At 68.1% G+C, this 57,671-nt stretch carries 47 protein-coding genes (2 of these 47 cut by a window edge); 23 read left to right on the top strand and 24 right to left on the bottom strand.

Annotated features, from left to right (window positions below; genetic code table 11):
- Both LIG30_RS05035 and LIG30_RS05030 read left to right on the top strand, forming a co-directional pair.
- Positions 1–436 carry the 3' portion of a LysR family transcriptional regulator gene (locus LIG30_RS05035; RefSeq protein WP_038710166.1) on the top strand. The gene continues 569 nt to the left of window position 1, outside the view, so 436 of the gene's 1,005 nt are visible here — the last part of the coding sequence; its start codon lies beyond the left edge, outside the window; the stop codon is at positions 434–436.
- Positions 437–706: 270 nt separating this feature from the next.
- Complete coding sequence (locus LIG30_RS05030; protein WP_038710165.1) at positions 707–964, top strand: DUF4148 domain-containing protein; 258 nt, start codon at positions 707–709, stop codon at positions 962–964.
- 200 nt (positions 965–1,164) lie between these two features.
- On the opposite strand, the gene LIG30_RS05025 is transcribed toward LIG30_RS05030, so the two are convergent.
- The 4 genes from LIG30_RS05025 to pdxR all read right to left on the bottom strand — a co-directional run bounded on the left by LIG30_RS05025 (position 1,165) and on the right by pdxR (position 5,658).
- Positions 1,165–2,286: a purine-nucleoside phosphorylase gene (locus tag LIG30_RS05025; RefSeq protein WP_038710206.1), complete on the bottom strand. Its 1,122-nt coding sequence runs from the start codon at positions 2,284–2,286 to the stop codon at positions 1,165–1,167.
- A gap of 83 nt (positions 2,287–2,369) precedes the next feature.
- Entirely contained in the window at positions 2,370–2,960 is a 591-nt protein-coding gene (locus LIG30_RS05020; RefSeq protein ID WP_038710164.1) for a LysE family translocator, read from the bottom strand.
- 64 nt (positions 2,961–3,024) lie between these two features.
- Entirely contained in the window at positions 3,025–4,089 is a 1,065-nt protein-coding gene (gene selD, locus LIG30_RS05015) for a selenide, water dikinase SelD (protein ID WP_038710205.1), read from the bottom strand.
- Between the two features lie 66 nt (positions 4,090–4,155).
- Positions 4,156–5,658, bottom strand: coding sequence for a MocR-like pyridoxine biosynthesis transcription factor PdxR (gene pdxR / locus LIG30_RS05010; RefSeq protein ID WP_038710162.1), 1,503 nt, complete (start codon positions 5,656–5,658; stop codon positions 4,156–4,158).
- Positions 5,659–5,782: 124 nt separating this feature from the next.
- Here pdxR and LIG30_RS05005 point away from each other — a divergent pair, with 124 nt between their 5' ends.
- Together LIG30_RS05005 and gabD are read left to right on the top strand one after the other, a co-directional pair.
- Positions 5,783–7,072, top strand: coding sequence for a 4-aminobutyrate--2-oxoglutarate transaminase (locus LIG30_RS05005; RefSeq protein WP_051994872.1), 1,290 nt, complete (start codon positions 5,783–5,785; stop codon positions 7,070–7,072).
- Between the two features lie 76 nt (positions 7,073–7,148).
- On the top strand, positions 7,149–8,618 hold the full coding sequence (gene gabD / locus LIG30_RS05000) for an NADP-dependent succinate-semialdehyde dehydrogenase (RefSeq protein WP_038710159.1): 1,470 nt from the start codon (positions 7,149–7,151) through the stop codon (positions 8,616–8,618).
- Between the two features lie 81 nt (positions 8,619–8,699).
- Here gabD and LIG30_RS04995 read toward each other — a convergent pair whose 3' ends face one another.
- Together LIG30_RS04995 and pcaF are read right to left on the bottom strand one after the other, a co-directional pair.
- Complete coding sequence (locus tag LIG30_RS04995) at positions 8,700–10,244, bottom strand: methyl-accepting chemotaxis protein (protein ID WP_038710158.1); 1,545 nt, start codon at positions 10,242–10,244, stop codon at positions 8,700–8,702.
- Positions 10,245–10,755: 511 nt separating this feature from the next.
- The gene (gene pcaF / locus LIG30_RS04990) at positions 10,756–11,958 is read right to left on the bottom strand and encodes a 3-oxoadipyl-CoA thiolase (RefSeq protein ID WP_038710157.1); all 1,203 of its coding nucleotides are present in this window, start codon (positions 11,956–11,958) and stop codon (positions 10,756–10,758) included.
- A gap of 213 nt (positions 11,959–12,171) precedes the next feature.
- On the opposite strand from pcaF, the gene LIG30_RS04985 reads away from it, so the two are divergent.
- The 3 genes from LIG30_RS04985 to LIG30_RS04975 all read left to right on the top strand — a co-directional run bounded on the left by LIG30_RS04985 (position 12,172) and on the right by LIG30_RS04975 (position 15,482).
- Entirely contained in the window at positions 12,172–12,960 is a 789-nt protein-coding gene (locus tag LIG30_RS04985; protein WP_038710155.1) for an IclR family transcriptional regulator, read from the top strand.
- Between the two features lie 374 nt (positions 12,961–13,334).
- Positions 13,335–14,117 carry an ABC transporter substrate-binding protein gene (locus tag LIG30_RS04980; RefSeq protein WP_038710153.1) on the top strand — a complete coding sequence of 261 codons (783 nt, stop codon included), beginning with the start codon at positions 13,335–13,337 and terminating at the stop codon, positions 14,115–14,117.
- A gap of 249 nt (positions 14,118–14,366) precedes the next feature.
- Entirely contained in the window at positions 14,367–15,482 is a 1,116-nt protein-coding gene (locus tag LIG30_RS04975; RefSeq protein WP_038710151.1) for a succinylglutamate desuccinylase/aspartoacylase family protein, read from the top strand.
- 124 nt (positions 15,483–15,606) lie between these two features.
- Here LIG30_RS04975 and LIG30_RS04970 read toward each other — a convergent pair whose 3' ends face one another.
- Positions 15,607–16,416 carry a MetQ/NlpA family ABC transporter substrate-binding protein gene (locus LIG30_RS04970; protein WP_038710150.1) on the bottom strand — a complete coding sequence of 270 codons (810 nt, stop codon included), beginning with the start codon at positions 16,414–16,416 and terminating at the stop codon, positions 15,607–15,609.
- Between the two features lie 701 nt (positions 16,417–17,117).
- Between LIG30_RS04970 and LIG30_RS04965 the strand changes: the two genes are divergently transcribed.
- The 3 genes from LIG30_RS04965 to LIG30_RS04955 all read left to right on the top strand — a co-directional run bounded on the left by LIG30_RS04965 (position 17,118) and on the right by LIG30_RS04955 (position 18,161).
- Positions 17,118–17,378, top strand: a complete 261-nt coding sequence (locus tag LIG30_RS04965; protein WP_038710149.1) for a DUF2866 domain-containing protein — start codon at positions 17,118–17,120, stop codon at positions 17,376–17,378.
- A gap of 97 nt (positions 17,379–17,475) precedes the next feature.
- A complete protein-coding gene (locus LIG30_RS04960) occupies positions 17,476–17,853 on the top strand; it encodes a DUF6232 family protein (RefSeq protein ID WP_038710148.1) in 378 nt (125 codons plus the stop codon).
- Between the two features lie 80 nt (positions 17,854–17,933).
- Positions 17,934–18,161, top strand: a complete 228-nt coding sequence (locus LIG30_RS04955) for a hypothetical protein (protein ID WP_038710147.1) — start codon at positions 17,934–17,936, stop codon at positions 18,159–18,161.
- A 6-nt stretch (positions 18,162–18,167) separates the two neighbouring features.
- Here the strand turns inward: LIG30_RS04955 and LIG30_RS04950 are convergent, their stop codons facing one another.
- The 6 genes from LIG30_RS04950 to LIG30_RS04930 all read right to left on the bottom strand — a co-directional run bounded on the left by LIG30_RS04950 (position 18,168) and on the right by LIG30_RS04930 (position 25,390).
- Complete coding sequence (locus tag LIG30_RS04950) at positions 18,168–18,779, bottom strand: trimeric intracellular cation channel family protein (RefSeq protein WP_038710146.1); 612 nt, start codon at positions 18,777–18,779, stop codon at positions 18,168–18,170.
- 324 nt (positions 18,780–19,103) lie between these two features.
- The gene (locus LIG30_RS04945) at positions 19,104–20,270 is read right to left on the bottom strand and encodes a YVTN family beta-propeller repeat protein (protein WP_038710143.1); all 1,167 of its coding nucleotides are present in this window, start codon (positions 20,268–20,270) and stop codon (positions 19,104–19,106) included.
- A 58-nt stretch (positions 20,271–20,328) separates the two neighbouring features.
- Positions 20,329–21,144 (bottom strand): creatininase family protein, encoded by an 816-nt coding sequence (locus tag LIG30_RS04940; protein ID WP_038710141.1) that lies wholly within the window; start codon positions 21,142–21,144, stop codon positions 20,329–20,331.
- Positions 21,145–21,428: 284 nt separating this feature from the next.
- Positions 21,429–23,978, bottom strand: a complete 2,550-nt coding sequence (locus LIG30_RS04935) for an EAL domain-containing protein (RefSeq protein WP_038710140.1) — start codon at positions 23,976–23,978, stop codon at positions 21,429–21,431.
- A gap of 557 nt (positions 23,979–24,535) precedes the next feature.
- A complete protein-coding gene (locus LIG30_RS26960) occupies positions 24,536–24,700 on the bottom strand; it encodes a hypothetical protein (RefSeq protein WP_200929637.1) in 165 nt (54 codons plus the stop codon).
- Positions 24,701–24,970: 270 nt separating this feature from the next.
- A complete protein-coding gene (locus tag LIG30_RS04930; protein ID WP_038710138.1) occupies positions 24,971–25,390 on the bottom strand; it encodes an HIT family protein in 420 nt (139 codons plus the stop codon).
- A gap of 250 nt (positions 25,391–25,640) precedes the next feature.
- On the opposite strand from LIG30_RS04930, the gene LIG30_RS04925 reads away from it, so the two are divergent.
- Together LIG30_RS04925 and LIG30_RS04920 are read left to right on the top strand one after the other, a co-directional pair.
- Complete coding sequence (locus LIG30_RS04925) at positions 25,641–26,819, top strand: hypothetical protein (RefSeq protein ID WP_235510194.1); 1,179 nt, start codon at positions 25,641–25,643, stop codon at positions 26,817–26,819.
- A gap of 297 nt (positions 26,820–27,116) precedes the next feature.
- Positions 27,117–28,526 carry a serine hydrolase domain-containing protein gene (locus LIG30_RS04920; protein ID WP_038710136.1) on the top strand — a complete coding sequence of 470 codons (1,410 nt, stop codon included), beginning with the start codon at positions 27,117–27,119 and terminating at the stop codon, positions 28,524–28,526.
- Positions 28,527–28,640: 114 nt separating this feature from the next.
- Here LIG30_RS04920 and LIG30_RS04915 read toward each other — a convergent pair whose 3' ends face one another.
- Together LIG30_RS04915 and LIG30_RS04910 are read right to left on the bottom strand one after the other, a co-directional pair.
- The gene (locus LIG30_RS04915) at positions 28,641–29,711 is read right to left on the bottom strand and encodes a rhodanese-like domain-containing protein (RefSeq protein ID WP_038710201.1); all 1,071 of its coding nucleotides are present in this window, start codon (positions 29,709–29,711) and stop codon (positions 28,641–28,643) included.
- A gap of 166 nt (positions 29,712–29,877) precedes the next feature.
- A complete protein-coding gene (locus LIG30_RS04910) occupies positions 29,878–30,534 on the bottom strand; it encodes a peroxiredoxin (RefSeq protein ID WP_038710135.1) in 657 nt (218 codons plus the stop codon).
- Between the two features lie 544 nt (positions 30,535–31,078).
- Here LIG30_RS04910 and LIG30_RS25015 point away from each other — a divergent pair.
- From LIG30_RS25015 to LIG30_RS04895, 4 genes are all read left to right on the top strand, one after another.
- Entirely contained in the window at positions 31,079–31,333 is a 255-nt protein-coding gene (locus tag LIG30_RS25015) for a hypothetical protein (protein WP_235510193.1), read from the top strand.
- Between the two features lie 149 nt (positions 31,334–31,482).
- Positions 31,483–33,591, top strand: coding sequence for an Agd3-related carbohydrate deacetylase (locus LIG30_RS04905; RefSeq protein WP_235510192.1), 2,109 nt, complete (start codon positions 31,483–31,485; stop codon positions 33,589–33,591).
- A 167-nt stretch (positions 33,592–33,758) separates the two neighbouring features.
- Positions 33,759–34,196, top strand: coding sequence for a GFA family protein (locus LIG30_RS04900; RefSeq protein WP_038710132.1), 438 nt, complete (start codon positions 33,759–33,761; stop codon positions 34,194–34,196).
- A gap of 2 nt (positions 34,197–34,198) precedes the next feature.
- Positions 34,199–35,107: an HTH-type transcriptional regulator ArgP gene (locus tag LIG30_RS04895; protein ID WP_038710130.1), complete on the top strand. Its 909-nt coding sequence runs from the start codon at positions 34,199–34,201 to the stop codon at positions 35,105–35,107.
- A gap of 75 nt (positions 35,108–35,182) precedes the next feature.
- Here the strand turns inward: LIG30_RS04895 and ltaE are convergent, their stop codons facing one another.
- Entirely contained in the window at positions 35,183–36,193 is a 1,011-nt protein-coding gene (ltaE, locus tag LIG30_RS04890) for a low-specificity L-threonine aldolase (protein WP_038710129.1), read from the bottom strand.
- Positions 36,194–36,655: 462 nt separating this feature from the next.
- Between ltaE and LIG30_RS04885 the strand changes: the two genes are divergently transcribed.
- From LIG30_RS04885 to LIG30_RS26955, 3 genes are read left to right on the top strand one after another with little or no spacing between them, the layout of a single operon-like run.
- On the top strand, positions 36,656–38,068 hold the full coding sequence (locus LIG30_RS04885) for a cytochrome ubiquinol oxidase subunit I (protein ID WP_038710128.1): 1,413 nt from the start codon (positions 36,656–36,658) through the stop codon (positions 38,066–38,068).
- Positions 38,069–38,100: 32 nt separating this feature from the next.
- Complete coding sequence (gene cydB / locus LIG30_RS04880) at positions 38,101–39,108, top strand: cytochrome d ubiquinol oxidase subunit II (protein WP_038710127.1); 1,008 nt, start codon at positions 38,101–38,103, stop codon at positions 39,106–39,108.
- Entirely contained in the window at positions 39,080–39,250 is a 171-nt protein-coding gene (locus tag LIG30_RS26955; protein WP_200929636.1) for a hypothetical protein, read from the top strand. Before cydB ends, LIG30_RS26955 begins: the two co-directional genes overlap by 29 nt.
- Before the next feature lie 163 nt (positions 39,251–39,413).
- On the opposite strand, the gene LIG30_RS04875 is transcribed toward LIG30_RS26955, so the two are convergent.
- Positions 39,414–41,075, bottom strand: coding sequence for an alkaline phosphatase family protein (locus tag LIG30_RS04875; RefSeq protein WP_038710125.1), 1,662 nt, complete (start codon positions 41,073–41,075; stop codon positions 39,414–39,416).
- Positions 41,076–41,360: 285 nt separating this feature from the next.
- Between LIG30_RS04875 and LIG30_RS04870 the strand changes: the two genes are divergently transcribed.
- Entirely contained in the window at positions 41,361–41,579 is a 219-nt protein-coding gene (locus LIG30_RS04870) for a hypothetical protein (RefSeq protein ID WP_038710198.1), read from the top strand.
- A 49-nt stretch (positions 41,580–41,628) separates the two neighbouring features.
- Here the strand turns inward: LIG30_RS04870 and LIG30_RS04865 are convergent, their stop codons facing one another.
- Positions 41,629–45,378 carry a DUF748 domain-containing protein gene (locus LIG30_RS04865; protein WP_038710123.1) on the bottom strand — a complete coding sequence of 1,250 codons (3,750 nt, stop codon included), beginning with the start codon at positions 45,376–45,378 and terminating at the stop codon, positions 41,629–41,631.
- A 369-nt stretch (positions 45,379–45,747) separates the two neighbouring features.
- Here LIG30_RS04865 and LIG30_RS04860 point away from each other — a divergent pair, with 369 nt between their 5' ends.
- Complete coding sequence (locus LIG30_RS04860) at positions 45,748–48,258, top strand: heavy metal translocating P-type ATPase (RefSeq protein WP_038710121.1); 2,511 nt, start codon at positions 45,748–45,750, stop codon at positions 48,256–48,258.
- 82 nt (positions 48,259–48,340) lie between these two features.
- On the opposite strand, the gene LIG30_RS04855 is transcribed toward LIG30_RS04860, so the two are convergent.
- Positions 48,341–48,820 carry a GNAT family N-acetyltransferase gene (locus LIG30_RS04855; protein WP_038710117.1) on the bottom strand — a complete coding sequence of 160 codons (480 nt, stop codon included), beginning with the start codon at positions 48,818–48,820 and terminating at the stop codon, positions 48,341–48,343.
- A 126-nt stretch (positions 48,821–48,946) separates the two neighbouring features.
- Entirely contained in the window at positions 48,947–50,341 is a 1,395-nt protein-coding gene (locus LIG30_RS04850) for a flagellar hook-length control protein FliK (protein ID WP_152986012.1), read from the bottom strand.
- A gap of 198 nt (positions 50,342–50,539) precedes the next feature.
- Here LIG30_RS04850 and LIG30_RS04845 point away from each other — a divergent pair, with 198 nt between their 5' ends.
- Complete coding sequence (locus LIG30_RS04845; RefSeq protein WP_038710114.1) at positions 50,540–51,649, top strand: AGE family epimerase/isomerase; 1,110 nt, start codon at positions 50,540–50,542, stop codon at positions 51,647–51,649.
- Here LIG30_RS04845 and LIG30_RS04840 read toward each other — a convergent pair.
- Complete coding sequence (locus LIG30_RS04840; protein WP_038710112.1) at positions 51,622–53,232, bottom strand: methyl-accepting chemotaxis protein; 1,611 nt, start codon at positions 53,230–53,232, stop codon at positions 51,622–51,624. The two genes, LIG30_RS04845 and LIG30_RS04840, sit on opposite strands and share 28 nt — an antisense overlap.
- Before the next feature lie 235 nt (positions 53,233–53,467).
- On the opposite strand from LIG30_RS04840, the gene LIG30_RS04835 reads away from it, so the two are divergent.
- Positions 53,468–53,911: a PaaI family thioesterase gene (locus LIG30_RS04835; RefSeq protein WP_038710111.1), complete on the top strand. Its 444-nt coding sequence runs from the start codon at positions 53,468–53,470 to the stop codon at positions 53,909–53,911.
- Positions 53,912–54,017: 106 nt separating this feature from the next.
- On the opposite strand, the gene LIG30_RS04830 is transcribed toward LIG30_RS04835, so the two are convergent.
- The 3 genes from LIG30_RS04830 to acnD form a co-directional block, all read right to left on the bottom strand.
- Positions 54,018–55,067: a CaiB/BaiF CoA transferase family protein gene (locus LIG30_RS04830; protein ID WP_038710110.1), complete on the bottom strand. Its 1,050-nt coding sequence runs from the start codon at positions 55,065–55,067 to the stop codon at positions 54,018–54,020.
- 209 nt (positions 55,068–55,276) lie between these two features.
- On the bottom strand, positions 55,277–56,467 hold the full coding sequence (gene prpF, locus LIG30_RS04825; protein WP_038710108.1) for a 2-methylaconitate cis-trans isomerase PrpF: 1,191 nt from the start codon (positions 56,465–56,467) through the stop codon (positions 55,277–55,279).
- Positions 56,468–56,577: 110 nt separating this feature from the next.
- Positions 56,578–57,671, bottom strand: the end of a protein-coding gene (acnD, locus tag LIG30_RS04820; RefSeq protein WP_152986014.1) for a Fe/S-dependent 2-methylisocitrate dehydratase AcnD. Its footprint extends 1,504 nt past the window's final position; the window shows 1,094 of its 2,598 coding nt (coding positions 1,505–2,598); the start codon falls outside the window, past its right edge; it ends in the stop codon at positions 56,578–56,580.

The raw sequence follows: 57,671 nt of genomic DNA, 5'->3' as shown, positions 1-57,671 counted from the left end.
GAACTATTTCTCGAGCCGCACCGGCCGCACGCTCGACTGGGCGTTCCTGATCGACGGCAAGGAAGTGGAAGTCAAGATGAACAGCGTCGTGTCGGTCAACGACGCGGACGCGTACGTCACCTGCGGCATCGAGGGCTTCGGCCTCATCCAGCCGCCGCTGTTCATGGTGCTGCCGCACCTGCGCGACGGCACGCTCAAGGAAATCCTGCCGGGCTACAAGCCGCTGCCGATGCCGATCTCGGTCGTCTATCCGCATAGCCGCCATCTGTCGCCGAAGGTGCGCGTGTTCGTCGACTGGATCGCGGAAATCTTCGAGCGCTGCCCGTTGCTGAGCGGCAAGAAGAGCCTCGACGCTACGTGCAGCAAACGCACGTTCGAGGACGCGGAGCGCGCGCCGACGCTCGACACGCCGGTGCTGAACGAATGGGTCGCGTGAGGGCGTGAGCGCCGCACTGCCGGTTTCGCAAGACCACACTGGCGGTGCGGAATGCGATTGTTCCACCCGGAAGACAATTCAATTCGCCGCAGCGTGATTTATCGCCGCGGCGCCAGCCCCTACATTAGTTCCTGTCGCGCAGCAGCACGCGCATCGAATCGACAAATTCGCGTGCCCCAGTAAGCGCCAAAGCGCCAACCGGGGTCGACCGCCTTGCATGGGACCCCAGTAAGCGCTAAAGCGCTAACCGGGGTCGACAGGAACAGCACCATGAATCGCCGCAGTCTTCTCGCCGCCCTGGCACTTGCCTTCACGGTTTCGGCGCCGGCTTTCGCCGACGCGGGCGCAGTTCACGCCGGCACGTACGGCGACACGTCGTGGTACGGCAAGAGCATGAAAACGCGCGCCGAAGTGCGCGCGGAACTCGTACAGGCGCAGCAGGACGGCATGCTCGCGAATGGGCGCAAGTCGACTTCGAATGGGTCAGGGCTCGACATGATGCCGCGCCCGCATCGCGCGACGCCGTAAGGCAACCCGCTCGCCGACGCCGATCGCGTCGCGCGGCGGCTTCCCCGAGCGCGGCCCGGCTTCACCAGCCGGCCGCCATCGTCATTCACGCTCACAAGGTACCGACATGAACGAACCCGTCCCCTCCCCGCTCGATTACTGGGATAACAACACCCCGGTCTGGACACCTTTCCGCTCGAGCACGCCGTCGCACTGAGCGCTCAACGCGGTGGCACGCCATCGCGCCACGCGTCCCAGTGCGTGACGATCTCCTGCACCAGCGGGTTGCCCGCCCGGTACAGGTTCTCGGTCGCCGGAGCGAACCCGCCCTGCGCCGCGTAATTCAGCAAGTTGTCGGCACTCGTCTGGCCGCGGTGCGGCCGGTCGAAATCCGAACCGGTGCGCAGCACCGCGACCCGCGCGAGATCGACGCGCCGCACGCTCGCCGCGCGCTTGAGCGCCTCGAAGGTCGCGTTGTCCTCCTGCGCGGTCATGCAGTAGGTGCCCTGGCCGTCGGTCAGAAGCTTCATCCACTGCCGCGCCCGTTCGCCGAGCCGCGTGCCGGAAAACCACGTATTGCCCGACAACGTGTCGCAGCGGATCACGGCCGGCGGCCGGTTCGCGGGCGCGTAGTCGAATTTCGCGCGCGCGGCCTGCGCCTGCGCGCTGTCGGCGAGCGCCACGTCGCGCGACAACGCGTAGGCGGCGTCGGCCAGTTGCGCGTTCAGCCGGAACACCTCGGTGCGGTAGTCGAGCGGTGGCTTGTCGGCGGGCCGCTTCGTGTTGATGCCGAGATAGCCGGTCGGCCAGCCGGCCGGACGCTCGCGCGCATCGAGCTCCCATTGCAGGCCGAAGTCGACCAGATACGTCGCCCAAGCGGCGGAACCGAGCGTGCCCTGCGCGGGATCGACGCCGGCAATGCCGGAAATCAGGAAATATGTGCGGCGCAGATCGAATTGCGTCGAGAACGTCAGCGCCATCGTCGATGCGGCGGCGTTCGCATAGCCCATGCCGGTCGTGACGACGCATACGTCCTGAAGGTTGCAGCGCACCGCCGGGTAATCGGGCGACAGGCCCGGCACGGCCACCGCTTGCCACGGGCCGAGGCGATCGAGCCACGCCTGCCCCTCCGGCGCGAACATCGTGACGATCATCACCTTGACCGGGCGGCCCGGCGCGGCGGCGGACACCGTGCTCGCGCCGTCCTGCGGCGCGACCGATGGCGTGAGCGATGGCGTGAGCGATGACGCGGGCGATGGCGTGAGCGATGACGCGGCCGGCGGCGCGGTCGTGCAGGCGGCGAGCGAGAGCGCGGCGGCGCCCATCATCGAGCGAATCAGCATCGGCATTCCTTATCGACAGGTACGACGTTGAGCGAATCAGCGCGAACGGTTGACGCAGGCCGCACGATGCGCCGCGCGGCGGTTCAGAGCCGCGCGAGACCGGCGACGCCGTAGCCGAGCACGACGAGCGCGGCCGCGACGTGGCTCGCCGCGAGCCACACCGGCGACTTGACGAGGCGGCCGATCGCGCTGCCGCCGAACGCGAACACGAGTTGCCCGGTCAGGCTGCCCGTGAACACGCATGCGGCGCCGAGCAACCAATGCCGATGCACGGCGGCGGACGCGGCCGCGTAGCCGTAGAACAGCAGGATCGTGAGCGGATTGGCGAGCGTGACGAAGAACATCGACGTGAACGGCCGGCTGCCGGGCGCGGGTGCCGCGCCGTCGAGCGTGCGGCGGCGATCCCTCAGCGCCTGCCACAGCATGCGCGCGCCCATTGCGAGCAGCACGAGCGCGCCGACCAGGCGGAACAGCGGCAGGTGCGCGGCGAGCGTGCCCGCGAGCACTGCGCCGATCGTGAAGGCGACGACCGCGTAGCAGCCGTCGGCCGTCGCGACGCCCACCGCCGCGCGCACGCCGCTCGCCGCGCCGGCATGCATGCCGTAGTTCGCGATCATCAACGCGACGGGCCCGACCGACAGCGCGATCATCAGCCCGAACAGGAAGTCGTTCATCCGGAATCGCCATTCATCGGATAAAACGACGATTCTAGCGGGTATGCCGTTTGCGGCAAACGCGTCAAATAACCTCGACGCGCGCCGGGCCGTCCGCCATCTCGCCGATCACCGCCGCGCGATCGAAACCGTCGGCATTGAAACACGCGAGCACGTCGTCGACCGCTTCCGGCGCGCACGCGACGAGCAGGCCGCCGGATGTCTGCGGATCGGTCAGCAACGCCTGCGCGACGGCCGGCAGGCCGTCCGAGAGCCCCACGTCGGCGCCGTAGGCCGCCCAGTTGCGCCCCGACGCGCCGGTGACGACGCCGTCCGCCGCGAACGCCTCGACGCCCGCGAGCCACGGCAGCGCCGCGTAGCGCACGCGCGCGGTCAGGCCCGCGCCGCGCGCCAGCTCCAGCGTGTGGCCGAGCAGCCCGAAGCCCGTCACGTCGGTCAGCGCATGCACGCCGGGCAAGCCGGCCAGCTCGGCGCCGGGGCGGTTCAGCTTGGTCGTCGTCGCGATCATTTGCGCGTAGCCGGCCGCATCGAGCCGGTTCTTCTTGAGCGCCGCCGACAGTACGCCGACGCCGAGCGGCTTGCCGAGGATCAGCACGTCGCCCGCGCGCGCGGCCGCGTTGCGCTTCACGCGATCGGGATGCACGACGCCGATCGCCGCAAGGCCGTAGATCGGCTCGACGGAGTCGATCGAATGGCCGCCCGCGACCGGGATGCCCGCTTCCGCGCAGACCGACTCGCCGCCGCGCAGCACCGCCGCGATCGTCTCGTGCGGCAGCACGTTGATCGGCATCCCGACCAGCGCGAGCGCGAGGATCGGCTTGCCGCCCATCGCATACACGTCGGACAGCGCGTTGGTCGCCGCGATGCGGCCGAAGTCGAACGGATCGTCGACGATCGGCATGAAGAAATCGGTGGTCGCGACGATCGCCTGCTGGTCGTTCAGGCGGTAGACCGCCGCGTCGTCGGACGTCTCGGTGCCGACGAGCAGATCGGGAAACAGCGCGGGCGGCGTCGCGCGCCTGAGCAGCTCGGACAGCACGCCCGGCGCGATCTTGCAGCCGCAGCCGCCTCCGTGCGACAGGCTCGTGAGGCGCGGAACGGCGGGCGGGGTTTGCGTGGCTTCGGTCATCGTCGGCATCCGGTTGAAATACAGCACACTATTATCGGCAATTCCGCGCCGGCGCGCGCAGCCGTTTCAGGCCGCTGCCGCGAGCGAGAATCCCCGCTCGTCGATCGCCTCGGCCAGCGTGCCGAACGCACCGGCGATCTGTTCCTCCGGCACGCATGCATACCCGAGCAGCAATCCCGGCTGCGCGCGCGAATGCGCCTCGTAATACCCGGACAGCGCCCGCACGACGATGTTGCGCTCGAGCGCCGCCTGCGCGACCGCGCGATCGTCGGCGCCGTCGGGCAGCCGGATCACGAGATGCAGCCCCGCGTCGCCGCCCGCCGCCGGCAGCGCGTCGCCGTACCGGCGCGCGAGCACGTCGAGCAGCATCTCGCGGCGCTGCCCGTACAACGTGCGCATCTTGCGGATATGCGACACGAAGTGGCCCTCCGCAATGAACTCCGCGAGCACCGCCTGCTGCAGCAGCTGCCCCTCGCGGTACAGCTCCGCGCTCGCCGTCGCGAAGCTCTCGGCGAGCGGCTCCGGCGCGACCAGATAGCCGACCCGCAGCCCCGGGAACAAGGTCTTGCCGAAACTGCCGACATAGATCACCTGCCCGGTGTCGTCGAGGCCCTGCAGCGACGCGAGCGGCCGGCTGCCGTAGCGGAACTCGCTGTCGTAGTCGTCCTCGATGATCCAGCAGCGGTGCTGCCGCGCGTATTCAAGCAGCATCCGGCGCCGCGCGAGGCTCATCACCATGCCGAGCGGATACTGGTGCGACGGCGTGACGAGCATCAGCTTCGGCGGCTCGGCCAGATCGGCGGCGGACGGCGCGATGCCCTCGTCGTCGACCGGAATCGGCCGCGTGGTCAGGCCCGACACGTTCAGCACGCTGCGCACGCCCCAGTAGCACGGGTCCTCGGTCCAGATCGCGTCGCCCGGATCGGTCAACAGGCGCACGGCGAGGTCGATCGACTGGTGGATGCCGGTCGTGATGATGATCTGCTCCGGCGTGCAGCGCACCGAGCGCGACGTGCGCAGGTAGTCGGCGAGCGCCTCGCGCAACAGCGCGAGGCCGCCGCCCGGCGCATAGGTCAGCAAATCGGGGCGCAGGCGCCGCCAGTACTTGTTGTGCAGGCGCATCCACACCCGCGCGGGAAACCGCGACATGTCGGGCACGCCGGGCATGAACGCGCCGCCCTGCCGCTTCGACACGCCCGCGCCCTCGAGCAGGCGCGCACCGCGCGCGGACAGCGGCCGCGCCGCTGCCGGGGTGGCCTCGGCCCGGCGCGCGGCCTCGGGCGCGCCGACGATCTCGTCCGGCGCGCTGTCGGCGACGAACGTGCCGCGGCCGGTCGCCGACGTCACGTAGCCTTCGAGCGCGAGCTGTTCATACACCTGCGTGACCGTGTTGCGCGCGATGCCGAGCTCGGCCGCGAGCAGCCGCGACGACGGCACGCGGGTGCCGGCCGGCAGCTCGCGCGACAGGATCGCGTGCTGCAGCAGCCGGTGCAGCTGCCGGTAGATCGGTTGCTCGTTGCCCCGCACGAGGCGCTGTGCCAGCCAGTCCGACAACACGCTCGCCCGCATAATTGGCTCCTATATATTTATTGAAATGGCTCTGATTGCCAGAGCCAAATGTGATTATAGTCGCCTCCATGGGTTGCCGGAGCGCACCCGATTCCCCTACCAACCTGATTGGAACATCAAGGAGATGATCGTGAAGAATGCCGACCTGCAGGCACGCAAGAACGCCGCCACCCCGCGCGGCGTCGGCGTGATGTGCGATTTCTACGCAGCACGTGCCGAGAATGCCGAGCTGTGGGACGTCGAGGGCCGTCGCTTTATCGATTTCGCCGCCGGCATCGCCGTGCTGAACACCGGCCATCGCCACCCGAAGATCGTCAAGGCAATTGCCGAGCAACTCGACCAGTTCACGCATACCGCATACCAGATCGTGCCGTACGCGTCGTACGTCGAGCTGGCAGAAAAGATCAACCAGCGCGCGCCGGGCGACTACCCGAAGAAGACCGCGTTCTTCACGACCGGCGCCGAAGCCGTCGAGAACGCGATCAAGATCGCGCGCGCCGCGACGGGCCGTCCGGGCGTCATCGCATTCGCGGGCGGCTTCCACGGCCGCACGATGATGGGCATGGCACTGACCGGCAAGGTCGCGCCGTACAAGATCAACTTCGGTCCGTTCCCGGGCGACGTGTACCACGCACCGTTCCCGAACCCGCTGCACGGCGTGACGACCGCCGATTCGCTGAAGGCGATCGAGTCGCTGTTCAAGGCCGACATCGATCCGAAGCGCGTTGCCGCGATCATCTTCGAACCGGTCCAGGGCGAAGGCGGTTTCGTGCCGGCACCGGCGGATTTCGTGCGCGCGCTGCGCAAGATCTGTAACGAACACGGCATCCTGCTGATCGCCGACGAAGTCCAGACCGGCTTCGCGCGTACCGGCAAGCTGTTCGCGATGCAGCAGTACGACGTGCTCGCCGACCTGATGACGATGGCGAAGAGCCTGGCCGGCGGCATGCCGCTGTCGGGCGTCGTCGGCCGCGCCGACCTGATGGACGCAGCAGCGCCCGGCGGTCTCGGCGGCACCTACGCGGGCAACCCGCTGGCCGTCGCGGCAGCGCACGCCGTGCTCGACATCATCGACGAGGAAAAGCTCTGCGATCGCGCGACGACGCTCGGCGACACGCTGAAGGCGAAGCTGAACGCGCTGAAGGCCGACGTGCCGCAGATCGCCGACGTGCGTGGCCCGGGCGCGATGGTCGCGGTCGAATTCGTGAAGCCGGGCACCGGCGAGCCGGATGCCGACTTCACGAAGCGCGTGCAGGCGCGTGCGCTCGAGCGCGGTCTGCTGCTGCTCGTCTGCGGCGTCTACTCGAACGTGGTACGGTTCCTGTTCCCCCTCACGATTCCTGACGCCGTGTTCAACGAAGCGCTCGGCATCCTGGAAGAAGTGCTGAAGGAAACGGTCGGCGTGCCGGCCTGAGGTCCACTCACCTGATCGCGCCGCCGCCATCCTCCCGGGTGGCGGCGGTTGTCGCATCTGCAAACCGGGTATCCCCATGAGCAACGTTCAAGAAACCCTTGCATTGAAAGACCCCTCGCTGTTCCGCCAGCAGGCGTACGTCAACGGCGAATGGCAGGCCGCCGCGAGCGGCGAGACGTTCGACGTCCGCAACCCGGCGACGGGCGCGCTGCTCGGCACCGTGCCGGCGATGGGCACCGCCGAAACGCGCCAGGCGATCGACGCGGCCAACGCCGCGTGGCCCGCATGGCGCAAGAAGACCGCGAAGGAACGCGCGGCAATCCTGCGCAAGTGGCACGACCTGATGATGGAAAACGCCGACGATCTGGCGTTGATCCTGACGACCGAACAAGGCAAGTCGCTCGCCGAGGCGAAGGGCGAAATCGGCTATGCGGCGTCGTTCCTCGAGTGGTTCGCCGAGGAAGGCAAGCGCGTCTACGGCGACACGATCCCGACCCACGCCGGCGACAAGCGCATCGTCGTGACGAAGGAGCCGATCGGCGTGTGCGCGGCGATCACGCCGTGGAACTTCCCGTCGGCGATGATCACGCGCAAGGTCGGCCCGGCGCTCGCCGCAGGCTGCCCGATCGTCGTGAAGCCGGCCGAGGCGACGCCGTTCTCCGCGCTCGCGATGGCCGTGCTGGCCGAACGCGCGGGCGTGCCGGCAGGCGTGTTCAGCGTCGTGACGGGCGACCCGAAGGCGATCGGCGGCGAGCTGACGTCGAACCCGGTCGTGCGCAAGCTGTCGTTCACCGGCTCGACGCCGGTCGGCCGCCTGCTGATGGCGCAATGCGCGCCGACGGTCAAGAAGGTGTCGCTGGAACTGGGCGGCAACGCGCCGTTCATCGTGTTCGACGATGCCGACCTCGACGCTGCGGTGCAGGGCGCGATCGCGTCGAAGTACCGCAACAGCGGCCAGACCTGCGTCTGCACGAACCGCTTCTATGTGCATGAAGCGGTGTACGACCAGTTCGCGCAGAAGCTCGCGGCGGCAGTCGGCGAGCTGAAGGTCGGCCGCGGCACCGAGCCGGGCGTCACGCAAGGCCCGCTGATCAACGAAGCGGCCGTGCTGAAGGTCGAGGCGCACATCGAAGACGCGCTCGCGAAGGGCGCGCGCGTCGTCACGGGCGGCAAGCGCCACGCGCTCGGCCACGGCTTCTTCGAGCCGACGGTGCTGACGGGCGTCACGCCGGCGATGAAGGTCGCGAAGGAAGAGACGTTCGGCCCGCTCGCGCCGCTGTTCAAGTTCAGCTCGGACGACGAAGTCATCCAGTTCGCGAACGACACCGAGTTCGGTCTCGCGGCGTACTTCTACAGCCGCGACATCGGCCGGGTGTGGCGCGTCGCCGAAGCGCTGGAATACGGGATGGTCGGCATCAACACCGGCATCATCTCGAACGAAGTGGCGCCGTTCGGCGGCGTGAAGCAATCCGGCCTCGGCCGCGAAGGCTCGCACTACGGCATCGACGACTACGTCGTCATCAAGTACATGTGTCTCGCCGTCTGACGACGGCACATGCGCCGCCCGCCCGGGCAACCGGGCGGGTGGCTCGACGCGGGCGCGGCACCCCTCTCCGCGGCGCCCGCGTCACCTGAACACGTTCACCGCGTCGACGAGACGCGTCGCCTGCTGCCTCAGGCTCTCCGAAGCCGCCGTGCTCTGCTCGACGAGCGCCGCGTTCTGCTGCGTGATGGTGTCGAGGTGCTCCACCGCCTGGTCGACCTGCGATACACCCGTGCGCTGCTCCGTCGTCGACGAGCTGATCTCCGCGATCAGATCCGACACGCGCTTCACCTGCGTCACGATATCGTCCATCGTCTTGCCCGCATCGTCGACGATCCGCGCACCCGATTCGACCCGCTCGACGCTCGAACCGATCAGCGCCTTGATCTCCTTCGCCGCGTTCGCGCTGCGCTGCGCAAGCGCCCGCACCTCGCCCGCGACGACCGCGAAGCCGCGACCCTGATCACCGGCGCGCGCCGCCTCGACCGCCGCGTTCAGCGCGAGGATGTTGGTCTGGAACGCAATCCCGTCGATCACGCTAATGATGTCGGCGATCTTGCGCGAGCTTTCGGTGATCTCGCCCATCGTATTGACGACCTCGGCCACCGCCTGGCCGCCGCGCTCCGCCGCGCCGCTCGCGGACTCCGACAGCTGGTTCGCCTGCTGCGCCGTCTCGGCGTTGCTCGACACGGTCGCCGTCATCTCGGCCATCGAGGCCGCCGTCTGCTGCACGCTCATCGCCGCCTGCTCGGTGCGCGCGCTCAGGTCGTTGTTGCCCTGCGCGATCTCGTTGCTCGCGCGCTGGACGTTGAGCACCTGCTCGCTCACGTCGTCGACGAGCCAGCGGAACATCAGCCCGAGCTGGTTGATCGTGCGCAGCGTCATGCCGATCTCGTCGACGCGGTTCATCCGCGCGCCGCTGCGGCTTTCGCCGGTCGCCACCTGCAGCGCCTGGTCGCGCAACTGCGCAAGCGGGCGCGCAATCTGCGCGTCGAGCCACGCGGCCGCAGCGGCGGCCACGCCCGCCGTCACGGCGGCGAACGCGGCGAGGCTCCCGCCCGTCAGGCCGAGCGCCCAGCCCGCGCCGATCACGAGCGGCACGAGCGCCAGCCACACGGCATGCAGGCGCCAGCGCACCGACATCGTCTGTAACATCGACGTGAAGCCGAGCAGCCCCTTGCGGACGAGCAGCCCCTTGTGGAAGTGGCAGTTGCCCGCCTTGCCTTCGCGAAACTGGCGATAAAGCGCCTCGGCCGCCTCGATCTCGTCGCGGTCCGCCTTCGTGCGGACCGACATGTAGCCCTGCGGCTGACCGTTGCGCATCACCGGAATGGCGTTCGCGCGCACCCAGTAGTGATCGCCGTTCTTGCGGCGGTTCTTGACGAGCGCAGTCCACGGCTCGCCGCCCTTCAGCGTCGCCCACATGTCGGCGAACGCCTCCTTGGGCATATCCGGGTGACGCACGAGATTGTGAGGCTGGCCCTCTATTTCCTCGGGTGAAAAACCGCTGACCTGAATGAACGCCGCGTTCGCATATTTGATGTAGCTGTTGGCGTCGGTGGTCGACATCAATGTTGCGTCATCCGGAAAATCGAACTCGTGCTGCGTGACGGGTTGATTGTTACGCATGGTCTTTGGCTCCGATAGGCGGATCTCGCGCCTGCGTCAGGATTGAACGACAAGGAACCCAATGCATGCGGGATTGCCGCCAGCCATTGGTCCGTCCCTACGCTTTCGGCAGTTTTCCCGAAAACATTAACCCTATTCGGGAAAACATCTATAAACCCGGCCGCCCTGCTCTTTATCGAACAATTTATTCATGGATAAAACAGAAAGCAGACCAGGCAGGGGCTTTCGGATTACTCATATGATTAATTATTAGGCGCACGCTTCATCCGATTCAAGAATCGGCATGATTAAATCGCTATATGAAACTTTCTTCTTTTAATTGCGGAATTATTTCCCATAAGTGCGCTGTCGGCGCAACGGCATGAGAGGATCGGACGACGACGCGGCGGTCGGCCCTTCTGGCGACCCGCTCGACGAGGGGACGGGGTTCAAGGACAGGGATACGCGCGGGCCGGGCAGGCGCCGGCCCGCGCATGGAACGGCCCGATGACAGGCCGTTCCGTGAAACGGGTCAGATCCGCTCGATCGCGAGCGCGATACCCTGGCCGACGCCGATGCACATCGTGCACAGCGCGTAGCGGCCCTTCGTGCGGTGCAGCTGGTACATCGCGGTGGTCACGAGCCGTGCGCCGGACGCGCCGAGCGGGTGGCCGAGCGCGATCGCGCCGCCGTTCGGGTTGACGCGGGGATCGTCATCCGCGACGCCAAGCATGCGCAGCACCGCCAGCCCTTGCGACGCGAACGCCTCGTTCAGCTCGATCACGTCGAACTGGTCGATCGTCATGCCGAGACGCGCGAGCAGCTTCTGCGTCGCCGGCGCCGGGCCGATGCCCATCACGCGCGGCGCGACGCCTGCCGTCGCCACGCCGAGCACGCGTGCGCGCGGCGTGAGCCCGAAGCGCTTCGCGCTTTCCTCGTTCGCGAGCAGCAGCGCGGCCGCGCCGTCGTTGACGCCCGACGCGTTGCCGGCCGTCACCGTGCCGTCCGGGCGCACGACGCCCTTGAGCTTCGCGAGCGTCTCGAGCGACGTTTCGCGCGGATGTTCGTCGCGCAACACCACGACCGGATCGCCCTTCTTCTGCGGAATCGTCACCCCGACGATCTCCTCGGCGAGCGTGCCGTCCTGCTGCGCGCGCGCGGCCTTCTGCTGGCTGCGCAGCGCGAACAGATCCTGGTCGGCGCGGCTGATGTTGTAGTCGGTCGCGACGTTCTCCGCCGTTTCCGGCATCGAGTCGACGCCGTGCAGCTGCTTCATCAGCGGATTCACGAAGCGCCAGCCGATCGTCGTGTCGAAGATGTCGGCCTGACGCGCAAACGCGCTCGCCGCCTTGCCCATCACGAACGGCGCACGGGTCATGCTCTCGACGCCGCCCGCGATCATCAGCGCGGCTTCGCCGGACTTGATCGCGCGCGCGGCGGAGCCGACCGCGTCCATCCCGGAGCCGCACAGACGATTGATCGTCGAGCCCGGCACGACCTGCGGCAGCCCGGCCAGCAGCGCGGACATGCGCGCGACGTTGCGGTTGTCCTCGCCGGCCTGGTTCGCGCAGCCGTAGATCACGTCGTCGATCGCCGACCAGTCGACGTCGCGGTTGCGCTCGACGAGCGCCTTGAGGGGCACAGCGCCCAGATCGTCGGCGCGCACGCCGGACAGCGCGCCGCCGTAACGCCCGATCGGCGTGCGGATCGCATCACAGAGGAAAGCTTCGGTCATCAGTGTCTCCTTGAAATCGGAACCGGCGCACCCGTTGCACTCACCGCCAGGATGCGCTTAAATGTTCTATATGCGAACATTAGATCGTGTATCGAACGCTCGAGGCATCATAGGGAGTGCGGGGATAAGATGTCAAGCGGCGCCCGGGCGCGTCCGGTTGGCGTGTCCGGCCCCATGCGCTATCTTCTCGGCTGCACGAAATTCCGACAGGTCATGACTTCCGAAGACATCCAGGCCAAACCGGGCGATTCCTACGTCCAGTCGTTCGCGCGCGGGCTCGCGGTAATCCGCGCGTTCGATGCGGCCCATCCAGAGCAGACGCTGACCGAGGTCGCGTCCGCCACCGGCCTGACCCGCGCCGGCGCGCGGCGCATTCTGCTGACGCTGCAGACGCTCGGCTACGTCGAGGCGGACGGCCGCCTGTTCCGGCTCACGCCGCGGATTCTCGACCTCGGTTTCGCGTACCTGACGTCGATGCCGTTCTGGAACCTCGCGGAGCCGGTGATGGAACAGCTGTCGGCGCAGATCCACGAAAGCTGCTCGGCCGCGGTGCTTGACCGCACCGAGATCGTCTACGTGCTGCGCGTGCCGACGCACAAGATCATGACGATCAACCTGTCGATCGGCAGCCGGCTGCCCGCCTACTGCACGTCGATGGGTCGCGTGCTGCTGTCCGCGCTCGACGACGCGGCGCTCGACGCCACGCTCGCGCAAAGCCCGATCCGCGCGCACACGGCGCGCACGATCACCGACATCGGCGAACTGAAGGCGGCGATCGCGCAGGTTCGCGAGCAGGGCTGGGCGATCGTCGATCAGGAACTGGAGGTGGGGCTCCTGTCGCTTTCCGCGCCGATCCGCAATCGGCGCGGGCAGATCATCGCCGCGATGAACATCAGCGGCAACGCGCAGCGGCACACGGCCCGGCAGATGGTGAAGGAATTCCTCGAGCCGCTGCAGCAGGCCGCGCAGACGGTGTCTGCGCTGGTGGCGCGGCGCGGGTGACGGGCAGCCGTGCGGCGGCGCCTGGGTTCGCCGGGTTCGCCGGGTTCGCCGGGTTCGCCGGGGTCGCCCCGTCCGTCGGCGCAAATCCCGGCAGCGGCAACGGCCGGGGAGCCGCGCCGTCAACGAAATGCCGTGCTCGATCGTTGCTTTGTCGGCGACGGGCATGCGGGCCCGCCGTTGCGCCGGTGTCCGGGCCAGGCCGCCGTCATCGGGGCATGTCCTAAGCGCACCGCCCGTATTTTGTCTTGATAATCTCCGCAGATCGCCGGCCTGCATCGGGCGAGCGAGACGGCCAGCCCGGCGCGAAGCCACGCCGGGCAGAGGTATTGTGTGCGGCACAACCGCGCATCCAACGAACTACATGAGGAGTCACAGTGAAAAAAATTCTTGCGGCCTTGACGGTTGCCCTGCTCGCCGTTTCGGCTGGCGGCGCCTACGCTAAAGACTGGTCGACCGTCCGCTTCGGCGTCGATGCAAGCTACCCGCCTTTCGAATCGAAAGGCCCGGACGGCAAGGTGATGGGCTTCGACGTCGATCTCGGCAACGAAATCTGCCGCCGCCTGAACGCGAAGTGCGTGTGGATCGAGAACGACTTCGACGGGATGATCCCGGCGCTGAAGGCGCGCAAGTTCGACGGCGTGCTGTCGTCGATGTCGATGACGCCGGCGCGTGAAGAGCAGATCGCCTTCTCGGCGAAGCTGTTCAATACGCCGACCCGCCTCGTCGAGAAGAAGGGCGTCAACCTGATGCCGGACGCGAAGGCGCTGAAGGGCAAGCGCATCGGCGTCGAGCAGGGCACGATCCAGGAAACCTACGCGAAGGCGCACTGGGCGCCGGCCGGTGCGACCGTGGTTCCGTACCAGAACCAGGACCAGGTCTATGCCGACCTGATCGCCGGCCGTCTCGACGCCGCACTGCAGGACGCGGTGCAGGCCGACATCGGCTTCCTGAAGACGCCGCGCGGCAAGGACTTCACGTTCGCGGGCGGCGATATCGACGATCCGAAGACGCTCGGCAATGGCGCCGGCATCGGTCTGCGCAAGGAAGATACCGACCTGAAGGCGAAGATCGACAAGGCGATCACCGACATGCGCAAGGACGGCACGTACGACAAGCTCGCGAAGAAGTACTTCGACTTCGACGTCTACGGCAAGTAAGCACGCGGATTGACCGCACGCAAACGGGCTCCTCACGGAGCCCGTTTTTTTATGCGCGTGCCGGACGCGAACGCGCGGCCGAGCCATGCGGACGGCCGCTTCCGCGATGATTTTTTTTGCGATAACTGAATGATTCGCAAAGGTAAATCATCTGTTCCGAAACCGGTTTGATGGCTTTTTGTCAGCCACGTACAATCGTTATTCCACGGACATCGGATCACTCGCGGCGGCTGCGCCGCCATTTTCATCATGCAAACGCAGACCCATCCGCTGATTTCCCCGGCCCTCGGCACCGCGCGTCAGATCACCAGCTTCCACTACGGCCCGCGCGGCGGCAAGAAGATCTACATCCAGTCGTCGCTGCACGCGGACGAGCTGCCGGGCATGCTGGTCGCCACGCTGCTGCGCCGCAAGGTCGCGGCGCTCGAGGCCGCGGGCAAGCTGCTCGGCGAAATCGTCATCGTGCCGGTGCCGAATCCGATCGGGCTGTCCCAGCACGTGTTCGGCGATCATCTCGGCCGCTTCGAGCTGGGCTCGATGCAGAACTTCAACCGCAACTTCTACGATCTCGCCGGGCTCGTGCTGCCGCGCATCGAAGCGCGCCTGGGCGGTGACGCGCAGCGCAACGTCGCCGCGGTGCGCGCGACGATGCGCGAAGCGCTCGACGAGCAGAAGCCGAGGACCGAGCTGGACTCGCAGCGCCTCGCGCTGCAGAAGCTCTCGTACGACGCCGACATCGTGCTCGACCTGCATTGCGACAGCGACGCGGCGATGCACCTGTACACGAACCCCGACCTGTGGGACGACGTCGAACCGCTCGCGCGCTACCTGGACGCGCAGGCGTCGCTGCTTGCGCTGAACTCGGTCGGCAACCCGTTCGACGAAATCCACAGCTTCTGCTGGTCCGAGCTGCGCAACCGTTACGGCGACCGCTTCCCGATCCCGAACGGCGCGATCTCGGTCACGGTCGAATTGCGCAGCGAGCGCGACGTCTCGTATGAATTCGCGGAGAAGGACGCGCAGGCGATCGTCGAATACCTGACCTCGCGCGGCGTGATCGACGGCACGCCCGCGCCGCTGCCGCCGCTCGCCCACCCGGCGACGCCGCTGGCGGGCACCGATCCGCTCGTCGCGCCGGTCTCGGGCGTGATCGTGTTCCGCACGCCGGTCGGCGCATGGATCGAGGCGGGGCAGGAAGTGGCCGACATCGTCGATCCGCTGACCGACCGCGTGGTCACGCTGAAGAGCAGCGTGTCCGGCGTGCTGTATGCGCGCCAGGCGGTGCGCTTCGCGACGGCCGGCATGGAAGTCGCGCGGATCGCCGGCGCGACGCCGTTCCGCTCCGGCTCGCTGCTGTCCGCCTGATCCACACGATCCGCGCCGCCCGTCCGGGCGGCCCGCCAGACACGATCGCCCGCGCCAAGCGGGCGATCGTTCATCGGCGCGGCCATCGTTTCGCAGGCCGCGCGCAACGTTGGTTCCGGTTCGCTCAGAAAGCCGGCACGATCGCGCCGCCGAACTTCGTTTCGATGAACTTGCGCACGTCGTCCGACTCGTACGCCGCCACCAGCTTCCTGACCCACGGCTTGTCCTTGTCCTGCGCGCGCACCGCGATCAGGTTTGCGTACGGGCCCTTCAGATCCTCGATCGCGATCGCGTCCTTCACCGGCGAAAGCCCTGCCTTCACCGCGTAGTCGGTATTGATCGACGCCGCGTCGAGATCGGGCAGCGCGCGCGGCAGTTGCGCGGCGTCCAGCTCGACGAGCTTGAGCTTCTTCGGATTCTCGGCGACGTCGAGCGGCGTCGCATTCACGCCGTTCGTGCCGGCGCCCGGCTTCAGCTTGATCACGCCGTATTTCTGCAACAGCAGCAACGCGCGGTTGCCGTTCGACGGATCGTTCTGGATGCCGACTTTCGCACCGGCCGGCAAGTCCTTCAGCGACTTCAGCTTCTTCGAATAGAAGCCCATCGGCGACGTGTACGTCAGCCCGACGTTGACGATCCGGTAGCCGCGCTGGCGGATCTGGCTGTCGAGGAACGGCTGGTGCTGGAAGCCGTTCGCTTCGAGGTCGCCCGCGTCGAGCGCCGCGTTCGGCTGCACGTAGTCGTTGAACTCGATGACCTTGACCGCGAGCCCGTCGCGCGCGGCGACCTTCGTCACCTCGGCCCAGATCTGCGCATCCGGTCCGCTCATCGTGCCGACCTTCACGGTCTGCGCCTGCGCGTGCGCGCCCGGCGCCGCGAACGTCAATGCCGCGCCGAGCGCGGCGATGCCAGCCAACCAGGGAGAGCGTCGCATCCGGTTTCCTCATGTGTCGTGTCGTGATGGAACACGCATCGTCACACGGGGCCGCGCGGGCACGAACCAAGCAAATCGCATACATATATTCCGGCATCCGATCGATCGTCATCCGCAATGGGCATAACCAACCGGGACGCAACCACGCATCAATCCATATCGCCGCGGCGCCACATTCGAATTTCCCGATATGACCTGTCATATTCACTGCACCGTCAGCAGTCAGAATGATGCATGGCGTTTCGAACCGTTCCCGGTTCGCCGGACACGCCCGACGTCGCCGCCCACCCTCGCGCATGCGGCGGCCGGCATCGGCTGCGCGTCCACACGCCTGACGGATTCGATCACGGGCCATCCGCAACCAGGCCAGCGGCACGCTCGCGAACCGCACGCCGCATCAAGCGCAGGCCGGCCTCGAGCACGCGTTGCCGCGGCACGTCAGCGCGAGCGCACGGAAGCAGCCGGCCGTGCGCGCCGCCATCCGATACAGGTTTTAAAGCGTTTGCTTAACACATGGATTTACGCGACAGGAAGCGCGTGACAGCGTCACGAAGCGCTTTTTTATACGCATTTAAGTTTCACTTAATTCTGGGCTGCGACGATGCACTCACCCCCCCTGTTGGCCGCCTGAGCACCGGCGGCTTTTTTTTTGAAAGCGGCGGCCGGCACCCGGCCACCCTCAGACAGGATCGGAGGCCACGATGATCGAAGATACCGTTTTCAGCCATCTGCACACGATTCTCACGCGCGAACACGCGCTGCCCGTCCAGAGCTGCCGCGTGTCGGTAGCCATGCAGCGTCCCTGGGGACGCCCGTACCGGCTCGTCGAATGGACGATACAGCTCGACGCGCCCGCGCGGCGCCAGATCGTGCCGGCCGAATCGACCGAAGCGGAAATCGCCGAGGTGGTCGCGTCGCACATCCCCGGCCGCCTGTACGGCGACGGCCAGCTTCAGTACTGACCTGACGGCCGGCGCGGCCCGCACCGTGCGGCAACTGGTCCCGTATGACGTGGTGATGAATTCTGCTACGCTCGCCTTTTCGTCCAGGCGAGACACGATGGAAAACGCTTTCAACGAACGGGGGGTGACGGTCACGCGCAATGGCCTGTCCGCGGCCGGGCAGATCTTCGCGCTGCGTGACATTCTCGGCGTCGAGGTCGTCACGATTCAGAAAGACAAGGTCATGCCGGCGAGCATCTCGCTGATCGGCACCGCCGTCACGGCCGCTGGCGCCGTTTACAGTTCCAGCGCCGCGCTCGTCGTCGGCGTGATGCTGGCCGTCGTCGGGTATCTCACGTGGAAGTCGCAGGACGTCACGTACCGGCTCATCGTCAACACGGCAGCCGGCAAGCGCGAAGCGCTGTCGAGCGTCGATCACGATTTCGTCGACCGCGTCGCGCGCGTCGTGCGCGACGCACAGGCCGCGGCCGCCTGACGGTCCGCGCCGCCATCCCCCTGCGAGCGCCTAGTATGAAAAGATCGGCGCGCGGCGCCGCATCGTCCGTGGAGGCTCGCATGAACGCTCAATCGCTGTCCGGTATGCTCCGTGCGCAGGAACTGCTGCTCGTCTCGATGATTCGCGCGCTGCCGCCCGACACGCGCCGCGCGCTCGGCGACGCGTTCGCGCAGCAGATCGCATTCGCGGAAAGCGAGCATCTCGACACCCCCGGCGAACCCGAGATGCGCGATGCGTTCATCGCACACGCGCGCAATCTGCTGATCCGGCTCGAAACGCTGTCCTGACGGCGTTCAGCGCTCGACGTCCGCGACGCTGAAGACCCGCATCCGCCAGTCGAATCGCACGGCGAGCATCCGCATCGCAAAGCCGGCCACGAGTGCGATCACGGTGGCGAGCCCGCCGTCGACGCCCAGATGCCCCAGGGCGACGTACAGCGCGCCCGTGAAGAACGCGACGCTCGCATACAACTCCTCGCGCAGGATGAGCGGCATCTCGTTGCACAGCAGATCGCGCAGCATGCCGCCGCACGCGCCGGTGATCGCCCCTGCCAGCACGACGATGAACGGCGCGTTGCCGGTGGACGCGCCGATATCGCAGCCGATGATCGAGAACGCCGCGAGGCCGACGGCGTCGACCGTGACGAACAGCGTCTTCATCCGCGCGAGCGGGCGCGCTGTCCACGACGCGAACGTCGCGGCGGCCAGCGTGATGGCCAGATATTCCGGATGCGCGATCCATCCGAGCGGATAGTGCCCGAGCAGCACGTCGCGCACCGTGCCGCCGCCGAGCGCGGTCACCGCGCCGACGAGCGCCAGGCCGAAACGGTCCATGCCGCGCCGCATCCCCATCAGCGCGCCCGACATCGCCTCCGCGACGATTGCGATCAGATAAAGCGTATGCATCGTGCGTGCCCTCAGTCGCCGGTGCGAAGCAGCGCGGGCAGGCGGCCGGATGCGGACGCGGAGGTTGGGTTCGGCGGGAAAGAGGCGCTGCGGTCGGTCATGTCGGAATCCTGCTTCGATGCGGCAAGCGGCGGGCGGTCCAGCACCGCCGCCGCTTGCAAAAGGCGCGCATTGTCGAAGGGATGCCGGGAAACCGGAACAATCCTAAGCCGATCTTTGGCTGGCTAAATTTTATTCAGGATGTCGCAGGCGATTGCGGGCCGGCGGCTGGCCACGCCCGCCCCGCCCGCCGGAAATCGATAACGGGCTACCGTTACCGTCCACTCACCGCATGTTGCCGGTGTGACCAAGCGAATAGCGGCCCGGTTGCGGCCACACGGTCAGGCCGTGCGGCTCCATGCCCACCGGAATCGACTTCACCGCCCCCGTCGTCGTGTCGATCGCGTACACGACGTCGTCGAACCGGCCGGACAGCCACAGCGTCTTGCCGTCGGCGCTCACGTTGCCCATGTCGGGACTGCCGCCGCCCGGGATCGGCCAGGTCACGATCACCTTGCGCGTCGCGAAGTCGATCACCGACACGCTCCCCTTGCCGTGGCGCGGGCCGTGAACGAGGTTCGAGCCGCGATTCGCGACGTACAGCTTCGTGCCGTCACGGCTCGGATACAGCCCGTGCGTGCCGACGCCCGTCTTGACGAAGCCGATCTTCGTGAAGCTGTCGCCGTCGATGAGGAACACGCCATCGGCCATCATGTCGGCGACATAGAACACCTTACCGTCGGGCGCGATGCGAATGTCCTGCGGCATGCCTTTCCTGTTGACCTCCAGATAGCCGACGACCTTGCGGTTGACCAGGTCGATCTTGGCGAGCTGCCCGCCGAATTCGCAGGTGAACAACGCGTACTTGCCGTCGATCGAGAAGTCGGCGTGGTTGATGCCCTTGCAGTTGGGCACGTCGAGGCTCGACTTCAGCACCATCGTGTGCGGATCGCGAAAATCGAGCCGCGCGTGCGCTTCGGCCACGACGATCGCATCCTTGCCGTCGGGCGTGAAGTACATGTTGTACGGATCGTCGACCAGCAGCGCCTTGCCGGGCTTGCCCGTCTTCGGATCGATCGGCGTCAGGCTGCCGTCGGGCCGGCCCTCGGCATTGTTCGCGACCCACAGCGTGCGCAGGTCCCACGCGGGCACGACGTGCTGCGGGCTGTAGCCGACCGGGAACTTGTCGACGACCTTGTACGTGGCCGAGTCGATCACGTAGACGTCGTTCGAACGCAGGTTGGGCACGTAGACGCGCGCAGGCACGCCCGCTGTCGCGGGGCTCATGCGGCCCGCCTGCGCTTCGCTGTACAGGTTGGCCGGATTGACCACCGGCGGCATGCCCGGCACGGAAGCGATGGCATCGGCCGCCGAGGCGCCGGCGCTGTAGCCCGCCAGCGCGACGGCAGCGGCGGATGCAATGCGGGAGAAACGCCGAAAACTCTGTCGCATGAGAATGTCCCTGATTGGATGGGTGGAATGACGGAATGCGGGGAAGGCCGCGGCGCCGTCAGCGGCCCGCGGTTGCCTTCCGGATGGCGTCGATGGTGCGCGACACGATCGCGTCGGTGCCCAGCTTGCCGAGCTCGGCGGTCGAGTGCCGCGGATCGCCGCCGTAGACACCGTCGGCGGCGCCCGGCTGGGGCGCGTCGCGCAGGCGGTCGAGCCTGACCATCTGCGGCGCGACGGCGAGCTGAAGCGACGTGTCGGCCAGCCCGGCGTGCGTGCCGATCTGGTTGTCCGGCACGCCGTGCTGACGGAGCAGTTGCGCGTAGCCGTCCGAACTCGCGCCGTAGTATTCGGGCGGAACGAACGCGCGGGCGCCCGAGCTGGCCCAGGCGGCGTTCAGTTGCGCAACCGTGTGCTGGATGTCCTTCTGGTAGCCGCCGTGATCGCCGAGAAACACGATGTTCCTGAAACCGTGGACACGGAAGCTGTTGGCCGCCGACGCGAGGGTCCTTTCGAAGACGTCGTCGGGGACGGTGATCGTGCCGGGGAACCGCATGTGCGACGTCGGCGGCGCATAGCCGCCCTCCGGCACATACGCGATGACGGGCGCGACGATCGCGTTGCCGACGCCCCGCGCGATGCGCTCGGACAGCGCCTTGACCCGCGCGTTGTGCTTGCCGAGCGCGACATACGGCCCGCTTTGCTCGGTGCCGCCGATTGGAATGATGATCGTGGTCTTGCCCGCGTGGATCTCGTCGCGCAGTTCGGTCCACGTCAGGTCTTCCAGCTGTACCGTGCCGGAAGCCTGCGCGGCTGCGGCCTGCGCGAGCGCGAAGACGACGGCCGCCACGGCAGCCCGGAACACAATGCGTTTCATTGCGGAGCCTCGAAGATGTAGAACGGTCACGGCGAAGCATATAGCGGCGTGGTAACTTCCGCCCCGTTCGACATCAACGAATTCCGCACTTCCGCAGTTGACGTGAAAGCGCGCGGCACCTGAGACATGCCGTCGCACCCCCGTGGCGCGCCATGCGCGGCGCGGCCGTCGCGAAGCGCGCCGGCATGCGCCGGGCTCCGCGCGCCTTCCGCCCCGCTACCGGCAGGACCCCGAAAAGTTAGCGCTCACTCACGAAAACCGGAGCGGCGCCCGCGCGCGCACGTTCACTTGGCGAGCAGTTCTGCCGCACGAGCGGCTCCGACCGACGCGCCGCCTTCGGCGCGGCTCAGCGAACTCTCGACCAGCTGCTCCGCCGGCTGCGGCCGCCCCAACAGGAACCCTTGCACCTGGTGACAGCCGATCTCCTGAAGGAACGCCAGCTGCTCCTTCGTCTCGACGCCCTCCATGACGACGTCGAGGCCGAGCGCGCGCCCCATCGCGACGATCGCGCGCACGATCGCGCCGTCCGGGCTGCTGCCCGAGCCGCTGTCGGCGAGAAACGACCGGTCGATCTTCAGCGTATCGACCGGCAGATCCTTCAGGTACGCAAGCGACGAATAGCCGGTGCCGAAATCGTCGATCGCGAGGCTGATCCCCCGCCCCGCCAGCTCGCGAAGCAGGATGCCGATCTCCTCGCGCGTGTTCATCGCCATGCTTTCGAGCAGTTCGAGCTGCAGGCGCTCGGGCGGCAACGCGGTCTCGCTGAGAATCCGGGTCAGATCGATCAGGAAGCTGTCGGTGAAGCACTGCCTCGCCGACAGGTTCACCGCCATGCGGCCGAACTCGAAACCGTCGTCGAGCCACCTGCGTGCCTGCTGGCACGCTTCGCGCAGCACCCACCGGCCGATCGGCACGATCAGCGCGGATTGCTCCGCGAGCCCGATGAAGTCACCCGGCGGCACGAACCCCTTGTGCGGATGCCGCCAGCGCAGCAGCGCCTCGACGCCGACGATCCGGCCGCTCGTCAGATCGTATTGCGGCTGGTAAAAAAGGCAGAATTCGTTCTGCTCGAGCGCACGATGCAGTTCGCCGAGCGTTTCGAGCTGCTCCATCGCCGACGACGTCATCTTGCTCTCGAAGAACTGGAAGACATTCCTGCCCCGGCTCTTCGCGCCGTACATCGCCTGATCGGCGAGCAGCATCAACTGCTCGGCCTCGGTGCCGTCGTCCGGATAGATGCTGATGCCGATGCTCGGTGTCACAAAGATGTCGCGGCCGCCGATATCGATCGCCCGCCCCACTTCATCCAGCAGCTTGCGCGCGATCCGCCCGACGTCGCGGACATCGTCGAATTCCTCGAGCACGAGCGCAAATTCGTCTCCGCCCATGCGCGCCACCGTGTCGCTCGCGCGCACGCCCGCGTTGACCCGCTCGGCCACCACCTTCAGCACTTCGTCGCCGGCGTTGTGGCCCAGGGTGTCGTTGACCAGCTTGAAGCGGTCGAGATCGAGATACATCACCGCGACCTTGCGGCCACGCCGCTTGCCGTGAACGATCGCGCGCTCGAGCCGCTCCTCGAACAGCGCGCGGTTCGCGAGCCCGGTGAGCACGTCGTGCGTGGCGAGGTAGCCGAGCCGCTCCTCGGCCTGACGCCGCTGGGTGATGTCGGAGAAGATCGCCGCGTAGTTCGAGATCTGGCCTTCGTTGTCGCGAATGCTCGTGATCGTCAGGTATTCGAGGAACAGCTCGCCGGTTTTCTTGCGGTTCCAGATCTCGCCTTGCCAGTGGCCGTCGGTCGTGAGCGAATGCCAGAGATTCTTGTAGAAGTCCGGCGTCTGGCGGCCGGAACTCAGCAGGCTCGGGTCGCGCCCGACCACCTCCTCCTCGGTGTACCCGGTCAGGCGCGTGAACGCCTGATTCACGCGCTCGATCCTGGCGTGCCGGTCGGTCACCATGATGCCTTCGAGCGCCGACTCGAACACCCGGTCCGCCATGCGCAGGTTGAAGCGCGCGAGGCCGAGCGCTTCGTCGCGCTCGCGCAACGCGCTGCGAAGCTCGTTCACGTATTCGTGCTCGATGTTCTGCAGCACGTCCGCATAACAGAGCAGCCCGGTCAGGTTGCCGTGGTCGTCGTGAATGCCGATATGGCGCATGTTCTGCTGCACCATGTAGCGCTGGGCCGCATACAGGCTCTGCTTCGCCGCCAGCGTCTGCAGCGGCTTGCTCGCGTGCTCGCCGACAGTGCCCTGCACGCCGTCCCCGGCAATCAGCCGGACGACGTCGCGCTCGGTCAGGATGCCCTGCTCGCCATCGTCGTAGTCGACCACGACGGCATCGAGCTTCTGCGCGCGCATCCGCGCGACCACGTCATGCAGCGCGGCACGCCCGGGCACCTTGACGGGCGAATGGACGCGGATCGATTCGATGGACTTCAGGCGCAGGAAGAACTCGGCCCCCTGGTTCAGGACGACGTCGGTCTGGCTCAGCACGCCGATCGCCGCGCCGTCCCTGACGACCACGAAGTGACGGACACCTGACTGCTTGAACCTCACCGCCGCTTCGCCGAGGGAGGTGTTCGCCTCCAGCGTCAGCACGGGGCTGCTCATCACTTCGCCGATCGGCCGGTCGAGCGCCCGGGGGGTGTCCCCGGCGGCCAGCGCATCCTGCTCGGTCCAGATGCCGATGGCCTTGCCGTCCTCCACCACGACGATCGAACTGCAACGCTCGGCGAATATGCGCCGCGCGACATCCCGCACCGGCGTGGTACGCGTGCAGGAAAGCATCTGGCGCGCAACGAGGCGCGCGATGGGGACATCGTAGCTGCTTGGATACATTCTCAGACCAAAGGCGGTAAACCCTCATGGGCGAATATCGATCCGACAACGAGCGGGCTCGCGCGCCGCGGCAAGCGGCATGCGCGCGCGCCGTCGACGGCCGCGGATCCATTGATCTCGCAAACAGGAAAAATTGACCGATTGTCGGCGCGTCCCGGCAACGGACGCGACGCACTGGCCTCGATAACGCGCATCGTTCGCGTCGCCGGCTTTTCACCTGGCGAACGATGCCGCAAATTTGACGATCCCGTGTTGACCTGATTCGCCTCGGGCCACATACACCACGAGGCAACCATTCCGGGTTAACGACGAGTGCGACAAAGAATTGAGTGCCGCGACGACGCGCGAATCGCGCGCTGGTGCGTTGATCGGCAACGACAGCATTCACTTGTCTGACAAGAACCAGGACGATTCTCGCAAAAAATGCCCGACGTTGCAGCATGCCCGTTCGTCATCATGCGACGTGGATCGCGGCCGGCTCGGTACCGCCACCGGATCAGTCTCCAGGTCCGGGCAAAGTACGCGTCGCATTCGTCGCCGAACTGCGAGCCTACGCGCTAGCGAACGCGAAACGCCCCGCCGATGCCGATACTGACGGGCGGCGCGTAATAGGCCGGCGCGTAGCCGTAGTACCCGGGCGCGGGCGCATAACCGTACGGCGGGGCGACGACACAGCCGCACAGGCCGCTGATCAGGGCAAAGGTAATGAGAAGTCTGGACATCGGCTGGCTCCCAACGGGTGGGACGAACGGAACGCGGCAAGATTCGGCCCTGTCATCACGCGAGACGGGCCGGACACGAGACCGCGTGCGCCCCGTCATCGCAGGATGAAGAGGTGGGCCGAGTGTAGCGCGGGGGCTTTTGCGCCGGGTTTCGTCAGTGGTTACAGGTGTTACGCGCCGTAACCGCGCACGCAAACGTAGGGATGCCGAAGGGCTGACCGGGCGCGCTCGCCCGTGCGGACCGGTCAGGATTCCAGTCGATGCGCGCCGTTACGCGAGACGCGCGCGAATGCGCTCCGCGAAGGCTTCGAGCGTCGCGGCGTCGGCGACCTCGCGCGCGTGCATGCGCAGCGCAGCGCCTTCCCAGCGCGGAATCACGTGAAAGTGAACATGGGGAACGGTCTGGCCGGCGGCGCGTCCGTTGAACTGCCCGATGAACAGGCCGTCCGGCTGCAGCGCGTCGCGCACCGCGATCGCGATGCGCTGCGTCATGCGCATGCTCGCGGCCGCCGAGTCGGCCGACAGATCGAAGATCTCGGCGGCAGGCTCCTTCGGAATGACGAGGACGTGCCCGTCGGCCTGCGGCATCAGGTCCATGATGACGAGCGTGGCGTCGTCCTCGGCCACCTTGATGCACGGCAGGTCGCCGCGGAGGATCCTGGCGAACGGGTTGGTGTTGTCGTAGGACATGGCGTTTTCGTAGGTCGGTTTCCGGGTTGGCGATGTGTTTCCGGTCGATTATCGGCCGATGCCGGCAGGAATTTCAACTGACCAGCGGCCGGGTGGCGCGCGGTTGCGCCCGGCCCCGGCGGAATAAGACCGGGCCGCCATCCGTTTACAGACAGCGACGGCGCGCGCCGAAACGGCGCGCGTCATCGCCGGCGCCCGTCGCTGCGCTGGCCGGCAGCCGGGCCGATTCCCTCCGACATGGAGTCACGCAATGAACGCTCCGCACCCCTATTCCGCCCAGGACCCGCCCGCTCGCGCGGTGCACGCGCCGACCATCGCGCGCCTGTCCCATGCCGTCGCCCGCGCGTTGCGGCAGGCGACGTTCGGCGCCGGCATCCTGGCGCTGTCGGCCGCGTCCGCATGGTCCGGCAGCGATGAGGCCATCATCCCGCAGTCGTCGGTGATCGCATCCACGGTTCCCGCCAACGGCGACCTGAATCCTTACGGCATCGCATTCGTGCCGGGCGGCGTTCCGCCGTGGAGCACCCTGAAGCCGGGCGACGTCGTCGTGTCCAACTTCAACGGGACAGCCAACCTGCAGGGCACCGGGACGACGATCGTGAAGCTCGTTCCCGGCGCCGGCAACACGCCGCTGACCTTCTTCCAGGGCAGCAACCTGGGCCTCACCACCGCGCTCGCGGTGCTCAGGAGCGGCTTCGTGCTGGTCGGCAACCTGCCGACTACGGACGGCACCACGAACACGCTCGGGGCGCCCTCCCTGCTCGTCATCAATCCGCAAGGCCGCCTCATCGCCACGCTGACCTCGAAGACGCTGCTCGACGGCCCCTGGGATCTCACCGTCATCGATCACGGCCGGCGCGTGACCGCATTCGTGTCGAACGTGCTGAACGGCACCGTATCGAGAATAGAACTCAAGATCGACGACGATGGCGCCACGATGCTGCCGAATTCGCTCGTCATCGCGTCCGGATACACGTTTCGAACCGATCCCGCCGCGCTCGTCGTCGGGCCGACGGGGCTGGCGTACGACCGCGACCGGGACGTGCTTTACGTCGCATCCACGGGCGACAACGCGGTGTTCGCGATTCAGAATGCCGCATCGACGTCGCGCAATGGCGGCGTCGGACGCATGATCTATTCCGACTCCGTCCATCTCCACGGGCCGCTGGCGCTCGCGCTCGCGCCGAACGGCCATCTCGTCACGGCGAACGGCGACGCGGTCAATCCCGATCCGCAGCAGCCGAGCGAGATCGTCGAATTCACCGTCGATGGGCGATTCATCGCGCAGATGCAGGTCGATTCCGTGCCGGGCGCGGCGTTCGGACTCGCGTTCGGGCGCGGCAGCAGGGGGCAGTCGGAGTTTGCGACCGTCGACGACAATACCAATAGCGCAACCATCTGGACGTTGCGTCCGCAGGACGGCCACTGACGCGACAGGCGTGAGCCGCCGGCGGTGGCGCGCCGGCGGCTCGCGTGCATCCAGGCGGCCCGCGCCCGCCGCCAGCGACGCGGGCAACGCCGGACTTTCTGCCGGGGGACGCCACCGGCGTCGAGCGGATGACACATTTCGTTTGCATGCTCGGGCCTGCCGATGCATGCGCGACATGCCGCTGCGACGCCGGCACCTGCTTGCCGCCGACATTTTTCCCGCCGAACCTGCGACACTTCCCGTTCGGCCCCTGCCCTCGCCGCCGCGTCAGCGGCACGCAACCGGGATCACGCGCGTATGCCACCACATCTCAAGCGACTGACTCGATGGAGCGTCATGCTCGTCCTTCTGGCTGCCTTCGGCTACGCCGGATACCTGCTGTCCCGGCTCGCACCCATCGGCACCGCGTACGCGGCCAAGACCCTGTGCTCCGGCGTGTTCGTTTCCGGACGTCCGGCCGCCACGGTGATCGACGAGGACATCATGGCGGGCGTGCATCCGCTCCTCAAGCTGGTCGACGCGTCGGTCGACGCGCCCCGCCGGCTGGCCCGCGCGAGCTTCGTCGGCCTCGCCGTGCGCGAAGCGGTGTTCCGGCCCGGACTCGGCTGCACGTTGTCGCTCGGCGCGCTGGACGCCGCGCTGCCGGCCGGCAACGGTGCCGCATCGAATCCGCCGCTGCCGCAACGCGCCGCGGCCGTCGCCGTCGCCGCGCCGCCCGGCGTGGACGCACGCAAGCTGAAAGCGGCGATCGACAGCGCGTTCGCCGAGCCGAACCCGGCCGAGCCGCGCCGCACGCGCGCGGTGGTCGTGATGTATCGCGGCCACGTGATCGCCGAGCGCTACGCGCCCGGCATCACGGCCGACATGCCGCTGCTCGGCTGGTCGATGACGAAGAGCGTCACGGGGGCGCTGGCGGGCGTGCTCGTGAAGGAAGGCAAGCTCGCGGTCGGTGCGTCGGCGCTGTTGCCCGAGTGGAGCGCGAACGGCGATGTGCGCGCGCGCATCACGCTCGACGAGTTGCTTCGCATGACGAGCGGCCTGCAATTCAACGAGGACTACGACGATCCGTTGTCCGATGTGGCGGTCATGCTCTTCACGCAGGCCGACGCATCGGGATTCGCCGCGAACAAGCCGCTCGTGTCGCCGCCCGGCACACGCTGGCGGTATTCGAGCGGCACCACCGCGATTCTCGCGCGCGTGCTGTACGACGCGCTCGCCGAGCCGGAGGCCGACTATCTGCAATTCCCGCGCCGCGCGCTGTTCGCGCCGCTCGGCATGCGGACCGCCGTGTTCGAGCCCGACGCCGCCGGCATGCTGGCGAGCGCGTCGTTCATGTATGCGAGCGCACGCGACTGGGCACGGTTCGGGCAATTCCTGCTGCAGGACGGCACATGGGCAGGCAAGCGTCTGCTGCCCGACGGATGGGTGCGTTACATGACGCGCGCGACGCCGCAGGCGCCGCGACAGGACTTCGGCGCGCATCTGTGGGTAAAGGTGCCCGAGCCGTTCAACAGCCACCTGTCGCCTGCGCCGGCGTTGCCGCGCGATGCGTTCCATGCGGCCGGACACGAAGGCCAGTTCGTCAGCGTGATCCCGAGCAGGCAGCTGGTGGTAGTTCGCCTCGGCCTCACCCGCCCGGAATCCGCATGGGATCACGAGGCGTTTCTCGCGCGGGTGCTTGAAGCCTTTCCGGCCGGCAGCCGCTGAACGACGCGGCGCGAACGCCCTCGCGCCGCTGTCGGATGGGCCGCTGCGCCACCTGCCCGCGTGGGCTGCGCCGTGATTCGCTTGCACGATGCCGGCATAGCGCGAGCGCCCCAGCTATGCACGGCCGTTCGCGACGATGCGCCCCTCCGCCCGCCAGCGCAGCATGCCGCCCGCGAGATTGGCGACCGATTCGAATCCCGCCTGGCGCAGGATCACGGTCGCTTGCGCGGACCGGCCGCCCGCCCGGCACACGGTGACGACGGGCCGCTCCCGCGCCAGCTCGCCGGCCCGCCCGGCCAGTTCGCCCAGCGCAATCAGGCGCGCGTCCGGAATGTGCCCGAGCGGCCCGTCGAATTCCGCCGGCTCGCGCACGTCGACGATCTGCACCGCGTCCAGATGATCCTCGAGCCATTGCGGGTTGATCTCCCAGATCCCGGCGAACGTATACGCGAGCGGCGCCCAGCCCGGCTCGGCCAGTTCCCCGGATGCGTGCGCCGCGAAGCCGCATTTCAGGTTCGCCGGCACCGCGACATCGATCTGCCGTGGATGCGGCAAGCGCAGGTTCGCCATGTAGCCGGCGAAGTCGTCCTCGCTGAGATCGCCGCCGAGGCGCGGATTGAAGCGCCGCTCCTCGCCGACGCTGGTCGCCGTCAGCCCGCGATAATCGTGCGCCGGATACAGCAGGCAGCGCTCCGGCAGCGTGAAGATCCTGCTGTGGATTGCCCGGTACATCGCGCGCGGGTCACCCTGCTGGAAGTCCGTGCGGCCGGTTCCGCGGATCAGCAGGCAATCGCCGGTGAACGCCATCGATTCGTCGTCGAGCACGAGCGTGATGCACCCGCTCGTATGCCCGGGCGTCTCGCGCACGCTCAGGTAGCGGCCACCGAACGCGCACCGGTCGCCGTCGCGCAGATAGCGGTCCGCGCCGGCCGCGCCGCTCGCCGCCGATATCGCGATCTGGCTGCCGGTGCATTGCTTCAGCATCCATGCGCCCGTCACGTGGTCGGCGTGCACGTGCGTGTCGATGGTCACGCGCAGCTGCAATCCCAGTTCCTCGATCAGCGCCGCATCCCGGCGCGCCTGCTCGAATACCGGATCGATCAGCACGGCCTCCCGGCTGACGCGATCGGCAAGAAGATACGTGTAGGTGGACGATTGCAGATCGAAAAGCTGTCGGAAGATCACCACGATGTCGCTCCGTTTCCCCCATCCTCATTGCGTTCGAAGCCTGCGGCGCGACCGCGCCGCAGGCCGTTGCCTGACGATTGCCGGCGCGAGCCAGACGCGCCCGCGCATTCGCAGCGGCGCGGCACGCGCGCCGCGCTGCGAACCCGCGTCCCGGCGCGCCGCTTCAGCGCGGCTGCGTCACGTACCGCAGATAGGGCTTCAGCGTCTTGAACCCTTGCGGATACTTCTGCTTCGCATCGTCGTCGGAGACGGACGTCGGAATGATGACGTCGTCGCCCGGCTTCCAGTTCACCGGCGTGGCGACCGTGTGCTTCGCGTTCAGTTGCAGCGCATCGAGCAGGCGCAGCACTTCGTCGAAATTGCGGCCCGCGCTCATCGGATACACCAGCATCGCCTTGACCTTCTTGTCAGGGCCGATCAGGAACACGGAACGCACCGTCGCGTTGTCCACCGCGGTGCGCGGCCCGCCACCGCTCGCGTTCGGGTGAATCATGTCGTACAGCTTCGCAACGTTCAGGTCGGCGTCGCCGATCAGCGGATAGTTGATCGCGTGCCCCTGCGTCTCCTCGATGTCCTTCACCCATTTCTGGTGATCGCTGACGGGATCGATGCTGAGCCCGATGATCTTCGTGTTGCGCTTGTCGAATTCCGGCTTGAGCCCTGCCATGTAGCCCAGCTCGGTCGTGCAGACAGGCGTGAAATCCTTCGGATGCGAGAACAGGATCGCCCAATGGTCGCCGATCCATTCGTGAAAACGGATCGTGCCCTCGGTGGTTTCGGCGGTGAAATCGGGCGCTTCTTCTCCTAGTCGAATCGACATTTTCTTCCTCCATGGGTGGGTGCATCACGGCGCCGCCGCCCGCACGGGCGCGGCCCGCGATCGTGCCGGCGCGGGACAACGTGGCACGCGGGACCTCCCGCGCGCTGTTCTAGCGTAGATCAAATTGGGCGGTTCACCGGCATCGGCGCGCGGGATGTCGGCCGCGCCGGCACGCCGCCTCCTCCGCATGAGTCGCGCGTGAAACATTTTCGCGCTTTTTCTTGCTCGGACCCGCCGGCGAATTTCCAAATTTACCCATTGAATCAATACGTTGCCGTCAGTGGCACATTACTGGCTTGCATCACATCGCAGGTTCGAGCGACCGCACCGGCGGCATCGCGGTGACGCCTCGCCCGCAACAGGCGAACGTGCGCACGGCTGCCAGGCAGCGCCGGAGCGCGTATCGCCATTTGCGCGCAAGGCTCGCACGGCTGATCCCGATGAACCCACCCATGCCCGGAACCGAAGCCGCACGCGCGCCGGCAGGGGACATTCACCAACTTTGCAACATATCGAATTACGCCAGCCTGGTCAGGAGGAAACCATGAAAACCCGAGGAACCAATGGGTCGCTACGCGTGTGGAGCGCGACGCTGACCTGCCTGTGTGCGGGATGTGTCGCGGTTGCGGCGATCGGCTCGCCAGCGGCGTTCGCCGCCGGGAAAACACGCCCGGCCGGTCACAACGCGAGCACGCTGCCGTACAAAGGGAACGTACCTTCCAAGCTACCGACGCTGCCGTCCGGCCCGCATCCGAGCGAGGCGAAGAGCACACAGAAAATCACGAAGCAACAACTGTAGGCACCACGCTTACTCATTGTCGGGGGAACGTCCAGTCATTCGATAACCGGAGCGTGAGGTTTGCCATGAGTGCACTACGAACATCATTCCGCCTTCGCGGGCTACTGGCGCGCAGCCTGGCCGTCGCGGGGCTCTGCGCCGCTGCCAACGTGAGCCATGCCGTTCCGACTGGCGCGCAGATCGATCTGAAGGTCCTCGTCCTGAGCAGCACGCAGGCGGGCAATACGCCGGAACTGCAGGCGACGCTGGCAATTCTCGATCGTCTGGGCATTCCCTATGACCCGCTGACATACGACACGAACGCCCCGGCACTGCCGCCGCTCGAATCGGGCACCAACCATGCGAAGTATTCCGGCATCATCATGCCGATCAGCGACGCCCGGTTCATGAACCCGGCCACCAATAACCCGGTTGCGCTGGCGCTGGCGCGCTACCAGTTCAAGTACAACGTACGGCTCGCGAGCATGTATACGTGGCCGGGCGACACAGGCTGCCTGCAGTACGTCGGCTACCGGGATACGACCGGAACGTCGCTGACACAGGCGCTCGGCGCAACGCTTACGGCAACCGGCAAGACGCTCTTCCCGTACATGAACGCCGGCACGAGCGCCGCCAATCCAGTGCCGATTCTGAACGCCTGGACGTACTTCATGACCGCGTTGCCCACGGCCCAGCTGCCGGCCGGCACGACCGTGACGTCGCAACTCCAGGCCACCGGAACGAACAACGTCACGTACTCGGTGGCCGCGACCTGCCTGTTCAACAATACGGCTCCGGTCGCGGGCGACAGCACGTCGCGCGAGATCATGGCGATCTCGTTCGACAACAATCCGTTCCTGATTCATTCGATGACGCTGTCATATGGCATCGTCAACTGGGTCACGCGCGGGCTGTTCGTCGGCAGCCGTCACGTGTACATGGACCCGCAGGTCGACGACCTCGGCATCCCGGACGAGATCTTCCCGTATGCGCAGGACCAGTTTACCGGTAACTGGTACGACGCGAGGACGGGCGCGGCGACCCCTAATAACGCTTGTCCGCTGGGAGGGGTTTCGACGACCACGGGCATGACCGCATGTGAATACCGGATCAGCGGCGCCGAATTCGACAACGCGATGGCCTGGCAGGACAACACCAATGCCAACACCGCGAACGCGGGCGCGCTGAAAATCACGTTCGCCTTCAACGGCTCGGGCTTCGACGTGGCCGACGGCGGGCTCGGCAATTACCCGCCGAGCGGCACCGACACGTTGAGCACCGAGGTTGCCGCAAACGAGTTCGAGTTCAAGTGGATCAACCATACGTACGACCACTTGCTGCTGCAGCCGACGATCACCCCACCGACCACGGTCACGTCCAGCCAGGTGACGTCCGAACTGCAGAACAACGACGCGGTGGCCCAGAGCTTCGGATTCGAGAAGTACAGCAAGTCGGCCATGGTGACGCCTGAGATTTCCGGGCTCTACTACGCGCCGACGCTGAGCGCGCTTCAGTCGTTCGGCGTCAATGTGCTTGTATCCGATTCGTCGAAGCCGACGCCGACGATCGCCCAATCGCCGACCTGCCAGATGACCGATCCGAGCGGAAACCCATGGCCGCTTCCGCCGGCCAATTCCGGCAAGCCCAACTGCCTGTACCCGAAGATCTTCGAGGTCCCGCGCTATGCGACCGCGCTGTTCTACAACGTGTCAGTGCCACAGGATTGGGTCAATGAATACAGTTTCTTCTATGCGAACCCCGGCGGCATGTTCCCGACGTTTCCCGCATCATCCATCAACTACGCCTTTATTCTCGACAAGGTGTCGGACATCCTGCTCAGCTATCTGTTGACCTATGACAACCGCCCGATGATGTTCCACCAGTCGAACCTGCGCACCTTCACCGGGACCAATGGGGCGCAGACCTTCCTGCTTGCCGATCTGCTGAACGCGGTGCTGACCAAGTACAACAAGTACTACAAGAGTCTGCCGATCGTCAGTCCATACCTGTCCGGTGCCGTCAATGCGCCTGCGATGCAACAGTACAGGCTCACCGCGGCGAAAGTGCTGGCAACGCTCAACACGGGTACGACTCCGTCGATCGTGATCAAGGCAACGGTACCGCCGACTGACTCGCTGGACGTCGTGGTACCGCTGACCGGGGTGACGTTCGGCACGTCGACCGAGACGTACGGTGGCCAGAAGATCTCCAACATCCCGCTGCAGAAGGCGGCTGCATACCAATCCGTCACGATCACGCCAGCGCCCGCCTGGCAATAGCATGCCGACAGGCATGACCGCGTCACGGAGGCGCGACCTGTACACGCCCGCCGCAAGGCGGGCGTTTTTTTGTGCACGGCCAGCGCCTTTGGCGCCTCCGTGAATCTGTGAAACAATCCCGCTTCCCCGCCGGATGGAATCCGGCGACTCAGCCAAGGAGCCGATCGATGGTCACTTCGGGAAGCTGCCACTGCGGCAACCTCTCCTTCGCGCTCGACTGGCGCGAAGCCTCGCCGCGCATTGCCGCGCGTTCCTGCACCTGCTCGTTTTGCCGCAAGCATGCCGGCACCTGGACGTCCTGCCCGGCCGGCGCGCTCGACGTCACAGTGAAAGACCCCGCGCGGGTCAACGCTTATGCGTTCGGCACGCACACTGCCCGCTTTCACGTGTGCGGCACGTGCGGCGTCGTGCCGGTCGTGACGAGCGAAGTGGACGGCCGGCTCTACGCGGTCGTCAACGTCAACACGTTCGACGGGGTCGACGCCGCGCTGATCGCGCCGGCCTCGGCCGCCTCCTTCGACGGGGAGGGCACGGACGAGCGTCTCGCCCGCCGCAAGCGCAACTGGATACCGGACGTCGTGTTCCGCCACGTGCCGTCCGCCTGAACATGCCGTTGACGATCGACCCGAAGCAGGCCGCCGCATTGCTGGCCGTCGCCGAGACCGGCAGCTTCGAGCAGGCCGCGTCGCGCCTGCACGTCACCGCCTCCGCCGTCACGCAGCGGGTGCGCGCGCTCGAAACGAGCCTCGGCACACCGCTCGTGCTGCGCACCCGGCCATGCCGGCCGACCGTGTCAGGCCAGCGCGTGCTGCAGCACTTGCGCCGCGTCGCGCTGCTGCAGGCCGATCTGCAGAGCGAAATCGCCGCCGAGCGCCAATTGCCGATTTCCGTCGCGATCGCGATCAATTCCGACAGCCTCGGCACCTGGTTCCTGCCCGCGCTGACCTCGGTGCTGGCCGGCGAGCGCATCCTGTTCGAACTGATCGTCGAGGATCAGGACCACACGTTTTCACTGCTCGAAAGCGGCATGGCGGTTGGCTGCGTGACGACCGAGCCGAAGCCGATGCGTGGCTGCGTCGCGACGCCGCTCGGCACGATGCGCTACCGGCTGCTCGCCGCGTCCGCATTCGCCGCGCGCTGGTTTCCGCGCGGCCTCAATCGCACGAGCGCGCGCCGCGCGCCGGTCGTCGCGTATTCGCGGCGCGACACGCTGCAATCGACGTTCCTGAAGGAGAAGTTCGGCCTGCCCGACGGCGCGTACCCGTGCCACTACGTGCCGGGCACGCACACGCATTTCGCCGCCGTGCGGCACGGGCTCGGCTATGCGATGGTGCCCGAGGCGCTGTTCGACGACGGCCCGCTGGACGGCCAGGGGCTCGTCGATCTCGCTCCCGCCCATCCGACCGACGTCACGCTGTACTGGCACGCGTGGGCCGTGCAGTCGCCGACGATGACGTCGCTGTCCGCACGCGTCGTCGAAGCGGCTCAGCGGCTGCTCGCACCGCTCGCCGGCTGACCGGCCGCGCGGCGTGGTGTCGTGTGACGCCACGTTGCCGTGCCGTGCCGTGCCGTGACGTGATGCGGCGCGGCGTTACGCGCGTTGCGAGAAATACGCGCCGACCGCCGCAACGACCGTATCGATGTCGTCGCGCGACACGTCGCAGTGCGTGACGAAGCGCGACGCATAGAGCATCTGCGTCAGGATGCCCCGCGCCTTGAGCCACGCTTCGAGCGGCGCGCAATCGGCTTCGGGAAACTGCGCGAACACCATGTTCGTCGCATGCGACAGCACCTTGACCGGCTCGATGCGCGCCAGCCCTTCGGCGAGACGCTCGGCGTTCGCGTGATCCTCCGCGAGCCGCTCGACGTTGTGCTCGAGCGCGTACAGGCATGCCGCAGCGAGAATGCCCGACTGCCGCATCCCGCCGCCCAGCACCTTGCGCCAGCGATGCGCGCGCTCGACCAGCGCGCCGCTGCCGACGAGCACCGAGCCGACCGGCGCGCCGAGGCCCTTCGAGAAGCAGATCGAGATCGTGTCGAACGGCGCGCACAGCTCGGCGATCGTGCGGCCCGACGCGACCGCCGCATTGCACACGCGCGCGCCGTCGAGATGCGCGGACAGGCCGCGGCTGCGCGCATAGGCGACCGCCTCCTCCGCATAGCCGGCCGGCAGCACGCGGCCGCCGAGGGTGTTTTCGAGCGCGAGCAGGCGCGTGCGCGCGAAATGGTTGTCGAGCGGCTTGATCGCCGCCGCGATCTTGTCGAGCGGCAGCGTGCCGTCCGGCGCGTGCTCGATCGGCTGCGGCTGGATGCTGCCGAGCACCGCCGCGCCGCCGCCTTCGTACTTGTACGTGTGCGCGAGCTGGCCGACGATGTATTCGTCGCCGCGCTCGCAATGCGCCATCAGCGCGGCGAGATTGCTTTGCGTACCGCTCGGAAAGAACAGGCCGGCCTCCTTGCCCGCCCGCTCGGCCACGGCCGCCTGCAAACGCAGCACGGTCGGGTCGTCGCCCCACACGTCGTCCCCGACTTCGGCGGCGGTCATCGCGGCCAGCATCGCCGGGCTCGGGCGCGTTACGGTATCGCTGCGTAGATCGATCATCGTTCATCCCTGAGTGAACGCGGGCCGGCACAGGCCCCGCCGAAAGAGACCCAGAGTGTACGCAAATCGCCCGGCGCGTGCCGGCCTTGCCGCGCGGCGGCCGGCGGATGCGAGGCCGTCAGTACGCGCGGGGCGGCGGCTGAATGCACGGCGGCCGCAACGGCGGCGCTGCGCCGCGCGCCGGCGCGAGATGTGGCCCGAACCGCGTGCCGCCGCGTGCCATATTGACGCAGGTGCGGCAGGCCGCCGCAGCGGCAGCGGCGCGCGCGAAGTGCTTCGTTCTTGATTCGAATCAACGATTTACTCCGAAAACGCTGCGCCGAGGCTGGACATCTGCGACGAGTTGGCGCATGTCGCGGCGCAGCACGCGGTTCCATACTCCAGCCAACCTCGCGGCCTGCCGGCCAGGCGGGGTCCGCCGGCAGCCCCGCCGGCGGGTATCGACAGCTTCGGTTAACAGGTATGGATACCGCTTTTTCGGCCCTCGATCTGGCCCGCCTGCAATTCGCATTCACCGTTTCGTTTCACATCGTCTTTCCCGCGCTCAGCATCGGCCTCGCGAGCTTCATCGCCGTGCTCGAATATCGCTGGCTCAAGACCGGCAAGCCGTACTACAAGTCCCTGTGCGTGTACTGGTCGAAGATCTTCGCCGTCGCGTTCGGGATGGGCGTCGTCTCCGGCGTCGTGATGGCCTATCAGTTCGGCACCAACTGGTCCGGCTTCTCCAGCTTCGCGGGCGCGGTCACCGGCCCGCTGCTGATGTACGAGGTGATGACCGCATTCTTCCTCGAAGCCGGCTTCCTCGGCATCATGCTGTTCGGCTGGAACCGCGTGAGCCCGCGCGCGCACTTCGGCGCGACGCTGATGGTCGCGGTCGGCACGCTGATCTCGACGTTCTGGATTCTCGCGTCGAACAGCTGGATGCAGACGCCGCAAGGCTTCGAGATCGTCGACGGCCGCGTGGTGCCGACCGACTGGCTCGCGATCATCTTCAACCCGTCGTTCCCGTACCGCCTCGCGCACATGGCGATGGCCGCCTTCGTGGTCGCCGCGCTGGTGGTCGCCGCGACGGGCGCCTGGCATCTGCTGAAGGGCCGTCGCGACAAGGCCGTGAAGAAGATGTTCTCGATGGCGCTGTGGCTGCTGCTGGTGCTCGCGCCGCTGCAGGCGATGGTCGGCGACCAGCACGGCCTCAACACGCTCAAGCATCAGCCGGCGAAGATCGCCGCGATCGAAGGCCTGTGGGAAACCGAGCCGGGCGGCACGCCGCTCAACCTGTTCGGCATCCCGGACATGAAGGCGGAAACCACCCGCTATGCGGTATCCATCCCGCACCTCGGCAGCCTGATCCTCACGCACAGCTGGGACGGCCAGATCCGCGGCCTGAAGGAATTCCCGCCGGAAGACCGCCCGAACTCGACGATCGTGTTCTGGAGCTTCCGCGTGATGGCCGGCCTCGGCGTCGCAATGATCGGCGTCGCCGCGCTCGCCTGGCTGCTGCGCCTGAAGGGCCGTCTCTATGACGCGAAGTGGTTCCAGCGCATCGCGCTCGCGATGGGGCCGACCGGCTTCGTGTCGCTGCTCGCGGGCTGGGTCACGACCGAGGCAGGCCGCCAGCCGTGGGTCGTGTACGGCGTGATGCGCACCGCGCACGCGGCGTCGCCGCTGTCGGCACAGCAGGTCGGCATCTCGATGATGACCTTCGTCGTCGTGTACTTCCTCGTGTTCGGCACCGGCGTCTACTACATGCTGAAGCTGATGAAGGCCGGCCCCGCGCTGCCGGACGACATGTCCGACGACACGCCCGGCGCGCGGGCCGATCAAACCGCGCGCCGCCCGCTGTCCGCCGCGAGCCACCTGATCGATGCCGCCTGAGCCGCACACCGCATTCGCAAACGAGGAAACCTATGGACGTCACCGCAATCTGGGCCGCGATCATCGCATTGGGGCTCTTCATGTACGTCGTGCTCGACGGCTTCGACCTGGGCATCGGCATCGTCTTCCCGTTCTTTCCTGACGAGCAGGAACGCGACCTGATGATGAACACCGTCGCGCCCGTGTGGGACGGCAACGAGACGTGGCTCGTGCTGGGCGGCGCGGGGCTGTTCGCGGTCTTTCCGGTCGTGTATGCGACCGTGCTGTCCGCGCTGTACCTGCCGCTCGTCTTCATGCTGGTCTGCCTGATCTTCCGCGGCGTCTCGTTCGAGATCCGCGCGAAGGCGCGCCGCACCAAGCACCTGTGGGATCTGGCGTTCATCGGCGGCTCGACCGGTGCCACGTTTTTCCAGGGCGTCGCGCTCGGCGCGTTCCTGCAGGGCATCCCGGTCCGTGACGGCGCGTTCGCCGGCGACGGCTTCGGCTGGCTCACGCCGTTCACCATCCTGACGGGCCTCGGCCTCGTCGCGACCTATGCGCTGCTCGGCTGCTGCTGGCTCGTCGCGAAGACCGAAGGCGACCTGCAGCGCCGCCTGCATCGCGTGGTGTGGCCGCTGACCATCGTGCTGCTCGGCTTCATCGCGGTCGTCAGCCTGTGGACGCCGCTGCAGGACCCGGCCATCGCCGCGCGCTGGTTCGATTCCGGGCTGTTCTGGCGGCTCCTGCCGGTGCCGTTCCTCGTCGCCGCGTGCGCGGTGCTCATGTATCGCGCGGTGCGCGACCGCCACGACACGACGCCGTTCGTACTGGCGCTGCTGCTGGTGCTGCTCGGCTATGCCGGCCTGCTCGTGAGCCTGTGGCCGTATGCGATTCCGCCGGGCATGACGATCTGGGAAGCGGCCGCGCCGCGCACCAGCCAGACCTTCACGCTGGTCGGCGCGGTGGTGATCCTGCCGATCATCCTCGCGTACACGACGATGGGTTACTGGGTATTCCGGGGCAAGGTGCGTCATGAAGACCAGCATTACTACCATCACTGATCGCGATGCCGCGCCGCGCGCGCGGCAACTGCCCGGCTGGATGTGGTTCGTCATCCTCTGGATGGGCGGCGTCGCGAGCGCGGTCACGCTCGGCTATGCGTTCAAGATCTTCATGAACTTCACGCTGTTCGCGGTGAAGTAAACGCGAAGCACCCGGCCGCGACGAGGCGGCACGGCGCGCCGCGCGATCGACGCGCGGCGTGCCACGGGCGGAGCGGGGCCGAACCCGCCGCCCCGCCCGCTCTACGCATCTACGCATCTACGCATCTACGTCTCTGCGCTTCTACGCTTTTACGCCTCCACGCTCAACGCTCGATGCTCAAACCCGGCAGCACGCGCGTGTGCTCGGCAACGACCGAGTGCAGCAGTTCCGGCTCGAGGCCGAGCAGACGCAGGATCGTCGGCGCAACCTGCGTCGTCAGCACCGGCGCGGCGACCCGATGGCCGTGGCGGATTCCGGGGAACGACACGACGAGGCCCAGATGGCTGTCGTCCGGCGCGTTGCCGCCGTGCTCCTCGTCCTTCTTGGTGCTCGACGTATAGATCACGCCCGGGTTCGGCTGCACGATGATGTCCGGCGTGCGGCCCGCGGCCGGATCGCCGAAGCGCGCGGCAAGCGCCGGCCCGCTCAGGATGTATGCCTGCGGGCCGTTCGCGCAGATCCCCGGCGCATTGCAGCCGAGGTTCGCGTTCAGCGTCGCGAGCACGGCGCTCAGCTGGGTGCGGTCGCGCAGCCAGATCAGGCCAACGTCGTCGGTCTGCACGAAGCCGGTGCCGACGAGGCCCGTGCCGTCGTTCAGGTTGCCCGATTTGGTGGCGTTCTGGCCGAAATTCCCGTTCGGGTCGAGATAGTTGTTCGTTTCGAGCAGCGTCGTCAGGGTATCGCCGTTCTTCACGAGCTTCGTGTGATCGGTCGGCGACTGGCCGTGCTTCGCGGTGACGATCACCGCCGTCGAACGGTACAGGTCGCGCTGCTTCAGCTCGGCCACGATCCGGCCTAGCGCGTTGTCGACGTAGGCGATCGCGTTCGCGACCTGCACGTTCGGCGTGAAGTTCGCGTCGAGATAGCCGCCGCCCGCCGCGACCGGCGCCTTCTGCGCGACGCTCAACGTCTGGAAGTCGCCGCCGAACACGGTCGGCACCGCCGCGCTCGCCGTTCCCGCGCCGTTCTTGCCGTCGATCTGGTTCAGCAGCGCCTGAACGTGAAAGTCGTCGAATTTCTCGGTGTGCGAATAGACGTCGGTGTAACTGGTTTTCGTCGCCGGATCGATCGAGTTGATCTCGGTGCGCGCGAGATCGTCGACGCCGTGACCGGACGGGCCGTTCACCCAGTCGTAGCCCCACGCGTGCTTGTCGGCCCACGCGGTTCGCGCCCCCGGCATCGCGAACTTCACCGCTTCGAACACGGTATTCGTCTTCACGTAGTTGTGCGGGTAGACCGGCACGCACGCGCCGCCGACGCGCGCGTTCGGAATCGCCTGCGGATTGAACGCGCCGCCGCCGTCGAGGTTCACGAGCGCGTTGCCGTTCTGCGCGTCGATGCCGGTCGTCTCGTCGAACACGACGTTCCAGCCTTGCTTGCCGGTGCAGGTCGTGTCGATCGGCGCATACAACGTGCGGTCATACGATACGTCGTAGAAAAGGCCCGCCGACTTCGGCGAGCCGCCCGTCACGAGCGCGGCGAGGCCCGGGAACGAATCAGACAGGCCCGGCGTGTGCGCGTTCGTATATGTGATGCCGGATTGCGCGAGCAGCGCCAGGTTCGGACACGTGTTCGCGCCGATGCAGCGCGCGACATCCTGTTCGTGCAGGCCGTCGACGCTGATCAGCAGCACGTGCTGCGCGACGCCGCGCTCGCGATCGTGCCTGCCGTCTTCGCGTTCCGCATGGACGCTCGCGCCGGCGAGCGCCAGAGCGAGCCCGACCACCACCACCGATTTCCGCTGCTTCCCGAATTGCGCATTCATGACCCCACCTCGTCGATTGAAGTTGAACTGCTTGAAGGCGCGACGAATGTGCCGGACGATTGCGGCGCCAGGGTGATGCGGGGCTTTCCGTTGCCTGTCAAACGTAACGAAACGAAACCGCACACGAATCGCCGACGCGCGCCGCGCTCCGGTAACGAAGCGTGCGCGTCGCGCGATCGACGAACCGGGACCGCATGCACGACGCCGTTGCGCGCGATTTTTTTTCGGCTTGGCGCGCGACTATTGACGTGCGATAACGGGTTTTCCCTGACCCGGAGCATGAGCATGGCCACGCTGGAAGCCTTCCGGTTCGTGCTGGACGACGCACGCACCCCCGAGATCATTCGTCATCACGTCGTCGACGCGCTGCAGTACGCGCTGCGGAACTACGGACAGGTGTTTACGGCAAAGGAAATCGAGTGGCTGACGCAATGGGACGATGCACGTCTGCCGCTCGCGGCGCGGCGGGAACAGGACAAGCGCGCGGACGAAGTCGCGCGCTGAGCGGCGCCCCCGTCACCGCGCGAGCGCGGCGACGGGGGCAGGCGGCGGGTCACTTCAGGCCGAAGTCGACGCGGGTGGTCGCGCCCTTGTCCTCGATGCCCTTTGCATCGAGCTTCGGCGCGACAACGAACATCCGGCTCGCGTCGACCTTGCCGTCGAGGTACTGACGTACCGATTCCGCACGCTGCTGCGCGAGCGTGCGCAGGCTGCCTTCGTCGACCGGCGCGTGGTCGGCAAGCGCCTTCTTCATGTCGTCGTCCGGCAGCGTCTTCTGCAGGCCGACCAGGTTGCGCGGCTTCTTGAAATCGGCGGCCTTGTACGCGCGGGTCAGGAACGTGTGGTACTCGGCCGGATCGACCTTCACCGACGCCGTATCGACGCTCTCGCCCTGCCCGACGACCTCCTTCAGCTTCTGCTGCCGCACGAGCCGCGTGACGTACGCGTCGCGCAGGCCCGGCAGATCCTTGTCCGGATCGACACGGCCGATCAGGTCGAGGCGGATCGACGGCTTGTCGGCCAGCATCTTCGCGATCGTGTCGAGCTTGCCCTGCGACGCGTCGGTCAGTTGCGACGAACCCGGCGCGAACTCGACATAGCCGAGTTCCTCGCCATTGCCGCCGAACGCGTGCGCGAGCAGCGTAAACGGCGACGTGACGGCCTTCGCGATCAGGTTGAGCACCGCGCGCCAGATCAGCCCACCGACGCTGAACTCCGGGTTCGACAGCGAGCCCGACACCGGAACGTCGACGTCGATCTCGCCGCGCGAATTCTTGAGCAGCGCGATCGCGAGCCGCACCGGCAGCTTGGTTGCGGTGTCGTTCTCCACGTGCTCGCCGAAGGTCAGCTGGTCGATGAAGATGTGGTTGTTCGCGGTGAGCTGGTCGTTCGCGAGCTGATAGTGCAGATCGACGTTCAGCTTGCCCTTCGTGATCGGATAGCCGGCGTACTTCGCCGAATACGGCGTCAGGTTGGTCAGCTCGATGTCGTGCGCGGTCGCGGTGAGGTCGAGCGCCGGCTTCGCGATCAGCGGATTCACGGAGCCCTTGATCGTGATCGGGCCGTTCCCGGAGAGATTCGCGGTGACGTCCACCGGCGCGGACGTCGTCGACTCCGTGCCGAACCCGCCGACCATGCCCTTGATCGCGACGAGGTTCGCCGTGTAGTTCGGCTTGATGAAGTTGTCGGTGTAGTTCACCCGGCCGTTCTGCAGTACCAGCTGGCCGACGTGCATCCGCACCGGCTGCGCCGGCGGCGTCGCCGCCTTCACGACCGCCGGCGCCGACGCCGGGGCCTGCTGCGCGACGTGCGCCGCCGGGGCCGCTTGCGCGACGGCCGGCGCCGACGCGCCCTGCGGCGACAGCGGCACCGGCTCGCCCTTGCCTGCGTCGCGCGTCAGCGACTGCGCCGGGCCGCTTTCCTGCGCGACCACATCCTTCAGGTTCAGGCGGCCTTGCGCATCGAGCAACACCCGGCCGTAGAAGTTCGAGAACGTCACGCGCGCCGCGTCGACGTCGGTACCGTGCTCGTCGTAGCTGGCCTTCAGGCCGGTGAGCGCCAGCGAGCGCCAGCCCGCGAACGGATCGGACGTCGCCTTGTCGAGCATCCGCACGTCGACGAGCGCGGCGTCGCCGCGATACGACGCGCGGATCGCGTCCTTGACCTGCGCGAACGCCAGGTTGCCCTGCGCGTTGAGCAGCGCGCTCGCCACCGTCGCGTTCAGCGCGCTGCCGAAGTACGGCTCGAACGCCGCCGCGTCGAGGCGGTTGCCGTTGATCCTGAGACCGACTTTCAGCGGCTGCGCGGTCACGTCGCCCGACACGTTCAGCGATCCCTTGCGGTTCAGCGTCGCCTGCAACTGGACCGGCAACGGCTTCGACAGGTCGTCGCTGATCTTCCGCACGTTCAGCTGCAGCGGCTTGAACGCCAGCTTCACCGGATGCGGCGTCGACAGGTCGGTATAGGTCGCGGCCGCGTCCTTCACGTTCAGCTCGCCGATCTCGTAGTGCCACGACGGCGCGGCAGGCTCCGCGCGGCCCTTGTGCGCGACGGCCCGCGCGGGCGCCGCCTGCGACGGCGCGGCCAGCGCGGCCAGGTCGATCGCGCCGTTCTTCAGGCGCCGCACGTCGAGCGCGAGCCCGTTGGCGTCGACGCTTTCGACTTGCGCCGTGCGCGCCGCCAGATCGACCTTCGTCACCTTCACGCGCGCGTCGGACAGCGCGATCGCGGGCGCTTTCGCGTCGGGTGCGGCGATCTTCAGCGCGTTCAGGCTCAGCTCGCTGTCGGCGACCTGCGCGTCGAGCGGCGTCTTGCCCCAGTCGGCCTTCGCGTTGACCGTCGTGCTGAAGGTGCCGTCGAGCACCCGCGCGCGCGTCGCTTCGCCGAGGTACGGCTGCAGCGCGGGCAGCGCGAGCGCGTCGACCGTCAGCTTCGTGTCGGCCTGCTTCGCCGCGAGGCTGAAGGTGCCCTCGGCCTTCACCGTGCCGCCGCGCGACAGTTCCGTCGACACCGCGTAGCGCGCCGGCGTCCTGCCTTGCATCGTGAAGCCGTCGAGCGTCGTCGCGATGCGCGTGAGCGACAGCGCCGCGGGCGTCGCCGGCATGCGGTCGTCGAAATTGACCGTGCCGCCGTCGATCGCCAGGTGGCGGATCGCCAGGTCGAGCGGCGCGGCCTTCGCTTCGGCGGCCGGCGCAGCCGGCGCCGCTGCCGATGCGCCCGATGCCGCGGCCGGGGCGGCCGGCGTGCCGGCGAGCTTCTCGACGTTCAATACGCCTTGGCGGTCGCGCGCGAGATCGACGACCGGCTGGTCGACGCGAATCTCGTCGAAATGCAGAATGCTGCGCAGCGGCTGCAGGTCGGTTGCCGCGACGTGCACGCCGCGCGCGGCGAACAGCGGCTCGGACGACGCGCTCGTCACCTTCGCGTCGTTCAGGTCGACGGTGCCGGACACGCGCAGCGCGGGCGTGTCGCCCGCCATCACGAAACGGAGCTTGAGGTTGGTGCTGAGCGTGCCGTTCCGCACCGCGACCGGCAGCTTCGCCGGCGCATACGTGATCAGCTTCGGCACGTCGAGCCTGTCGAACTTCAGCTCGACCTCCGATTCGCGCGACTGCGCGAACGGCTTGGTCTTGCCGTCGATCGCGATCGGGCTGCCGTCGATCCGCGCGCGCAGCTTCGGCTCGACGAAGATGTCGGTCTTCGACGGCAGCGTCGCGACGTACGGAATGCCCAGCGACCAGTTGTCGATCACGTGCTTCTCGTTCAGCAGGCGGTCGTCGAAATCGACTCGCCCGTCGTTGACCTGGATGTTCGACAACGAGAAGTGGACCGGCTTGCTGCCCGGCTTCGACGGCGTCGAGAACTTCTCGATCAGGTCGGTGAAATTGAAGCGCTGCGCGTCGTAGCGGACGATATGGAAGCGCGGCGCGTCGACGCGGATCTCGCTGACGATCGGCGCGCCGCGAAACAGCGATGCCCACGACGGCCGCACGGTCAGCTTGCCGATATCGATGAACTCGCCCTGCCCGCCGCGTTCGCCGACATGGATGCCCTCGGCTTCGAGATTCAGCGTGTACGGATTCAGCGCGATGCGCCGGACGGTCGCCGGGCGGTCGAGCTGGAGCGTCAGCTGTTGCTCGGCGACGTGCCGGATCAGCGGCGGCGCCGCGAAGAATCCAAGCAGTCCGAACAGTACGAGGAAGATCAGCGTGCCGACGCCGATGCGCTTCGCACGGCGCGAGCGCGCGACGTCGCCGATGGCGTGAAGGGTGGAGGAGACTTTTTCTTTGTCGAGGCTTGCCATGCTGGAATGCCTATTGAACTACGGTCAGGCTGTCTGAGAGATCGGATCGGACGGGCCGGCTTCCCCAAGTATAGGCGTCGGGAATGAACGGACGCAGTTCGGGCCGCAGGCGCGCGCGTCGCGCATTCCTCGCCGCAGGCGCGCCGGCCGGACGAAGCCGAATCTCGGGATGGGCTGTATCCTACCCTTGCCGCCCCAACAAAAACAATGGCGGAACCCGGTAAACCCCCGATTCGCGCCGTGTGGCGCCCTCTGTATCGCATGCCTCCCCGTCGCGCGTCGCAACGCCACCGGCGCTTGACCTTGCCATGATGGGAATGTTGATACTCGATATGTTTGCGGCATGGGCCGCGTCTTCTGGAACATGACATGACTGAACAGGCCGCACCGGAGGCGTCGAACACGATCGCGCTGACGATCGAGGGCATGACCTGCGCGTCGTGCGCGGGCCGCGTCGAGAAAGCGCTCGCCGCCGTACCGGGCGTCACGAACGCCTCCGTCAATCTCGCGACCGAGTGCGCGTCGGTCGACGCCGCGGCAGGCGTCGCGACCGCCGCATTGCTGGATGCCGTGAAGCGCGCCGGCTATCTCGCCTCGCCCGCCGGCGAACCGGGCGCCATCGCCGTACCGCCCGATGCCCCGGCGATCATCGACCTCGAGATCGGCGGCATGACCTGCGCGTCGTGCGCGGGCCGCGTCGAGAAGGCGCTCGCCGCCGTGCCGGGCGTCACGAAAGCGTCCGTCAATCTCGCGACCGAGCACGCATCGGTCAACGCGGCCGGCACGCTCGATCCCGGCGCGCTGATCGCCGCCGTCACCACGGCCGGCTACCATGCGTCGCTCGCCGCCGTCGCGCAGCCGGCCCGCGCAGCGGGCACGCCCGTGCCGGCCGCGCCGGACGCCGGCACGCGCAAACGCCGCGAAGCCAGCCGCGAACGCAGCCTCGTGATCGCGGCCGCCGTGCTGAGCGCGCCGCTCATCGCCCCGATGCTCGCCGCGCCGTTCGGGCTCGACATCATGCTGCCCGGCTGGCTCCAGCTCGTGCTGGCGTCGATCGTGCAATTCGGCTTCGGCGCCCGCTTCTACCGGGCCGCGTGGTATGCGCTGAAAGCCCGCGCGGGCAACATGGACCTCCTCGTCGCGCTCGGCACGTCGGCGGCCTACGGGCTGAGCCTGTGGCAGTTGCTGCGCGAACCGGCGCACGCCGCGCATCTCTACTTCGAGGCGTCGGCGGTGATCGTCACGCTGGTGCGCTTCGGCAAATGGCTCGAGGCGCGCGCGAAGCGCCAGACCACCGACGCGATCCGCGCGCTGAACGCGCTGCGCCCGGATCGCGCGCGCATCGTCGAGCAGGGCGTCGAGCGCGACGTGCCGCTCGCGCAGGTGCGCGTCGGCACGGTCGTCAGCATCCGGCCCGGCGAGCGGGTGCCGGTGGACGGCCGGATCGTCAGCGGCCGCTCGCACGTCGACGAATCGCTGATCACCGGCGAAAGCCTGCCCGTCGCGAAAGACGCGGGCGCACCGGTGACGGCCGGCTCGATCAACGGCGAAGGCGCGCTCGTCGTCGCGACCACCGTGGTCGGCGCGGAGACGACGCTCGCGCGCATCATCCGCCTCGTCGAGTCCGCTCAGGCGGAGAAAGCGCCGATCCAGCGGCTCGTCGATCGCGTCAGTGCCGTGTTCGTGCCGGCGATCCTCGGGATCGCGGTGCTCACGCTGGCCGGCTGGCTGATTGCCGGCGCAAGCAGCGAAACCGCAATCCTCAACGCGGTCGCCGTGCTCGTGATCGCCTGCCCGTGCGCGCTCGGCCTCGCAACGCCGGCCGCGATCATGGCAGGCACCGGCGTCGCCGCGCGTCACGGCGTGCTGATCAAGGACGCGCAGGCGCTCGAACTCGCGCAGCGCACCGCCGTCATCGCGTTCGACAAGACCGGCACGCTGACCGAAGGCAAGCCGTCCGTCACCGCCTTCGAGCCGGTCGGCATCGCGCGCGGCGACGCGCTCGCGCTCGCCGCGGCGGTGCAGCGCGACAGCGATCACCCGCTCGCTCGCGCGGTCGTGGCCGCGTTCGACGCCGATGCCGCCGCGCGCGGCAGCGCGACACCCGCGCCGGTCGCGGCCGACGCCCGCGCGGTTGCGGGGCGCGGCGTCGAGGCACGCGTCGGCGGCCAGTTGCTCGCGCTCGGCAGCGCGCGCTGGCGCGACGAACTCGGCATCGCAGTGCCGCCCGCGCTCGACGCGCGCGCAGCCGAACTCGAGCGCGCCGGCAATACGATCTCGTGGCTGATGCGCGCCGACGCGCCACGCGTGGCGCTGGCGCTGATCGCGTTCGGCGACACGGTGAAGCCGAGCGCGCGCCGCGCGATCGAGCAGCTGGCCGCGCGCGGCGTCGCGAGCGTGCTCGTGACGGGCGACAACCGCGGCAGCGCGGCGGCCGTGGCCGCCTCGCTCGGCATCGGCGAGTTTCACGCGCAGGTGCTGCCGGACGACAAGGCACGTGTCGTCGCCGAGCTGAAGCGCACGCACGGCGGCATCGTCGCGATGGTCGGCGACGGGATCAACGACGCGCCCGCGCTCGCCGCGGCGGACATCGGCATCGCGATGGCGACCGGCACCGACGTCGCGATGCATACGGCCGGCATCACGCTGATGCGCGGCGACCCGGCGCTCGTCGCCGACGCGATCGACATTTCGAAGCGCACGTACCGCAAGATCCAGCAGAACCTGTTCTGGGCGTTCGTCTACAACCTGATCGGCGTGCCGCTTGCGGCGCTCGGCTGGCTGAATCCGGTCGTCGCCGGCGCGGCGATGGCGTTCTCGAGCGTGAGCGTCGTGACCAACGCGCTGCTGCTGCGGACGTGGAAGGGGCGGGCGAGGTAATGGCGTGCGCATGCCGCGGAAGCGGCCGCGCACGGTCATTCGGCGCAGCGCAGCGGCATGAAGCCTCGTGCGGCGCGTGCCGCTAACCGGACACGATCGGCTTGATCAGCGTCGTCGTGATCGGCACGAACCCGCGTGCGCGGTACAGCGCACGCGCGGCCGTATTGTGATTGAACACCGACAGGCCGATCTCGGCGATGCCGTGCCGGCGCGCCTCGGCGTCGAGCGCGTCGAGCGCGCGCGACGCCCAGCCCTGGCGGCGCCGCGACGGCACGATTTCAAGATCGTAGACGAACAGCGCGCGATTCGGTCCTTCGGTCACGATCGCATACCAGAGATCGCCGAGCGTCTCGCCGCTCGCGTCATCGACGAGCGACAGCAGCGTCTGGCCCGCGGTCATCAGGCCGTCGGGAAGCAAGGTGTCGAAGCAGGCCCGCGCGCGCACCGGCGCATCGGCCGCATCGTTCTGCCCCGACGCGACGAGATCGCGCGCGTAGCCGGCAATGGCGCGTGCGCGGTATGCGTGAAACTCGCTTGCCGTCATCGGACGCATCTGCAACATGGCGCCCCCAACGAAGGATGGAACCTCCAGTGTAGCGAGTGAGCGCACGCTCGCGTGTGCGTGACGGCGAGCGCAGGCGGCCACGGCGGCGTGCGCGATGTGCCGCCGGGCCGCCGCCTGCCGGGATCAGAATGGTGCGCGACCGCGCCTGGTGCGCTTCACGCCCGCGGTCGGCCGCACGACGTCGCGCCCGACGCGTTCAAGGCGGTTGACCTGGACGGCCAGCATCTCGTTGTGCTGCTCGAGCGTCGCCAGCGTGGCCTGCTGCGCCAGCTGATCGGCCACCAGCCGGTCGATTCGCTGCTGCTGGGCGGCAGCGTCCTGCCGCGCGCCGGACAGCGCCAGCGCCTGCAACAGCAGCGCGGCCAGCCCGGCCAGCACGACGACGGCCAGCGCCAGCAGCAGGCGGTTCACGCGCCGCATTTCCCGGTCGGCCGCGCTCCGCAGCCCGGCCGCGTCGGCCTGCAACGCGGCGAGACGGTCGGCGAGCGGGCCCACCTGCGCGTCGAGATCGACGGACGGCGGGGGTGTCGAAGCGGAAAGCGCCGGTGCGGCCGACGCCGCCGGTGCAACGGCCGGCTCCGTCGGCGTAGCGGCCGATTCGGGCGGCCATGCTGGAACCAAGGCCGCAGCGGGCGCCGCCACGCGTGTCCCCGCCTCCGTCTCCGAAGGCGGTGAAGCCGGCTGTGGCGTCTTCTGCTCGGTGGGTGTTGCCGGTTGAGGCGCCGCTCCGCGCGGGGCGGATTCGCTTCGCGCACCGGCCGCGCGCCGCTTCGCTCCCCTTTGCGGGCGTGCCGCACGCGGCGGCGCAACGGCGGCCTCCGGCGCGTCATGCGGGCTGTCCGCGCTTTCGGCAGCGGACGAACGGTTCCCGTCCGGGATGTCCGGCGACGCCGCCCGATCCCGGTCGGCCGTCTCGCCGTTTGCGACCGTCGGCGTGGCATCGTGCTGCATGCTGCCAGCCGACGCTCGTTGCGCGTCGCCCGTGTTCGGCTCGGCAACGGCGGCCTCCGCCTCCACCACGGTTTCAGGCACCGCGTCGATGGACGATGACGCGGCCGCGTCGGCCGGCGCGATTTCGATCATCGCGCTTCCCGTCGACACGTGGCCCGCCTGATCCGCCTCGTCCCGCGCCGCGCCCGCATCGATCGTCTCGATGGCCGGCACGTCGAACCCGACGAGCGTCGATTGGGTATCGGGCGGCGCGACGGTTGCGGCTTTCGACGCTGCGGGCTGCGCCGCGTTGTCGATCCCGGGCGCATCGGCGCCGACAGGATTGCCGAACAGGTCGAGCGTGAGCGCGTCGCGAGACGTGTCGCCGTGCTGCATGTCGCCAGCGGGCCGGGCCGCCGCGCGGGCGGGCCCACGGCTGGCTGCGGCGGCACTGCGGCGACGCGGCCGGGTGGAAGGGCGGCTGGAACCAGAGCGGGGAGAGACTGCGGAATCGGTCATGGAGATCGGGGAGCGGCTTGCTGCGCGAACACCTAACGCCTGCATTCTGACGATGTCGGGAAAGGCCATTGTCGCATGACGGCCCGCGCGATCTGTGGCGTATTCGTCACGGTCTGCATCGCGCCGCCCGAACATTCCGCAACCTGCGGCGAATGATCCGGATCGTCCTTTTTATGGTGTGGACCGTCCCGAATGCTATATCCTTGCCGCCAGCCCACGCATCCGTGCGGCGCCGACACGATTCGATTCAAGCGCCAACGCCCCGTCATGCCCGCTTCCGACTCCGCCTCCGTTCAAGCCACCGAGCTGCGCCGCCACTTCGCCGACGTCATCCTGCCGATCTGGCGCGGCTCCGGCTTCGATCGCGCGTTGCAACTGCCGTTCGAGGCGGTCGATCCGGCAACCCACGCGCCGCTGCCCGTCACGCGCTATCGCGCGATGGCGTGCGCGCGGCAACTGTTCGTGTTCGCGCAGGCAGGCGACGCCGCGCACGCGGCGACGCTGTTCGACGCGTTGTGCCGCCGCTTTCGCGATCCGCGCCACGGCGGCTGGATCTACAGCGTCGATGCGAACGGCGCGCCGCTCGACATGACCAAGGATCTGTATACGCACGCGTTCATCGTGTTCGCCTGCGCCGCGTACTACGCCGCGTCGGGCGAACGCGATGCGCGCAGCGTCGCCGAGCAGACCGCCGCGTTGATCCAGGACCGCTTTGCGCCGCGCCCGGGCGACGCGCTGCTCGATGCCGCGCGTCACGAAGACTTCTCGGCGTCGGGCGACGGCCCGCTGCAGAATCCGCTGATGCATCTGACCGAGGCATGGCTCGCCGCCGCCGGTGCGTTCGGCGATGCCGCGTTCGACGACGCGCTCGCGCGTACCGCGCAGGCGGTCGAGCGCACCTTCGTCGACACCGCGACCGGCTGCGTCGCCGAGCTGCCGCTCGGCACCGCCGGCAACCGCTTCGAGCCGGGACATCAGTTCGAATGGTTCTATCTGGTCGACGCGGCCGGCGCGCGCGTCGCGCACACCGGGCTTCCCGGCGCGCTCGCGCGCGCGTTCGCATTCGCCGAACGCCACGGCGTCGATGCGCAAACCGGCGCGGTGTGCGCCGCGCTCGACGCGCACGGCGGATGCCTCGACGGCACGCAGCGCATCTGGGCGCAGACCGAGTATCTGCGCGCGCTCGCGACGCACGGCGGCACGCCTGTGTCAGCGCCGCTGGCGACGCAGATCGCGCGCTTCGCCGCGCGCTTCCTGCATCCGCGCGGCTGGTACGAGTGCAAGACGCCGCAAGGCGAGGTGTCGCGCGGCGACATGCCGTCGACGACCCCGTACCATCTCGCCACCGCCTACGCGGCGCTGCCGGCCAGCGCGTAAGCCGGCGCGCCGCGCGGCGCGGTGCTGCGCGGCGCACGCGCATCGCCGAGCTCGAACACGGCGACCGCGCTTTGCAGATGCGTGGTCTGGTCGTTCAGCGACGCGGCGGCCGCGGCCACCTGCTCGACGAGCGCGGCATTCTGCTGCGTCAGCTGATCCATCTGCGTGACGGCCTGATTGACCTGCTCGATCCCGGTGCTCTGCTCGACCGACGCGGCGGTAATCTCGGTCATCGTGTGCGCGACCCGCGAGATCGACGCCGACACCGTCCGCATCGCCTCGCCCGCGCGCTCGACCAGCTCGGAGCCGCCGCCGATCTGCGCGACCGACTCCTCGATCAGCGTCTTGATTTCCTTCGCCGACTGCGCGCTGCGCTGCGCGAGCGAGCGCACCTCGCCCGCGACCACCGCGAAGCCGCGCCCCTGCTCGCCCGCGCGCGCCGCCTCGACCGCTGCGTTCAGCGCGAGGATGTTGGTCTGGAACGCGATGCCGTCGATCACCGAGATGATCTCCGCGATGCGGCCCGAGCTTTGCGCGATGCCGCGCATCTTGTCGATCACGCTGTCGACCACCCCGCCGCCGTGGCTCGTCGCGCGCAGCGCCTCGTCAGCCAGCGCGCTCGCCGCGCGAGCGCTGTCCGTGTTCTGCCGCACGGTTGCGGTCAGTTCCTCCATGCTCGCGGCGGTTTCCTCCAGCGACGCGGCCTGCGTGCCGGTGCGCGCGGACAGATCCGCGTTGCCGCTCGCGATTTCGCCCGCGCCCAGATGGATCGCGTCGGACGCGTGGCGCACGGTCCGCACCGTGTCTGCGATGCTCGCCTGCATCGCGCCGAGGTCGCGCAGCAGCGTGTCGATCTCGAACACGCCGCGAGGATGCACGGTTTCGTCGAGCCGGCCCTGCGCGATCCGCTCGAAATGGCGCCCCGCCTCCTCGAGCGGCGCGACGATGGCACGCCGCGCGGCCAGATACACCGCGACGATGCTCGCCAGCATCGCGACCAGCAGCACGATCCCGACCCATTTGAACCAGCCGATGCTGGCGTCGATCGAATCGAGTGCCGTGCGGCTCGACGCGCCGCTGTAATCGACGAATTGATGCAGCTCGGTCAGGTAGGCGTCCTGGATGCCCTGCGTCGGCTGGTCGAGAAACGCCTGGAGGTTGTCGCTGGCGAGGAACTGCACGAGTTCCGTGAGCGCGCCATGCAGCTTCCGGTACCGCTCGCCGAGCGCGGCGACGCGCGTCCGGTCCTCGTCGTCGATCGCGGGCGCCGCGCTCAGCGCGGCGAACGCCTTGTCTGCTTCGGCGAGCGAATCGCTCGCATGGCGAATGATGTCTTCCGGCTTGGTCCCGCCGCGCACCATCCGGGTGCCGGCACGGGACAGGTTGATGCGCGCGTCGAGCAGACGCTCGGTCGCCTGGTTCGCCGCGCCCAACTGCGCGATCGCGACGCTCGACAGACCGTCCACGCCGCGCCGTGTCGATGCGAGCGACCAGAAGCCGAGCGCTTCGACGGCGAGCAGAAACAGGCAGAAGACGGTCAACACGCCGAGTAGACCCGACGCGAGCTTGATTTTGCTGAACATGGCGATTCCTGAAGAGCCAACAATGAAGAAATGCTCCGGCGTTAGCGGCATTTCAACAGCGGACTTTAGGCGGCACCGGTGAATCCTGTGCGAAACGGGCCGCGGACGTCATTCGCCGCAACAATCGCTTTGCCCGGCGGCACGATCCGCAAGAAACACGGCGGAATTTCCTTGCTTATCGGCGAACCCCTTCCTAGAGTGGAGCGCAAGCGGGCACTGAATTCGAGGCAAGTCGATGACGGATATCGTGGATCACGCGCGTGGCGCGTTGCGGGCGCAGCCCTTCAGCATGCTGCTCGGCACCGAGCTGATGCACATCGGCGAGAACGAGGTGTCGCTGTGCCTGCCCGTGCGTGACGAGTTGCGGCAGCAGCACGGCTACGTGCACGGCGGCGTGATCGGCTACCTGGCCGACAACGCGCTGACGTTCGCCGGCGCGCTCGTGCTCGGGCCGCGCGTCATCACGGCCGAATACAAGATCAACTATCTGCGGCCGGCGGTGAGCGGCACGCTCGTCGCGCGCGCGACGGTCGTCCATGCGGCGCGCAATCAGGCGACCTGCCAGTGTCACGTTTTTGTCATCGATGGTGATCACGAACGGCTCGTCGCGATCGCGCAAGGCACGATCAACCGCGTCGGCGACGGCAAGGTGCCCGGCATGCCGGAAGAGACGGCCTGAGCGCCGACTCCCGACTCCCGAGTCACCGACTCCCGAGTCACCGAGTCACCGAGTCACCGAGTCACTGATCACCGATCACCGATCACCGATCACCGGGCGCCGGCCGTCAGGCCACGTCGTCACCGAGCGGCATGAACCGCGGTGCGACCCGCGCGCGCACGACGCCTTGCGCGTCGGTACGGTAGATGCCGCGCGCCACGTTATGCGGGTGCCGCGCCGCATCGGCCACCGAGAGCACCGGAGCGAAGCACGCGTCGCTGCCTTCCAGCAGCGCGCGCCAGTGCGCGGACGGCTGCCGCGCGAACACCTCCGCGAAACGCGCCTTCAGCGCCGGCCAGCGCGCGCGGTCGTATTGCGACGCCGGATCGACGTCGGCCAGCCCGAGCCGCTCGATCAGCAGCGCGTAGAACGGCGGCTCGAGCGCGCCGATCGTCACATATTCCCCGTCCGCACAGCGATACACGTCGTAGAACGGCGCGTCGTGAAACAGGCTCGGCTGCGCGCCGTCGAGCTGGCCGTTCGCGCGCGCCCACAGCGCGATCGTGCCGAGCATCGCGACGATGTCGACGATCGCGCCGTCCACCACGCGCCCCGGCCCGCCCGCGCGCACGTCGAACAGCGCGCAGACGATGCCGAACGCCAGCCCGAGCGCGCCGCCCGCGTCGCCGAGCACGGTCGGCGGCAGGCCTGGCGTCGCCCCGCGCGGCGCGGCGAGCGACAGCAGGCCGGTAAGCGCCACGTAGTTCAGGTCGTGGCCGGCGCTCGCCGCGAGCGGCCCGTCCTGGCCCCAGCCGGTCATCCGGCCGTAGACAAGTCGGGGATTCGCGCGCGCGCAATCGGCCGGCCCGAGGCCGAGCCGCTCCATCACGCCGGGGCGGCCGCCCTCGATCAGCGCATCGGCCTGCGCGATCCGCGCGAGCGCGTCGGCGCGCGCGTCCGGCGATTTCAGGTCGAGCGTGACGATCTCCTTGCCTTCGCGCAGCAGGTCGCCGTCGCGGGCCTGCAGCGCATCCGGCGCGCTCGTGCGGCCGGCGGGCCGCGCGATCAGCGTGACCTTCGCGCCCATCCCGGCCAGGATCCAGCCGGCGAGCGGGCCGGGCCCGAGACCTTCGAATTCGACGATGTGGACACCGTTCAACGGCGAGTGCAGCGGCATGGCAGTCTCCTTTCCTTTTCGTTGTTGTCAGACATGGCTGGACGGCGAACCGCCGACGCCATCGCGCAGCGCGCCGGCGACCGGCCGCGCACCCCGCAAAAAAACAGCCCGGTCGGCTCGCGCCGACCGGGCTGCTGCGCATGGTCCGGCCCGGTCCCCCGGGCGGCCTGCGGTGCGGGCGCCGCCATCGGCCGGCGCCCGCGCACCGCTCAGAACGCATCCCCCGGCACGCGCACGGAGCCTTCCATCAGCACCCGCGCGCTGCGGCTCATGATCGCCTTGGTGACGCTCCACTCGCCGTTCGCCTGCACCGCCTGCGCACCGACGCGCAGCGTGCCCGACGGATGCCCGAAGCGCACCGCGTTGCGTTCGCCGCCGCCCGCCGCCAGATTGACGAGCGTGCCCGGGATCGCCGCCGCGGTGCCGATCGCGACCGCCGCGGTGCCCATCATCGCGTGGTGCAGCTTGCCCATCGACAGCGCGCGCACCAGAAGATCGACGTCGCGCGCCGCCACCGGCTTGCCGCTCGACGCGACGTAGTCGGCCGGCTTCGCGACGAACGCGACCTTCGGCGTGTGCTGGCGCGTCGCGATCTCGTCGAGCGTGTCGATCAGGCCCATGCGCAGCGCGCCGTGCGCGCGGATCGTCTCGAACATCGCGAGCGCCTTCGCGTCGCCGTTGATCGCGTCCTGCAGCTCGGTGCCCTTGTAGCCGATCGCCTCGGCCTCGACGAAGATCGTCGGGATGCCGGCGTTGATCATCGTCGCCTTCAGCGTGCCGACGCCCGGCACGACCAGATCGTCGATCAGGTGGCCGGTCGGGAACATCGAGCCGCCCGCGCCTTCCTCTTCCGCCGCCGGGTCCATGAATTCGAGCTGCACCTCGGCCGCCGGGAACGTGACGCCGTCCAGCTCGAAATCGCCGGTCTCCTGCACCTGGCCGCCCGTGACAGGCACGTGCGCGACGATCGTCTTGCCGATGTTCGCCTGCCAGATCCGCACGACCGCGACGCCGTCGCGCGGCACGCGCGCCGGATCGACCAGGCCGCCCGAGATCGCGAACGGGCCGACCGCCGCCGACAGGTTGCCGCAGTTGCCGCTCCAGTCGACGAACGCCTTGTCGATCGACACCTGGCCGAACAGGTAATCGACGTCATGGTCGGGCCGGCTGCTCTTCGACACGATCACCGTCTTGCTGGTCGACGACGTCGCGCCGCCCATCCCGTCGATCTGCTTGCCGTACGGATCGGGGCTGCCGATCACGCGCATCAGCAGCGCGTCGCGCGCGGCGCCCGGCGCCTGCGCGGCCTCGGGCAGATCCTGCAGGCGGAAGAACACGCCCTTGCTGGTGCCGCCCCGCATGTAGGTCGCGGGAATCTTGATTTGTGGTACGTGAGCCATCTGAGTCATGTCCTGATGTGAAAAGGGTCTGTCTACATACGGAACGCACATGCGAATGTAGACAGACCCTAAAGCGGTGCGTCGCCGCACCGCCCTGCGTCAACGCGCCGTCAGGCCGCTGCCTGCGACGATTCGAGGAAGTCCTGCGCGAAGCGCTGCAGCACGCCGCCCGCCTCGTAGATCGACACTTCCTCGGCGGTGTCGAGCCGGCACGTGACCGGCACCTCGACGCGCTCGCCGTTCTTGCGATGGATCACCAGCGTGAGGTCGGCGCGCGGGGTGCGCTCGCCGGTCACGTCGAAGGTCTCGGTGCCGTCGATGCCGAGCGTCGTGCGATTCACGCCCGCCTTGAACTCGAGCGGCAGCACGCCCATGCCGATCAGGTTGGTGCGGTGGATCCGCTCGAAGCCCTCGGCGACGATCGCCTCGACGCCCGCGAGCCGCACGCCCTTCGCCGCCCAGTCGCGCGACGAGCCCTGGCCGTAGTCCGCGCCCGCGACCACGATCAGCGGCTGCTTGCGGTTCATGTAGGTTTCGATCGCTTCCCACATCCGCATCACCTTGCCTTCCGGCTCGACCCGCGCGAGCGAGCCCTTCTTCACGGCGCCGTCCACGACCGCCATCTCGTTGATGAGCGTCGGGTTCGCGAACGTCGCGCGCTGCGCGGTCAGGTGGTCGCCGCGGTGCGTCGCGTACGAGTTGAAGTCCTCTTCCGGCAGGCCCATCTTCGCGAGGTATTCGCCCGCGGCGCTGTTCAGCATGATCGCGTTCGACGGCGACAGGTGGTCGGTCGTGATGTTGTCGCCGAGCACGGCGAGCGGGCGCATGCCCTGCAGCGTGCGTTCGCCCGCGAGCGCGCCTTCCCAGTACGGCGGACGGCGGATGTAGGTGCTCTGCGGCCGCCAGTCGTACAGCGGCGCGGCGCGCTCGCCCGTGCCTTCCGTGCGCGCGAACATCGGCTCGTAGACCTTGCGGAACTGCTCCGGCTTCACGCTCGACGCGACGATCGCGTCGATTTCCTCGTCGGTCGGCCAGATGTCCTTCAGCGTCACCGGCTTGCCGTCTGCGTCGATGCCGAGCACGTCCTTCTCGATGTCGAAGCGGATCGTGCCCGCGATCGCATACGCGACGACGAGCGGCGGCGATGCGAGGAACGCCTGCTTCGCGTACGGGTGGATGCGGCCGTCGAAGTTGCGGTTGCCGG

It is taken from the genome of Burkholderia sp. lig30 (assembly GCF_000687455.2).
Classification (GTDB): domain Bacteria; phylum Pseudomonadota; class Gammaproteobacteria; order Burkholderiales; family Burkholderiaceae; genus Burkholderia.
The sequence above is the reverse complement of the archived record's forward strand: the minus strand, read 5'-3'. Positions and strand labels throughout refer to the sequence as shown.

Bases quoted from the DNA above. Each gene is read 5' to 3' on its own strand.
- LIG30_RS05030 (WP_038710165.1), top strand. From the start codon at position 707: ATGAATCGCCGCAGTCTTCTCGCCGCCCTGGCACTTGCCTTCACGGTT.
- LIG30_RS05025 (WP_038710206.1), bottom strand. From the start codon at position 2,286: ATGCTGATTCGCTCGATGATGGGCGCCGCCGCGCTCTCGCTCGCCGCC.
- LIG30_RS05020 (WP_038710164.1), bottom strand. From the start codon at position 2,960: ATGAACGACTTCCTGTTCGGGCTGATGATCGCGCTGTCGGTCGGGCCC.
- selD (WP_038710205.1), bottom strand. From the start codon at position 4,089: ATGACCGAAGCCACGCAAACCCCGCCCGCCGTTCCGCGCCTCACGAGC.
- pdxR (WP_038710162.1), bottom strand. From the start codon at position 5,658: ATGCGGGCGAGCGTGTTGTCGGACTGGCTGGCACAGCGCCTCGTGCGG.
- LIG30_RS05005 (WP_051994872.1), top strand. From the start codon at position 5,783: ATGATCGTGAAGAATGCCGACCTGCAGGCACGCAAGAACGCCGCCACC.
- gabD (WP_038710159.1), top strand. From the start codon at position 7,149: ATGAGCAACGTTCAAGAAACCCTTGCATTGAAAGACCCCTCGCTGTTC.
- LIG30_RS04995 (WP_038710158.1), bottom strand. From the start codon at position 10,244: ATGCGTAACAATCAACCCGTCACGCAGCACGAGTTCGATTTTCCGGAT.
- pcaF (WP_038710157.1), bottom strand. From the start codon at position 11,958: ATGACCGAAGCTTTCCTCTGTGATGCGATCCGCACGCCGATCGGGCGT.
- LIG30_RS04985 (WP_038710155.1), top strand. From the start codon at position 12,172: ATGACTTCCGAAGACATCCAGGCCAAACCGGGCGATTCCTACGTCCAG.
- LIG30_RS04975 (WP_038710151.1), top strand. From the start codon at position 14,367: ATGCAAACGCAGACCCATCCGCTGATTTCCCCGGCCCTCGGCACCGCG.
- LIG30_RS04970 (WP_038710150.1), bottom strand. From the start codon at position 16,416: ATGCGACGCTCTCCCTGGTTGGCTGGCATCGCCGCGCTCGGCGCGGCA.
- LIG30_RS04965 (WP_038710149.1), top strand. From the start codon at position 17,118: ATGATCGAAGATACCGTTTTCAGCCATCTGCACACGATTCTCACGCGC.
- LIG30_RS04960 (WP_038710148.1), top strand. From the start codon at position 17,476: ATGGAAAACGCTTTCAACGAACGGGGGGTGACGGTCACGCGCAATGGC.
- LIG30_RS04955 (WP_038710147.1), top strand. From the start codon at position 17,934: ATGAACGCTCAATCGCTGTCCGGTATGCTCCGTGCGCAGGAACTGCTG.
- LIG30_RS04950 (WP_038710146.1), bottom strand. From the start codon at position 18,779: ATGCATACGCTTTATCTGATCGCAATCGTCGCGGAGGCGATGTCGGGC.
- LIG30_RS04945 (WP_038710143.1), bottom strand. From the start codon at position 20,270: ATGCGACAGAGTTTTCGGCGTTTCTCCCGCATTGCATCCGCCGCTGCC.
- LIG30_RS04940 (WP_038710141.1), bottom strand. From the start codon at position 21,144: ATGAAACGCATTGTGTTCCGGGCTGCCGTGGCGGCCGTCGTCTTCGCG.
- LIG30_RS04935 (WP_038710140.1), bottom strand. From the start codon at position 23,978: ATGTATCCAAGCAGCTACGATGTCCCCATCGCGCGCCTCGTTGCGCGC.
- LIG30_RS26960 (WP_200929637.1), bottom strand. From the start codon at position 24,700: ATGTCCAGACTTCTCATTACCTTTGCCCTGATCAGCGGCCTGTGCGGC.
- LIG30_RS04930 (WP_038710138.1), bottom strand. From the start codon at position 25,390: ATGTCCTACGACAACACCAACCCGTTCGCCAGGATCCTCCGCGGCGAC.
- LIG30_RS04925 (WP_235510194.1), top strand. From the start codon at position 25,641: ATGAACGCTCCGCACCCCTATTCCGCCCAGGACCCGCCCGCTCGCGCG.
- LIG30_RS04920 (WP_038710136.1), top strand. From the start codon at position 27,117: ATGCCACCACATCTCAAGCGACTGACTCGATGGAGCGTCATGCTCGTC.
- LIG30_RS04910 (WP_038710135.1), bottom strand. From the start codon at position 30,534: ATGTCGATTCGACTAGGAGAAGAAGCGCCCGATTTCACCGCCGAAACC.
- LIG30_RS25015 (WP_235510193.1), top strand. From the start codon at position 31,079: ATGAAAACCCGAGGAACCAATGGGTCGCTACGCGTGTGGAGCGCGACG.
- LIG30_RS04900 (WP_038710132.1), top strand. From the start codon at position 33,759: ATGGTCACTTCGGGAAGCTGCCACTGCGGCAACCTCTCCTTCGCGCTC.
- LIG30_RS04895 (WP_038710130.1), top strand. From the start codon at position 34,199: ATGCCGTTGACGATCGACCCGAAGCAGGCCGCCGCATTGCTGGCCGTC.
- ltaE (WP_038710129.1), bottom strand. From the start codon at position 36,193: ATGATCGATCTACGCAGCGATACCGTAACGCGCCCGAGCCCGGCGATG.
- LIG30_RS04885 (WP_038710128.1), top strand. From the start codon at position 36,656: ATGGATACCGCTTTTTCGGCCCTCGATCTGGCCCGCCTGCAATTCGCA.
- cydB (WP_038710127.1), top strand. From the start codon at position 38,101: ATGGACGTCACCGCAATCTGGGCCGCGATCATCGCATTGGGGCTCTTC.
- LIG30_RS26955 (WP_200929636.1), top strand. From the start codon at position 39,080: ATGAAGACCAGCATTACTACCATCACTGATCGCGATGCCGCGCCGCGC.
- LIG30_RS04875 (WP_038710125.1), bottom strand. From the start codon at position 41,075: ATGAATGCGCAATTCGGGAAGCAGCGGAAATCGGTGGTGGTGGTCGGG.
- LIG30_RS04870 (WP_038710198.1), top strand. From the start codon at position 41,361: ATGGCCACGCTGGAAGCCTTCCGGTTCGTGCTGGACGACGCACGCACC.
- LIG30_RS04865 (WP_038710123.1), bottom strand. From the start codon at position 45,378: ATGGCAAGCCTCGACAAAGAAAAAGTCTCCTCCACCCTTCACGCCATC.
- LIG30_RS04860 (WP_038710121.1), top strand. From the start codon at position 45,748: ATGACTGAACAGGCCGCACCGGAGGCGTCGAACACGATCGCGCTGACG.
- LIG30_RS04855 (WP_038710117.1), bottom strand. From the start codon at position 48,820: ATGTTGCAGATGCGTCCGATGACGGCAAGCGAGTTTCACGCATACCGC.
- LIG30_RS04850 (WP_152986012.1), bottom strand. From the start codon at position 50,341: ATGGCCTTTCCCGACATCGTCAGAATGCAGGCGTTAGGTGTTCGCGCA.
- LIG30_RS04845 (WP_038710114.1), top strand. From the start codon at position 50,540: ATGCCCGCTTCCGACTCCGCCTCCGTTCAAGCCACCGAGCTGCGCCGC.
- LIG30_RS04840 (WP_038710112.1), bottom strand. From the start codon at position 53,232: ATGTTCAGCAAAATCAAGCTCGCGTCGGGTCTACTCGGCGTGTTGACC.
- LIG30_RS04835 (WP_038710111.1), top strand. From the start codon at position 53,468: ATGACGGATATCGTGGATCACGCGCGTGGCGCGTTGCGGGCGCAGCCC.
- LIG30_RS04830 (WP_038710110.1), bottom strand. From the start codon at position 55,067: ATGCCGCTGCACTCGCCGTTGAACGGTGTCCACATCGTCGAATTCGAA.
- prpF (WP_038710108.1), bottom strand. From the start codon at position 56,467: ATGGCTCACGTACCACAAATCAAGATTCCCGCGACCTACATGCGGGGC.